This is a genomic window from Variovorax sp. VRV01 (assembly GCF_014852545.1).
In the GTDB taxonomy this organism is placed as follows: domain Bacteria; phylum Pseudomonadota; class Gammaproteobacteria; order Burkholderiales; family Burkholderiaceae_C; genus Variovorax; species Variovorax beijingensis_A.
Genome location: NZ_JACVBS010000018.1, coordinates 55,403 through 112,656, shown reverse-complemented (window position 1 = coordinate 112,656; position 57,254 = coordinate 55,403). Strand labels below are relative to the sequence as shown.

The window sequence follows — 57,254 nt, the reverse complement described above, 5'->3', positions numbered from 1 at the left end:
CCTCATCAGCGCGCTGGTGGGTGTGACGACCGGCCTCGCCTTCTGGGCCATCGGGGTGGAGAACGCGGCCGTGTGGGGAATCATCGCGGGCGTGACCAACCTCATTCCCTACGTCGGCTCGGTGATCGTGATGGTGGCCGCGGGGCTGGTGGCCTTCCTGCAGTTCAACAGCCTGGAGATGGGCGTCCTGGTGGGCGGCGTGTCGCTCGCCATCCACACGCTGGTCGGCAACCTGCTGATGCCCTGGCTCACCAGCCGCACCAGCCGCATGAATCCGGTGGCCGTTTTCGTGGGCGTGATCTTCTGGGGCTGGCTCTGGGGCGTGTGGGGGCTGCTGCTGGGCATTCCGATCACCATGGTGATCAAGTCGATCTGCGACCGGGTCGAGGATCTGCAGCCGATCGGGGAGCTGCTCGGGGAGTAGGGGCTCATCCGGCACGCCGGCCGCGCTCCAGCCGGCCGAAGCGCACGATCATCCACGGCCCCAGCAGCGCGCCGAGTCCGACCGAACTCCATGCCGCCACCCAGCTGTACGTGCTGCCGAGGCCGAAGCGCGTCTGCCCCCAGTCCAGCGCAAGGCCGAACACCCACGGACTCAGCGCGCCGGCGCCGAAGCCCATCACCGAGCGCACCGAGTACGCCACGCCCAGCCGGTGCGGCGCCACCACGTCGGCCAGCGCGGTCGAATAGACGGAAGAGTCCGCGATCGCGAGCAGGTTGTAGATGGCGGCCATCGCGGCCAGCAGCCACAGCGGCCAGGTCCACATCCAGCCGAACGCGAAGGACATGCACAGGCTCATGAGCGTGGCGGCCATCATGATGCGTGCGCGGCCGAAGCGGTCGGACGCGGCACCGCCCCCGATGCTGCCGAACACGCTCACCAGGTGCGCGAGCGCCGCCAGCGCAATGCCCGCGCCCTGCCATGGCGCGGCACCGCCGGCCGAGGCGACCAGGTAGGCCGGCAGCCAGGCCCACAGGGCCATCAGCTCCCAGCAGTGGAAGGCATAGGCCCAGTTGCCGGCCATGGCGGGCTTGTCGCGCACCGTCTCGGCCAGCGCATGCCAGGTGCCTTCGCGCGGCGTTCCCGTGCCGGCAGGCGGTGCGGGCGGCCGCATGCGCCGCAGTGCCGGCACCGTCAGCAGCGCACCCGCGAAGGTGCAGCCCGCCGCCGCCAGCAGGCCGAACCGCCAGTGCAGGGCATGGCTGAAGGCCGCCACCACCGCCAGCGACAAGGCGTAGCCCATCGACGCCGACCCAAGGAAGAGCCCCATCGCCCGGCCGCGCACGGCGGGCTCGGCGTTGCGCGCGAGCAGCTGCAGGCCCGGCGTGTACGAGGCGCCCGCGCACAGCCCGGCCAGGCCGTAGAGCAGCAGCGCCGAAAGATGGTCGTGCGCGAAGGCGGCAAAAGTCAGTGCCGAGCATGCGCTGACCGCGCTGCCGATGAAGAAGACGCGGTGCGGGCCGTAGCGGTCGGCCAGCAGGCCCACGGCAAACAGCGAGCTCATGTAGCCGACGTGCCATGCGCTCTGGATCGAGCCGGCCTGCGCGGCTGTCATGCGCCAGTCGGCCATCATGAAAGGCAGCACCCCGGAATAGGCTGTGACCACCATGGCCTGCAGCAGCCGGCTCGCGCACAGCAGCGCGAGCCATCCGCGAGCGGGGGCCGGTTCAGCGCAGCGCACGTTGCATGAGCACGGTGTCGACCCACTGCCCGAACTTGAACCCCACGTTGCGCAGCACGCCCACCGTTTCGAAGCCCAGGCCCAGGTGCACGCGCTGCGAGCCCGCGTTGGCACTGTTGCCGATCACCGCCACCATCTGCGCGAAGCCGCTGCCGGTGCAGCGCCGGATCAGCTCCTGGAGCAGCGCGCGGCCGATGCCATGGCCCTGCATGCCCTCTGCGACATAGATCGAGTCTTCGACCGTGTAGCGGTAGGCGGAGCGGCTGCGGTAGGGGCTCGCATAGGCGTAGCCGGCCACCTCGCCGTCCTTCACCGCAACAAGGTAGGGGAGGCCGCGCGCAAGCACGCCGGCGCGGCGCGCCTGCATCTCTTCGACGCTGGGCACCTCTTCCTCGAAGGAGCACAGGTCGTGCAGCACGTAGCGGCTGTAGATGGCCTGTACCGATGGCATGTGGTGCGCCCCGGCGTCGAGGATTTCAATGGCAGCGAGTGCTTGGGTTGGCGGAGGCATGGCGCGGATCTTGACGCTGCACTGACGATAAGTGAAGCTTCGCTTACTGATGCAAGGCATAAGAAATACTTTGGACAAGACACTGAACCTCGATCAGCTCCGGTCTTTCGGCCTGGTGATCGAAACTGGCAGCTTCTCGGCCGCGGCCGACCGGCTCGGCCTCACGCAGCCTGCGGTGAGCCTGCAGATCCGCCAGCTGGAGCGCAGGCTCGCGGTGCGCCTGGTCGAGCGCGTCGGCAAGCGCGCCAGGGCCACGCCGGCCGGCGCGGAGCTGCTGCGGCACAGCCACCACATCGAGACCGCGGTGGAGAACGCCATCGACGCGCTGGCGGACCACGCGAGCGGCATCACGGGCCGCGTGCGGCTGGGCACCGGCGCCACCGCCTGCCTGTATTTCTTGCCGGCCGTGCTGCGCAGCCTGCGCGAACAGTTTCCGGCGCTCGGCATCGTGGTGAGCACCGGCAACACCGACGACCATGTCCGCAAGGTGGAGGAGAACAGCAGCGACCTTGCGCTGGTGACGCTGCCGGCCGCGGGCCGGTCACTGAGCGTCGTGCCGGTGCTCGACGACGAGTTCATCGCCATCGGTCGCAGCGATCTCGCGCCGCTGAAGGCGCGCGTGGCGCCCGCCGATCTGGCTGCGCTGCCGCTGGTGCTGTTCGAGCCCGCGGCCAACACGCGCAAGCTGGTCGACCGCTGGTTCGCGGCCGAAGGCCTGCAGCCGCAGCCTGTCATGGAGCTGGGCAGCGTCGAGGCCATGAAGGAAATGGTGGCTGCGGGGCTGGGCTACGGCATCGTGCCGCGCATGGCGATGACGGGCCGCGGCGCGCACCCCGGCCTGAAGATCAGCCGGCTGGACCCCCGCATGCACCGCACGCTCGCCGTGGTGATCCGGCGCGACAAGCCGGTCAACAAGGCCCTGCGCGTGGTGCTCGATGCGATCCTGGCGGCGGGCGCAGAGGCCGGCCGCGCTGCTACTCGGCCGAAGAAGTAGCCAGCGCGGCGCCGCCGCGCGCCCGGCCCAGCGTGCCGACGATGAGCGCCGCAATCAGCACCAGCACGCCGCTGAGCACCATCGCGCTGGAGATGCCGTGGTTGTCGACCGTCACGCCGCCGATCAGCGCGCCGGAAGCGATCGCCACCTGGAAGCCGCTCACGAGCAGGGCCTGGCCGGCTTCGGGAGCGTCGGGCACGGCCTCCATCATCCAGCCCGTGAGCGCGACAGGGATCAGGCCGAAGGCCACGCCCCAGATCACGACCACCACCGCGCCGGGCACGAAGCCGGAGCCGATCACGGTCGAAAGCAAGAGTGCCGTGGCCAGCATCAGCGCCGCCAGCAGGGTGGTGCCGCGCACGCTGCGCGCCACCAGGCTGCCGCCGAGGAAGGTGCCGACGAAGCCCACCGCGCCATAGACCAGCAGCAGTGTCGAGACCGAGTTGGGCGCGAGCCCGAACACCTGCTGCAGCAGCGGCTTCAGGTAGGTGTAGGCCGCGAAGTGGCCGGCAATGAAGAACAGCACCGCGAGCAGCCCGACCTGCGCCATGCGGCGCGTCAGCGGCGTGAGCAGGTCGCGCGCACCGATGGCGCGCACCGGCGGTATCGCGGGCAGCAGCCACAGCTGCACCAGCAGCACCGCGGCTGCGAGCGCGCCGGGCGCGGCGAACGAGGCGCGCCAGCCGAACTGCGTGCCCAGGAACGAGCCGGCAGGCACGCCGAGCACGGTGGCGGCGGACACGCCCGCCAGCACCAGCGACATGGCGCGCGCCTTGGAGGCGTCCGGCACCAGCTGCGTGGCGGCGGCCGGCGCGAAGGTCCAGAAGCCGCCCACGCACAGGCCGAGCATCAGGCGTGCGACCAGCATGGTCGCGAAGTTGGGCGCAAAGGCGGCCAGCAGGTTCGAGGCGATCAGCAGGGTGGTGAGCGCGATCAGCACGGTGCGCCGGTCGAGCCGGCCCGAGGCCACGATCAGCGCGGGGCCGGCAAAGGCGGCCAGCACGCCGGGCATGGTGATCATCAGGCCGGCCGTGCCGTCGGACACGTTCAGCCCGCGGGCGATGTCGGTCAAAAGGCCGATGGGCATGAACTCGGTCGAGACCATGGCAAAGGTGCCGACGGCGATCGAGCCGACCGCAAGCCAGGCGGAGCGGGCGGTCCTGGCGGGTTCGGGCGCAAGATCATCGATGCAGGGGTTGCTGCTGGGTGAATTCGTCATGGGAAGAGGTCCTGGGCCGCGTCGGCAAGCGCATACCGACACGTTGTTGCGAAAGGCTGCCCAGTGTCGGAGCGGACGGGTCCGCGACAAAGGGGCCTGCCGGCAGTAGTCAGTTTCCCGGCGGAGAACAATCGACCCTTTTGCCGTTCGCCGCCTTCCCGGTTCCGCTAGACGTGCGATGCGCGAAGCTCCAGCACCCGCCCATCGGCAATGAACGAATCGCCCACCAGCACGCGAAAGGCCGCACCTGCGGGAAACCGCGCCGCTGCGGTTTCCGGCGACAGAAGCTCGATGTCGAGCGCATGCGGCTTTCCCCTTGCGAGCACTTCTCCCTGCGGCACGAACCAGCGCGCGGAGAAGCCTTCGCTGCCGACCACCAGCGCGCAGCGGTATTCGCCCGCGGCCAGCGGTACGTCGTGCGAAGGCAGCGCCGGCGGGCGCAGCGTGAGCTCGGCCAGGAAGTGGGGCGCGAACGCGCGCGTCGCATCGAAGGTCGCGGGCTCGGCCGGCGGCGCGCGACGCGGCAGCTTGCCGATGAGCCAGGCAATGACGTTGCCGATGATCGGCACCCACAGCACCATCAGCAGCGTGCCGATGTCGCGCGTGGTCGTGCCGCGCTCGGCGTAGTGCCGCACGATCGCGCCCGCGACCGCCACGCACAGCAGGATGAAGACGATGAGCTTGCGGCGGGACTGGATGGTGGTCATGGACAGGGAAATGGAATCGGCCCGCGGACCTTAACTCACCCGCAGCACCGCATCCGCCGGCAGCGCCTGCCAGTCGATCCATTCGCCGATGGCGGCATGGTGCGTGGGCGTTCCGGCGGCATCGGGCGTTCCCCATTGCAGCGTCAGACGCCGCTGCCCGAGCCGCAGCGCAATCTCGAACCCCGGCCAGTGCGCGGGTACGCGCGGCGTCAGCGCGAGCATGCGGCCCTTCACGCGCAGGCCCAGCAGCGTTTCGACGGCGGCGCGGTGCAGCCATGCGGCCGAGCCGGTGTACCAGCTCCAGCCGCCGCGCCCGACATACGGCGCGGCGCTGTAGATGTCGCCGGCCATCACGTAGGGCTCCAGTTCGTAGGCGGGTCCGCGCTCGGGATGCATCGCGCGGTGCGCGGGGCTCAGGCCCTCGAAGCTGCGCCATGCCGCTTCATGGTCGCCCTGGATTGCCTGCGCCATCAGCGCCCACACCGCGCCGTGCGAATACTGCCCGCCGTTCTCGCGCACGCCGGGCGGGTAGGCCTGGATGTAGCCCGGATTGTTGGCCGAGTGGGCGAAGGGCGGCGCCAGCAGGCGCAGCAGGCCGGCCGGCCCGTCGTGCAGATGCGTCTTGACGGCGGCCATCGCCGGGCCGGTGCGGGCGTCGTCCGATGCGCCCGAGAGCACTGACCACGCTTGCGCGATCAGGTCGATGCGGCACTCGTCATTGGCCGACGAACCGAGCGGCGCGCTATTGTCGAAGAAGGCGCGGCGGAACCAGGCGCCGTCCCAGCCGGCATCGTGCAGCGCGGCGATCCAGCCTCGCCGCGCCTCGTTCCAGCGCGCGGCCCTGGCGTGCTCGCCGCGCGCCTGGGCGATCGGCGCGTATTGCTCGACCACGCTGCACAGGAACCATGCCAGCCAGACCGATTCGCCGCGGCCTTCATGGCCGACCCGGTTCATGCCGTCGTTCCAGTCGCCGGTGCCCATCAGCGGCAGGCCGTGCACGCCGGTCTTCAGGCTGCGGTCGATGGTCAGCGCGCCGTGCTCGAACACCGTGGCCGTGCGGCCGCTGTGCTGCGGCGCGTAGTAGGCGTCCTCGGCGCCCGCGGGAATCGCGGGGCCTTCGATGAATCCGACCACGTGGTCGAGCAGCGCGGCATCGCCGCTCACCTCGACGTAGTGCGCCGTCGCAAAGGGCAGCCACAGCAGGTCGTCCGAAAAATGCGTGCGCACGCCGGCGCCGCCGGGCATGTGCCACCAGTGCTGCACGTCGCCCTCGGGGAACTGGCGCGCCGCGTTGACGATGATCTGCTCGCGCAGCCGCGAAGGATCGGTGAGCGCGAAGGCCATCGCATCCTGCAGCTGGTCGCGAAATCCGAAGGCGCCTCCGGCCTGGTAGAAGCCGGCCTTCGACCAGAGCCGGCAGGCCAGCGTCTGGTAGACGAGCCAGCGGTTGGCCATGGCATCGAACAGCGGGTCGGGCGTGCGCACCTGCAGGCGGCCCAGCAGCTCGTCCCAGAAGCCGCGCACCTGCGCCAGCGCTTCGGGCACATCGCGTTCGCGCCAGCGGCGGGCGAGGGCGAGCGCCGCATCGGCGTCGTCGGCGTGGCCCAGCACGAAGGTGAAGCCGACGCTCTGGCCGGCGCCGACGACCAGTTCGCCGCCGACCGCCGCGCAGGCATCGAGCCCGCTGCCGGCCCGGCGCGCCAGCGTGTCGGGCACTTCGACGATGCCGCGCCCCGCGAAGAACTCGTTGCGGTCGCAGGTCCATTGCGTGGCACCCGGCAAACCTGCCAGCAGCAGGAAAGCCGTGCTGCCGCCAAAGCCCGTGCTCGATTCACGCTGCTGGCCGAACACCGCAGGCTGGTCTTCGGGCTTCCAGCAATGAACGGTGCGCCGGTCTCCGCGCGCGGCGCCGAGCTGCCACTCGGCCATGCCGAGCGCGCGCAGGCGCCGCTGGCCGGAGCCCTGGTTGTGCACGCGCACATGCACCAGCTTGACGGCGTCGTCCCGGTCCGCGAAGAAGGTGGTCTTGATGGCGAGCTCCCGCTGCCGGCCCTCGAAGACCGTGTAGCCCTGGCCATGCCGCACGCGATGCCGCACTTCGCCGCCATCGCCCGCACCCTGGCCCGCCGGCGTGAGCGGCAACAGCACGCCCGAGGCGAGGTCCTGCAGCAGGTAGTGTTCGAAGGCCGGATCCTGCACCGGATCGTTCGACCATGGCGTGAGCTGGTGCATGCGGCTGTTGCCGGCCCAGGTGAAGCCGGTGCCCCATTCGGACACCTGGAAGCCGAAGCCGGCGTTGGCGATCACGTTGATCCAGGGGCGCGGCGTGCGGTGGCCGGCGCCGACCTCGAAGCGGAACTCGCCGCTGTCGGCATCGAAGCTTCCAGCAGGCGCTGTCGTGGACGGTGTCGCCGCGGGCCGGACCAGCAACGCGGCACGCGACGATGCGGCCTGGGCCTCGGCGTCCGTGCCGGCATCGACCCGCGCCTCGTGCAGAGCCGCCACCTGCGTCTCGAGGGGGCGCCCGTCGGCGGTGAACACCACGCGCGCCAGCTTCGAAAGCGCCGCCTTCTCCGAGGCCGCCACCTCGTGGTCGCGCAGCAGGTAGAAGCCTGCCGTGTCGTTGCGTGGAAAGCTGTTCTGCGTCTGGTGCGCAACGCGCAGGCGCAGCGCCTCGATCTCGCGCTGCAGCGGCATCAGGTAGGAGTTCGGCTCGCCGTTGAGCACCACCAGGTCGCAGGCCACGCCGCCGAAGCCCCACCACGGCTGCGCACGCAGCAATGCGTTGATGAGCCCCATGCCGTCCATCGAATGGATCGCGACCAGCACGATGGGCTTGTCGCCCGAGATGCCGAAGCGCCAGATCTGCCGCAGGTCGACCAGTCCGCGGTCCTTCATCACGCGCGGCGTGGTGTAGGTGAGGATGGTCGTCAGGTCCTGCAGCGCAAAGGTCTGCGCGGGTGCGATGCTCAAGTCGCGCAGCCGCACCTGCGCCAGCGTGGCAGCCATGCGCGTGGCGCGTTCGACGTGCATCGGCTCCAGGTAGCGGTCGATGCTGGGCATCAGCGCCTCGATGCTTGCGTCGGCGGCGGTGGCGAAGCTCAGCCGCGCGGTGGCCCCCGGCGCGATCGACAGGCGCACGCGCAGGCATGCGATGGGATCGAGCCCGTTCACCGGCGTGCCGTCGGCCGCCAGCGGCTGCGCATCGAGCGCGGGGTTCGCGAGCGACCGGTTGCGGCCGATGAAGGCGCGCCGGTCGGTCATGCAGTCGATGGAAAGCACATGGGCATCGACCGAGGCAAGGAAGTGCGCGGCGGCCACCACCGGGTCGCCGTGCAGGCGCGGCTTGCGCGCCATCAGCAGCGCACGCCATGCGGGTTCCCAGCGCGACTCGACGAACAGGTTGGCGAAGGCCGGATGCGCCTCGTCGGCCTTGGGATTCGACAGCACCGGCTCGAAGTAGGAGACGAGTTCGAGCGTGCGGGTCTCTCCGCCGCTGTTGTGCAGCGTGATGTTGCGCAGCTCGGTGTCGTCCTCCGGGCTGATCAGCACCGTGGTGCGCGCTTGCAGGCCGTCGCCGGCCGCATCGAACTGCACCTGCTCGGCGAGGAAGCGGGTGCGGTAGGTCCAGCCGGCGCCGGGCGCGGGCAGGGCCGTGAGCGAAACGGGCTCCTGCCGGCCTCCATCTTTTTTGGTATCGCGCAGGTAGAAGAAGGTCCCGTGGCTGTCGCGCAGCGGATCGTCGCGCCAGCGGGTCACGTTGAATGCGTGCCACCGGCTGACGCCCGCGCCGTTGGCGCGCAGGGCCACCGTGTAGCGCCCGTTCGACAGCAGGTGGGTGGGCTGGAAGCGGGACGCCGTCGGGTCCACCGCGCGGGGCTGGAACAGGGGCGCAAGTTCGCTCAGGCTGGGCTCGGGCGGCGTACGCGGATCGGCGCTGCCGATGATCTGCCGCGGCGTGCGCTCGTGCAGCAGCGATTCGTGCGCTTGCACCAGCGCGGCACTGCCGAACCAGCGGCGCGGCGCCTCGGTACGCAGCACATGGCACAGCGCCACCAGAGACATGCCCTGATGGTGCGCCATGAAGTTGCGCACCACGGTGAAGTCCTGTCCCTCGGCCTGGCGCGAGGTGGTGAAATCCACCGCGTCGTGAAAGCCGAATTCCCCGCGCGCGCCGAGCGATTCGAGCAGCTCCAGGTTGGCCACCGCCGCGGCCGGTTCGAGCACGGCGGCCATGGCGCTCGCGTAGGGCGCCACCACGCGGTCGGTGGGCGGCGTGCGGCGCAGCGCGAGGCGTGGCACACCGAACGGCGAATACTGATAGGCCAGCGAGTGGTCCTGCGCGAAGTAGGCCGATTCCGAAATGCCCCATGGCAGGCCCAGCGAACGGCCGAAGGCCTGCTGCTCGGCGATGGCCGCGGCGTTGGCCACCTGCAGCAGGCCGTCGGCAGGCTCCGGCATCACGAGCGCGGGCATCAGGTACTCGAACATCGAACCGGACCACGACTTGAGGCCGGGCTGGAAACCCACCAGCAGGAACGGCCGGCCCAGCGCCATCCAGTGGCGGCGAGGTACATCCCCCTTCGCAATCGCCAGGAAGCTCAACAAGCGCGACTCGGAGGCCAGCAGGTCGTAGTAGCTGGCATCGAGCACGTTCTCCTCGACACGCAGGCCGATGTGGAACAGGTGCCGCTTGGGGTCGTAGAGGCCGCTGAAATCCATGCCGGCGTGCAGCGCATCGCAGCGCTGAGCCAGCGCCTCCAGCGCGGGTTCCTCGTGGCGCTGGCAGCCCTCGGCAGCAAAGGCGCGGCAGGCCTGGGCCACGGCCACCAGGTGGCCCGCGAGGTTGCCGCTGTCCACGCTGGATACGTAGGCGGGCGGCAGCAACTGAAGCGTCTGCGTGTCGTACCAGTTGAAGAGATGGCCCTGGTGCTTCTGCATGCGGTCCACGGTGTCGAGCGTGGCCGTGATGCGCGCGAGCAGCGCCGCGGTGTCGATCCAGCGGAACTCGCGCGCGCAGCAGGTGGCCAGCAGGTACATGCCGATGTTGGTCGGCGAGGTGCGGTGGGCGATGGTCGGCCGCGGCTCGAGCTGCAGGTTGTCGGGCGGCAGGTGGTTGTCTTGCGGGCCGACCACGTGCTCGAAGAAGCGCCAGGTGTCGTGCGCCAGTTTCTCCAGGTAGCCGCGTTGTTCGGCGCTCAAAGGATCGGGCACCTGCGCATCGACGCGACTGCTCCACCACGCCGCGAACGGCGCCAGCGCCCAGGTCAGGAACAACAGCGGCCCGGCCACCGGGTAGGCGCTCCAGCACGCCGCCACCACGGCCAGCGCCAGGCAGAGCGCGCTGCTGAGGGCCGCGTTGCGCAGGAAGGGCAACAGCTGCTGGCTGGACTGGGCCTGGGCCTGGGCGGTCGTGGTCCATTGAAGCAGGTGCCTGCGGCTGACGGTCAGCCGCCATGTCGCCAGGAACATCGCATCGAGCAGCAGGCGCGCCTGTGCCGCCAGCTGCACGAACTGCCAGGCTGCGCCGGCCATGGCCCGCAGCAGTTCCACCGCACCGACGTCGAAGAAGTGGCGCAGCTCGATGGCGCGGCGCGTCGGCACCAGTCCCGCCAGGGCGCCGAGCAGCGGTCCGAGCATGAGCGCCGCGGCGACCGCGGCCAGCGCCCATCCGAGCGGCATGGCCTGCGTGAAGACCACGAGCACCAGCAGCGCGAAGGAGGCGGGCACCACCAGCGAGCGGCGCAGGTTGTCGCCCATCTTCCAGAGCCCGAGCGCATCGATGCCGAAGTGCCTGGCGCGCCACAGCAGTGGCAGCAGCTGCCAGTCGCCGCGCACCCAGCGGTGCACGCGCGATGCGGCCACGCCGGAGTGGTGCGGGTGGTCCTCGATCAGCACCACGTCGCTCACCATCGCGCAGCGCGCGACCGTGCCTTCGAGCAGGTCATGGCTCAGCACCGCGCCTTCGGGCAGGCGCCCGTCGAGTGCGGCATGCACCGCGCGCACGTTCAGCAGGCCCTTGCCGGTGAAGGAGCCGCTGCCGAACACGTCCTGGTAGATGTCGGATGCGCCGCTGCCGTAGGGGTCGAGCCCGCACTGCCCGGCAAACATCCAGTGGAAGAAGGAGCGCTCGCTGCGCATCGGAAACGGCGTCACGATGCGCGGCTGGAGGATGCCGAAGCCCGCGACCACGCGCCGCCCTTGTGCGTCGATCTCGGGGGCATTGAGCGGATGGGCGGCGATCGACACCAGGTCGCGCAGCGCGCCCGGCGGCAGGCCCGTGTCGCTGTCGAGGGTCAGCACATAGGGCGTTCGTCCCGGGGCCAGCTGCTGGCCCGGCGCAAGCGGCAGGAAGCCGCTGGCGTCGCCGCTTGCCAGCAGGCGCATCAGCATTTCGAGCTTGCCGCGCTTGCGCTCCCAGCCCATCCAGCGTTCTTCGGTACCGCTCCAGCTGCGCGGCCGGTGCAGCAGCAGGAAGCGCGGGGCCGCGCCGGCGGGCGCCGGATATCTGGCGTTGAGCGCGGCGATGCGCGCAACGGCATCGTCGAGCAGCGGCGCGTCTTCCGGCAGCGAGGCTTGCGGGGCATCGGCCCAGTCGGTCAGCAGCGCGAACTGGGCGTGCGCCTCACGATTGGCGAGCCAGTGCAGTTCGAGCCGGTGCGCGAGCTGCGCGGTGTTCGCGGGTGAGCTCAGCAGCGTGGGAATGACGACCAGCGTGCGATGCCGTTCGGGAATGCCGGCCGCGAAGTCGAGGCGAGGCAATGCCTGCACCCGCACCGACTCGGCCACGATGCGCTGCGCCAGGGCGATCAACGCCTCCGAAAGCGGCCATGCGAGCAGTGCCATCGCTGCGATGGCGGTCCAGCCGCGCGGCGGAGGCAGGCCGTGCGCGACGGTCGCGAGCAGCCACACCGTGCCCAGGACGATGGACAGCACATAGGCGAGCAGGCGCCAGCCGCGGCGGCCATGCAGCCGCCGGGCCCTCGCCGGCCGGCCGGCACGGCCCGCCGGCGCATCGGACTGCAGCGCCGCGACCAGCGCATCGCGCCCTTGGCCGAACAGGTGGTAGCCGGCGGTGCTGTCGGCGCGATCGGTGCCGGCGCTGTCACGGCCGGCCGGCGCAGCGGCCGCGAGCCGCACCACGGCCTGGGCCACTTCGCGTTCGGATCGGCCGCAGTCGCGCGCGATCCGCTCCATCGCATGCGTGATCTGCTGGCGCGTGAGCTCGCTTTCATCGGCGAAGCTGGGCAGCTCGTGCAGCGCGCGCAGCGAGCGGCTGACGGGTTCGATCAGGCCGCTCCACTCGACCTGCCCGATCATGCGCAGCGTGGTGATGATGTTGCCGACCGTGAGGTTGGCCGCGGCCTGCGCGTTCTGCGCCTCGCCGATCAGCGCCGGCCCGTTGGGGCAGTGCTGCTCGGTCCAGCGCACCAGCGCCGGCGTGTTCTCTCCGTGCTCCACCGGCAGGCGCTGCCAGAGCTGCGTGAGGTACGCATCCTGCAGGTTGTGGCTTTGCAATGCGCGGTACAACGTGTCGAGGTCCTGCGTCGACAGATGCGGTGCCGCGTCCCAGACCGCGTGCGCTATTTCGCGCGCCACCTTGTTCTCCGCAATGCTCTCGGCCACGCGGCGCAGGTTTTCGAGCAGCACCACGCGCAGGGTGGTGGGCAGCGCCCAGAGTTCGCCGAGCGTGAGCTCGTCGATGTCCTGGTAGGCGTTCAGAAAGGCGGTGAACAGCGTCTTGTTGAGCACGCTGTCGGTATGGGCCACGTAGGCCCAGGCAATGCCGTAGACGCGCGGCAGGCCCGCGAGCGGCGGCGTGGCGAGCTTGGGCAGCCGCGCGTAGTAGCTGCGCGGCACGCCGTCGTGGATCTGCTGGAGCTGCGCCTCCACAAGGTGGAAGTTGTCGAGCAGCCATTCGGCTGCGGGAGATACATAGCGCCCGCTCTGCGAGATCAGTGCGATGTAGTCGAAAGCATTGCGCAGCGATTCGAGGTTTTCGTCCACGCGCGGGAAAAAGGGCGCTCCCTCGCGCGCGCGGCGCGGGTCGAGTTCGACCACCTGGGCCCGGGCCAGGCTGTGGCCGTGCTGTTCGAAGCGCTGGGCTCCGAAGAGCTCGGCGCGGATCGGCAGCGCCACCGGGTCGTGGGGCGCAAGGAGCAGCGCGCGCGCGTACGCACTGAGATCTGCGAGCCGGTCAACGACAAAGGCGGCGCTCATGGCGCCGCCTTTGTCTGGAGTTCGAGGAGGGGGCCGACTATTTGCCCCCTCTCGGGGGAAATTGCAGCCCGTGTCGCTTCAGGGTCTGCCACCCTCAAGCGACGGCGAACAGCCCGATACCGAAAGCGACCGCAACGAAAGCCATCGTGACGATCCGGCCCGCAGCGAGCGCGCGCACCCGCTGCATGTGGCTTCGCACCGAGAACCATCGCCCGTGGGCGCGTGCGCAATGGCGCATGTGAGAGGCCAGCGCTTCGAAATCGTGATGGACGAAATCGATCTGCGAATGAGTCAGCGACTGCGGGGTAGACATTGCAACGGGCTCCTGAATACGACTCGAGCTGCCGCGCGATTGCGAGAGATAGCGAGAAACTTTGAACGTCCCCCGACCCTACTCTCTTAATTGACCTTACGGGTTGCTATCCCGCGTTCCTTGCGTAGGAAAGGGCGCACAAAACGCCCTTTCCTGGCTTGCTCGATCGATCCGGAGATCTGCTCAACCCGTGTTGCGCAGGCCGGCCGCCACCCCGTTGATCGAGATGTGGATGCCGCGCTGCAGCCGCTCGCCGCCTTCGCCCGCGCGGTAGCGGCGCATCAGCTCGACCTGCAGGTGATGCAGCGGATCGATGTACGGAAAACGGTGGCGCACCGAGCGCTGCATCTCGGCGTTGCCTTCGAGCCTCTGCTTGGCGCCGGTGATGAGCGTGAGCGCGTCGGAAGTGCGGTGCCACTCGGTATCGATCATCGAGAACACCTTCTGGCGCAGCTTGCGGTCGGTCACCAGTTCGGCATAGCGCGACGCCAGCGCAAGGTCGCTCTTGGCCAGCACCATGTCCATGTTGGAGAGCAGCGTGCGAAAGAACGGCCACTGCGCATACATGCGGCGCAGCAGCGCGGTGCGCTCCTTGCGCGCGGCCGGCGTTGGGGCCGAGGCCAGGAACTGCTCCACGCCCGAGCCGAAACCGAACCAGCCGGGAATGGTGAGCCGGCACTGGCCCCAGCTGAAGCTCCACGGCACGGCGCGCAGGTCGTCGATCTTGTGGCTCGGGTTGCGCGAGGCGGGACGCGAGCCGATGTTGAGCTCGGCAATCTCGCGGATCGGCGTGGAGCCGAAGAAGTAGTCGCCGAAGCCCGGGGTTTCGTAGACCAGCTTGCGGTAGGCCGACATGCTCGCGGCCGACAGCTCCCCGGCCGCCGACAGGAAGGTGGCGGGCGCCGACTTGGCCTGCGGCAGCAGCGTGGCTTCGAGCGTGGCGGCCACCAGCGTCTCGAGATTGCGCCGGCCGATCTCGCGGTTGGCGTACTTCGAGCCGATCACCTCGCCCTGTTCGGTGAGGCGGATCTGGCCGCGCACCGTGCCGGGCGGCTGCGCGAGGATCGCCTGGTAGCTCGGTCCGCCGCCGCGTCCCACCGTGCCGCCGCGGCCATGGAACATGCGCAGGCGAATCGGATGGGCCTTTTTCTTGTTGAGCTCGTCGAACAGTGCGACCAGCGCAATGCCTGCGCGGTAGAGCTCCCAGTTGCTCGTGAAGATGCCGCCGTCCTTGTTGCTGTCGCTGTAGCCGAGCATCACGTCCTGCTCGGCGCCCGAGCGCTCGATCAGCGCCTGGATGTTCGGCAGCGCATAGAAGGCACGCACGATGGGGGCGGCATTGCGCAGGTCCTCGATGGTTTCGAACAGCGGCACCACGATCAGGTCGCAGGTGGCGTTGCCGTCCATCTTGCCGCGCAGCAGGCCCACTTCCTTTTGCAGCAGCAGCGCCTCGAGCAGGTCGCTCACCGTCTCGGTGTGGCTGATGATGTAGTGGCGGATGGCGGCCGCACCGTAGCGCGCACGCGCGGTGCGCGCTGCCGCGAAGATCGCGAGCTCGCTCTGCGCGAGCGGCGAATATTCGGCATCGGGCACGCGCAGCGGGCGCGCGTCGTCGAGCAGCTTGAGCAGCAGCGTCTGCTTGGCCTCCTCGGCCAGCGAGGCATAGGCGGGCTCGATGCGCGCGGTGGCCAGCAGCTCGGCGATCACGGCCTCGTGCTTGTCCGAGCTCTGGCGCAGGTCGACCGTGGCCAGGTGGAAGCCGAACACCTCGACCGCGCGGATCAGCGGCCGCAGGCGCGGCGCCGCCAGCACGCTGCCGTGCTTCTCGACGAGCGACTCTTCCACCGTGTGCAGGTCGGCCAGGAATTCCTCGGCCTTCGTGTAGGGGTTTTGCGGCGGCACGGCGTGGCGCGCGGCTTCGCCGCCGGTGAGCTCGCGCAGCGTGGCCGCCAGCCGCGCATACACGCCGGTGAGCGCGCGCCGGTAGGGCTCATCCTTGCGGTGCTCGCTGGTGTCGGGCGAGCGCTCGGCCAGCGCCTGCATCTCGACCGACACGTCCACCAGCGTGGCGGACAGCGAGAGCTCGCCGCCCAGGTAGTGCACTTCGGTGAGATAGTGGCGCAGCGCCAGCTCGGCCTGGCGGCGCAGCGCGTATTCGAGCGTTTCGGCCGTCACGTTGGGATTGCCGTCGCGGTCGCCGCCGATCCACTGGCCCATGCGCAGGAAAGGCGCGACCGAAGGCACCACACCGCCCTGGCCCAGCGCCTTTTCGAGGTCGGCATAGACGCGCGGAATCTCGCGCAGGAAGGTGGCTTCGTAGTAGCTCAGCGCATTCTCGATCTCGTCGGCCACGGTGAGCTTGGAAAAGCGCAGCAGCCGCGTCTGCCAGATCTGCGTGACGCGGATGCGCATCTGCGTTTCGTTCTCGGCAAACTCGAGCGGCGTGAGCGCGTCCTTGGCGCCGGCGTAGGCGCTCTGGCGCAGCTTGATCTCGTCGCGCGTGGTGAGCAGCTGCGCAATGGCGCGCTCGGCATCGAGGATGCTCTTGCGCTGCACCTCGGTCGGATGCGCGGTGAGCACCGGCGAGACATAGCTGCGTGCCAGCGAGGCCACCACTTCGTCGGGCTTGACGCCGGCCTTGCGGATACGCGCGAGCGCGGTCTGCAGATCGCCGTCGGCGTTTTCGCCGGCGCGCTCGGCCTCGGTGCGGCGGCGGATTTGGTGGCGGTCTTCGGCCAGGTTGGCCAGGTGGCTGAAATAGGTGAAGGCGCGGATCACGCGCACCGTCTCGGCCGCGCTCAGGCCCTTGAGCAGGTTCTTGAGCGCGCGGTCGGCCGCCTGGTCGGCATCGCGGCGGAAAGCCACCGACAGCGTGCGGATCTTCTCGACCAGCGCATAACTTTCCTCGCCCTCCTGTTCGCGGATCACGTCGCCGAGGATGCGGCCCAGGAGCCGGATGTCGTCGATCAGCGGCTGGTCTTCGGCTTGCCGGCGCCTGGGCGGCGCAGGAGTCTTGCTGGCTTTCATTTCGATGTTTTTCCTGGTCTAGAAAAGAATGCGCCGCCTGCGTTGTTGCGGCGCAACATGCTAGCATTCCGGAGGTCTTCAACATGTACTTTTTGGGAGCGGCCTTGAGCAATATCGTGATCGCCACGCGCGAAAGCCGGCTCGCCCTGTGGCAGGCCGAGCACGTGCAGGCGCTGCTGCAGGAAAGAGGCCACGCGGTCAGCCTGCTGGGCATGACCACGCGCGGCGACCAGATCCTCGACAAGTCGCTCAGCAAGGTGGGCGGCAAGGGCCTGTTCGTGAAGGAGCTCGAACTCGCGCTCGAGGAAGGCCGCGCCGACATCGCGGTGCATTCGCTGAAAGACGTGCCGATGGACCTGCCCGAGGGTTTCGTGCTGGCCTGCGTGCTGGAGCGCGAAGACCCGCGCGATGCGCTGGTGTCGCCGCGCCATGCCTCGCTCGACGAGCTGCCGCAGGGCGCCGTCGTCGGCACCTCCAGCCTGCGGCGCGTGGTGCTGCTGCGCGCCCTGCGGCCCGACCTTCGCATCGAGCCGCTGCGCGGCAACCTCGACACCCGCCTGCGCAAGCTCGACGAAGGCCAGTACGACGCCATCGTGCTCGCGGCGGCCGGGCTCAAGCGGCTCGGGCTCGAACACCGCATCCGGGTCGCGTTCGATCCCGACACCATGCTGCCGGCTGCGGGGCAGGGCGCGCTCGGCATCGAGGTGCGGGCCGACCGCACCGAGCTGATCGCGCTGCTGGCCACGCTGGCGCATCCGCGCGATTGGCTGGCCACCGCCGCCGAGCGCGCGGTGAGCCGGTCGATGGGCGGCAGCTGTTCCATGCCGCTGGCAGCCCATGCGCGCTGGCAGGCCGATGGAGCGCTGCGCATCGATGCGGCCTGGGGCGACCCCGAGGGCAATGCCGCGCTGGTGCGGGTTCACGCGCAAGCCCCGGCCGCCGACTTCGCGCAGGCCGGCGCGCTCGGCGAACGCGCCGCCTCGCTGCTGCGCGACGCCGGCGCGCACTGAAGATTTTTCAAACAACGATGGCTGCCAAGCCCGTCATCGTCACGCGGCCGGCGCGCGAGGCCGCGCAATGGGCGGACGAGTTCCGGGCCGCGGGGCTGGATGCCGCGGTGCTGCCGCTGATCGCCATCGAGCCCGCCATCGACGTGGAGCCGCTGCGCGCAGCGTGGAAGCGGCTTGCGGACTACGCGGCGCTGATGTTCGTGAGCGCCACCGCGGTCGAGCATTTCTTCCTGCATGCGGAAGAAGGGCAACGCGCAACGGGCCCGCGCTTCTGGGCCACGGGGCCCGGCACGGCACGCGCACTCTTGCGTGCCGGCGTGCCGCAAGGCGCCATCGACGCACCGCCTTCCGACGCCGCCCGCTTCGATTCCGAGGCCCTGTGGGAGCGCGTGAAAGGGCAGGTCGGCCAGGGTGTGCGCGTGCTGATCGTGCGCGGCGGCGATGCGGCCGGCCACCCGAGCGGACGCGACTGGCTCGCCCACGAGATCGACGCCGCCCAGGGGCTGCGCGACACCGTGGTCGCCTACCGGCGCCTGCCGCCATCCTTCGACGACGCGGCGCGTGCGCTGGCGCTCGATGGCGCCGCGGGGCGCGCGGTCTGGCTGTTCAGCAGCTCGGAGGCCATTGCCAACCTGTGCGATGCCATGCCGGGCACCGACTGGCATGCGGCCGTTGCGGTGGCGACCCATGCGCGCATCGGCGAAGCCGCGCGGGCCGCGGGATTCGGTTCGGTGCGCGTGTGCCCGCCGCTGCGGGAAGCCCTGGTCGCGTCGATAGAATCCTTCACATGAGTGCCGCGTCCCCGTCCGACGACTTCTCCCCCCCATCTTCCGCCGCGCCGGTGCCCGCCACGCTGGCGATGGCGCAGTCGCCGGAGTCGCAGGCGGCCGCCGCAACGATGCTCTCGCGCATCGGCTTCGGCCTGCTGGCCATCGTGGCGCTGGCGGCCCTGGTGACGGCCATCTCCCTGTGGCAGAAGGTCAGCGGCATGCAGGAGCAGCTGGCGCGCCAGAGCGCCGATGCGCTGGCCCAGTCGCTCGAGGCGCGCACGCTCGCGCGCCAGGCCATCGACACGGTACGCGAGACCGCAGCCCGCGCTGCGCTCACCGAAACCCGGGTTGCCGAGGTCGCACTGCAGCGCTCGCAGCTCGAAGAACTGATGCAAAGCCTCTCGCGCTCGCGCGACGAGAACCTGGTGGTCGACATCGAATCGGCCGTGCGCCTGGCGCTGCAGCAGGCGCAGGTCACGGGCAGCGTGGAGCCCCTGCTGGCCGCCCTCAAGTCCGGCGACCTGCGCATCGCGCGCGCCGCGCAGCCCCGGCTGGCGCCGCTGCAGCGCGCCATGCAGCGCGACGCCGACCGCCTGCGCAGCAGCGCCAGCGCCGACAGCGGCGAAGCGCTGCAAAAGCTCGACGAGCTGATGCGCAGCGTGGACGACCTGCCGCCGCTCAACGCCGTGGCCATGCGCGGCTCGGGCCTCAATGCCTGGCAGCCCGAGCCCATTCCGGCCGATGCGGCCTGGTGGGAAAAACTGCTGCTGACGGTGCGCGCCGAAGCGCGGTCGCTGGTGCGGGTCGGGCGCATCGAACGTCCCGAGGCGGTGCTGCTGGCACCCGACCAGACCTATTTCCTGCGCGAGAACCTCAAGCTCAAGCTGCTCAATGCGCGGCTCTCGCTGCTGTCTCGGCAGGTGGACGCCGCGCGCAGCGAACTCGCCACGGTGGCCGCATCGCTGAACCGCTATTTCGATCCCGCATCGCGGCGCACGCAGGCCGCCGCGACGCAGCTGCAGCAGCTGCAGGCGCTCGTGAAGACCTCCGAACCCCCGCGCATCGACGACACGCTGTCGGCGCTGGCCACGGCGGCAGCGGGGCGCTGACATGAGCCCCCACGCTCATCACTTCGTGTATTTGCTGCCCAAAGGGGGCGCAGGCCTCCCTTGGGGCGGCCCGGCGAGGGGCCTGACGTGAGAGCCGCACTGTGGCTCCTCGCGCTGTTCGCCGTTGCGGCGGCGGTGGCGCTGTTCGCGGGCAACAACCAGGGCACGATCACCGTGTTCTGGCCACCCTGGCGCGTCGACCTGTCGCTGAACCTGGTGCTGGTCATCCTGCTGGCCGCGTTCGTGCTGCTCCATCTTGCATTGCGCGGCCTGGCGGCGCTGTTCTCGCTTCCGACCCAGGCGCGCCAATGGCGGCTGCAGCAAAAGGAACGCATGCTGCACTCGGCCCTGCTCGATGCCATGGTGCAGTTGCTCTCGGGCCGCTTCTCGCGCGCGCGCAAGGCCGCGCAAGCCGCGCTGGTGCAGGAAAAAACGCTGGCCGCGCTCGGCGCGAGCCTGCCGCAGGCCCAGCAGGTCCGCGTGCTGTCGCACCTGCTGGCTGCCGAGAGCGCTCAGGCCCTGCAGGACCGGGCCGCGCGCGACGCGCACCTGCAGCAGGCGCTCAACGAAAGCGTCGACCGCATCGTGCTGGCCAGTCCCGAAACGCGCGAAGGCGTGCAGCTGCGCGCGGCGCGCTGGGCGCTCGAAGACCGCGATCCCGCGGGCGCCCTGGCTCGGCTCGAGGAGCTTCCCCAAGGCGTGCAGCGGCGCACGCTCGCGCTGCGCATCCGCCTGAAGGCTGCGCGCCAGGATGGGCGCACGCTCGAAGCACTGGAAACGGCGCGCCTGCTGGCCAAGCACCGGGCCTTTTCCGAGGGCGCAGCGCAGAGCATCGTGCGCGGCCTCGCCACCGAGCTGCTGTCGGGTGCGCATGACCCGGCACAGCTGCTTCGCGCCTGGGCCGAGCTCGACGACGCCGAGCGTGAAATGCCCGAGGTCGCGATTCACGCCGCCCAACGCATGGTGGCGCTGCGCGGCGATCTGTCGCTGGCGCGCGGCTGGCTGCTGCCGGCTTGGGAGCGCATGGTGTCGCAGCCCCGGGGCCTGGGCGATATGCTGCGCGTCAAGATGGCGCGCGCGCTCGAGGCGGGGCTCGATTCGGTGGATGCCGACTGGCTGGCCCGCATCGAAACGGCGCAGCGCAACAACCCGCGCGACCCCAACCTGCAGTACCTCGCGGGCATGGCCTGCATGAAGCGCCAGCTCTGGGGCAAGGCCCAGCAACTGCTGATGCAGGCCGGCCTGGGCCTGCAGGACACGGAGCTTTACCGGCGCGCCTGGCTGGCACTGGCCGAACTGGCCGAAACGCGCGGCGACGAAGAGCAGGCCGCAGCGGCCTGGAAGCGCGCGGCGCAGACCGAGAAGGTCTGACCGGCAATCGGTCCCGCGCTGCGGCGCTTGCCGCTCTTGCATTCCCCAAAAAAAACGGCGCCGATGTGGCGCCGTTCTTCATTGTCCCCGAGCCCTCGGGCCCGGGCTTCTTCAGTTCACGCCTTGCGCATCGGAAGGCGCCTTTTCGAAGGGCAGCGTCATCGCACCGAGCTCGCGGCGGGTTTCAACCAGCACCAGCGGACCATCGTCGAGCACGATCGCGGGCGGGCGCTCGCGCGGCACATGCACCGGCTTCGGCTCAGCCGCGATCGCTGCGCGGGCCTGTGCAATGCGCTCGGCGTCCGAGTTCACCCATTGCAGGCCCGAGCTCTCGGCGATCTGCGCGAGTTCGGTCAGCGGCAGCTCGAAGGGTTGCACCTTCGGCAGTGCACGGCCATTGGCTGCGGGCTTGCTGCTGCTCTCGACGGCGACAGGCGCCGCCGCGGCTGCAGCGACCGCGACCGCGGGAGTTGCGGGAGCGGCAGGAGCTGCTGCGGCCGGGCGATCGAAGTAGCTCCGCGGTGCCGGTTCGCGTGCTTCTGCTTCGGGCACTGCGGTGCGTTCGGCCGTTGCGAGCGGCTGGGCCGGCTGGCGTGCCGGTGCTTCGCCGGCCTCCGCGCTGTCGGCCGATGCGCCGGCCACGCCGGTTTCGCTGTCGTCGCGCGGACCGCGCTCGCGGCGATCCCGGCCGTAGCGGTCGCGCGAACGGCCGCGGCGCTCTTCGCCTTCGCGGCGCGGTGTCTGCTGCTCGCCGGTACCGGCTTCGCCTTCATTGGCCGGTGCCATTTCGGCGGCTTCGGCAATGCGGATGTCCGCTTCGTCGAGATTGGCGGGGGCCTCGCCGTTGGCGAAACGCGGCTGGCCTTCGCTGCGGCGCTCGCGGCGGCCGTCGTTGCGCTCGCCTCGCGGTGCGCGTTCTTCGCGGCCGCCGCGCGGCGCACGTTCGGCTTGCGCGCCGTCCTGCGGGGCGACGTTGTCGCCGCCGGATGCGTCGCGCGGTGCATCGTTGCCATTGCGCTCGCCGCGCTCGCCGCGCTCGGCCCGCTCGGCCCGCTCGCCACGTTCACCGCGTTCCCGGCGTTCGCCGCGTGCGCGCGGCGCGCGTTCTGCCGGCGCATTGCCTTCATCGCCAGCGGGTGCGCCCGATACCGGTTGCTGGGCTTCGAGGTTGCCGTCGATCAGTTCGGCCGATGCCGGCCGTGCCTCGCGGCCTTCGCCTTCGCGGCGCTCGCCGCGGCCACCGCGGCGCTGTTCGCCGTCGCGCGGGCCGCGTGCTTCACGGGGCTCGCGAGGTTCGCGGAGCTCGCGCGGCTCGCGTTGTTCGCGGGGTTCGCGCGGCTGGGCGGCTTCGCTGCGGATCTCGCTGCCGCGTCCTTCACGGCGCTCGCCTCCGCGGCCACCGCGGCGTTCGCCGTCGCGGCCACCGGAGCGGCTGCCGTTTTCACCGCGGCCTTCGCCGCCGCGGCCACCGCGGCGCTGTTCGCCATCGCGGGCGCCGCGCGCTTCGCCGTCGCGGCCCGGGCGGCCGCCATCACGGCGCGTGGGCTTCGGAGGCTCGACCGGGATCACGGCCGGCGCGGGCGCCGGTGCCGGCGTGCCGCCGAACCAGCTCTTGATGCGGGCGAAGAAGCCGGTCTCGGCCGGTGCCGGTGCGCTTGCGACGGGGGGCGCAACCGGTGCCGGGGCCACGGCGGCCGGGGCACGCGCCGGTTCGGGCCGGGGCGGCACCACGGGCGCGGGCGCATCGGGCAGAACGCCCTTGATGACCGGCGTCTGCTTGTTGGTGGGCTCCTGCGAGCGGCGCGTGACCGAGGTCGGGTCCTCGATCTCGTCGGCCATCTTGTAGCTGGCTTCGATGTGGTCCAGGCGCGGATCGTCGTGCTTCAGGCGCTCGAGCTTGTAGTTCGGCGTTTCGAGCGTCTTGTTCGGCACCATCAGCACGGTGACGCGCTGCTTGAGTTCGATCTTGGCGATCTCGGGGCGCTTTTCGTTCAGCAGGAACGAGGCCACTTCGACCGGCACCTGCACGTGCACGGCAGCCGTGTTGTCCTTCAGGCACTCTTCCTGGATGATGCGCAGGATCTGCAGCGCGCTCGATTCGGTGTCGCGGATGTGGCCCGAGCCGCCGCAGCGCGGGCAGGGGATCGACGAGCCTTCGCTGAGCGCCGGCTTCAGGCGCTGGCGGCTCATTTCCATCAGGCCGAACTTGCTGATCGAGCCGAACTGCACGCGGGCGCGGTCTTGCCGCAGCGCGTCGCGCAGGCGGCTTTCGACTTCGCGGCGGTTCTTCGACTCGTCCATGTCGATGAAGTCGATGACGATCAGGCCGCCCAGGTCGCGCAGGCGCATCTGGCGGGCCACTTCGTCGGCGGCTTCGAGGTTGGTGCGCGTGGCGGTTTCCTCGATGTCGCCGCCCTTGATGGCGCGCGCCGAGTTCACGTCGACCGAGACCAGCGCCTCGGTGTGGTCGATCACGATGGCGCCGCCCGAGGGCAACTGCACGGTGCGCGCATAGGCGGATTCGATCTGGTGCTCGATCTGGAAGCGGCTGAACAGCGCCGCGTCGTCGCGGTAGCGCTTCACGCGGGCGGCATGCTCGGGCATGACGTGCGCCATGAACTGCTGCGCCTGCTCGTAGATGTCGTCGGTGTCGATCAGGATGTCGCCGATGTCGTGATTGAAGTAATCACGGATGGCGCGGATGACGAGCGAGGATTCCTGGTAGATCAGGAAGGCGCCCTTGCCGCCCTTGGCCGCGCCGTCGATGGCGCTCCAGAGCTTGAGCAGGTAGTTCAGGTCCCACTGGAGTTCGGGCGCCGAGCGGCCGATGCCGGCGGTGCGCGCGATGATGCTCATGCCCTTGGGGTACTCGAGCTGATCCATCGCCTCCTTGAGTTCGGCGCGGTCGTCGCCCTCGATGCGCCGGCTCACGCCGCCGCCGCGCGGGTTGTTGGGCATCAGCACCACGTAGCGGCCGGCCAGCGAGATGAAGGTGGTGAGGGCCGCGCCCTTGTTGCCGCGCTCTTCCTTCTCGACCTGGACGACCAGCTCCTGGCCTTCCTTGATGACGTCCTGGATGCGCGCCTGGTTGGCGGAAACGCCTTCGGCGAAGTATTGCTTGGAGATTTCCTTGAACGGCAGGAAGCCGTGGCGGTCTTCGCCGTAGTCGACGAAACAGGCTTCGAGCGAAGGCTCGACGCGCGTCACGACGGCCTTGTAGATGTTGCCCTTGCGCTGTTCGCGCCCTTCGATCTCGATTTCGTAGTCGAGGAGCTTTTGCCCGTCGACGATGGCCAGGCGGCGTTCTTCGGCCTGCGTGGCATTGATCAGCATCCGCTTCATGATGCGTTGTCCTTATATGTATCGTTCTACCGGCCCATGACGGGCCAACGATGCACGGACGACGCCCGCGAAACGAGGGGAATTGCCGCTTGGCCCCGGATGTTGTCGCTGCCGCGCCGAGCGCGGACAGGCCTCTTGAGCGTCAGCTCAGGAAGACAACCGGGGTGGGGGCGCGTGGATGGGCGCGAGCCAGGTTCGGTGTTGAGCAGCTATCTTATTGATAGCTGGTTGCGCAATGGTGGCGCGCGGTGCGGATGACTCAATGCCTGAGGCCGCTGGCAGAAGCCAGGTGGGCCAGCGCAGGCACATTTGAATCAGCAGCATCAACACAAGGGACTCGCTTCGATCCGCCGGCAGCTTGGAAGCTGCAGGCTGGGTATTCCGTATCGGTGTTTCGTGGGTGTCGGCTTGACTTGGGCGCCACGCCTGCCACTTTGCGCAATTGCGCGGGGTTTGCAGGTTCGGCGCCAAAGCGGCATCGACCTCGCAGCATGGTCCTGGGCGTTTGACTGCAGTGATCTAAACTTCTGTCTAATCAAGCACTTACACGACCGCGCTGGTGAAAAACATTATAGGTGCGAAGCGAAGCCCCGCGGCCGCTCCAAATCCCGCAGTTCCAGATCCCGCAGTCCCAAAGGCTGCGGCGGACGCCGGCGCGCCGCATGCGGCCATCAGGTTCATCACCGTCGATGCGGAATCCGCGGGCCAGCGGCTCGACAACTTCCTGTTCCGCCACCTGAAGGGCGTGCCCAAGACGCATGTCTACCGGATCATCCGGTCGGGCGAGGTGCGCATCAACAAGGGGCGGGTGCAGGCCGAGACCCGCATCGAAGCCGGCGACGTGCTGCGGCTGCCTCCCATACGGATATCACCGCGGGCCGAAGAGGGCGCTGCGCCGCCCGCGCCGGCGCGCGAATTCCCGGTGCTGCTGGAGGACGACGCGGTGCTGGCCATCGACAAGCCCGCCGGCGTGGCCGTGCACGGCGGCAGCGGCGTGAGCTTTGGCGTGATCGAGCAGCTGCGGACGGCGCGCCCGGGCGCCAAGTTCCTCGAACTGGTGCACCGGCTCGACCGCGAGACCTCGGGCATCCTGCTGGTGGCCAAGAAGCGCAGCGCGCTCGTGGCGCTGCAAGACCAGTTCCGCGAACGCGAGACCGGCAAGACCTACCTCGCGCTGGTCGAGGGCGCCTGGCCTGCCAACAAGAAGGTGCTCGATGCGCCGCTCGCCAAGTACCTGCTGCCGGGCGACGGCGCGGGCGCCGGCGAACGCCGCGTGCGGGTGGTCGCCAAGGACCATCCCGATGCCATGCGGGCCGTGACGCTGGTGCGCGTGCTCGCGCGGCTCACGCTGCCGGGCGATGCCGCGCCGCTGTCGCTGCTGGCGGTCACCATCAAGACCGGCCGTACCCACCAGATCCGCGTGCACCTTGCATCGGCCGGCCATGCCATCGCGGGCGACGACAAATACGGCAACTTCGAGCGCCAGCGCGTGTTGCAAAAGCTCGGCCTCAAGCGCATGTTCCTGCATGCCTGGCGACTGCAGTTCACCCACCCCGCCACGGGCGAGCGCGTGGCGCTGCAGGCCGGCCTGCCGCCCGAGCTGCAAGCGTTGATGCCGCCCCAGGCGATCGAAGCGCTTGCCCAACATCCCACTCCCACGGCCAATGACTGATTCCTCCAGACCCCTGCGCTTCGACCTGATCGCCTTCGATTGGGACGGCACGCTCTACGACTCCACGCGGCTCATCGTGCGCTGCATCCAGGCGGCCGTGATCGACGTCGGCGGCGCCAAGCCGAGCGAGAACGACGCCGCATGGGTGATCGGCCTGGGCCTGGCCGAGGCCCTGGCGCGCGCCGCGCCCGATGTGCCGAAGGAAAAATACGCCGAGCTCGGTGCGCGCTACCGCTACCACTACCTGCAGCACCAGGACGACCTCGTGCTGTTCGACGGCGTGCTGCAGATGATCGACGCCCTGCGCGCGCGCGGCCACAAGCTCGCCGTGGCCACGGGCAAGTCGCGTCGCGGCTTGAACGAGGCGCTGAAGTCGGTCGCGCTGCGCGACCGCTTCGACGCCTCGCGCACCGCCGACGAAACCTTCGGCAAGCCGCACCCGCGCATGCTGCTCGAACTCATGGAGGAGCTCGAGGTGCCGCCCGAGCGCACCCTGATGATCGGCGACACCACGCACGACCTGCAGCTGGCGCTCAATGCCGGCTGCGCGAGCGTGGGCGTGAGCTATGGCGCGCACGAGCCCGAGAGCTTCGACGAACTGAAGCCGCTGTTCGTCGCCCACTCGGTGGCCAGCCTGGAGGCATGGCTTCTGGACAACGCCTGAAAATCGCGGCATGAGCGAAGAACAGCGCATTCCCCTGTGCAATGCCGCGGAGCTGGTCGAAGGCGGCCGGGCCGTCCCTTTCGATGTGGTCTATGGCGGCGAGACCTGCCGGGCCTTCGCTGTGCGCTTCGAAGGGCAGCCGCATGCCTACCTCAACCGATGCAGCCACGTGGCCATGGAGCTGGATTTCCAGCCCGACCGCTTCTTCGACGACAGCGGCCAGTGGCTGCTCTGCGCCACCCACGGTGCGGTCTACCGGCCGGACACCGGCGAATGCGCCGGCGGCCCATGCCGCGGCGGGCTCGTGAAGATCGCCCTCAGCGAACGTGACGGCGTGGTGCACTGGCATACTGCCTGGAACCTCCATCCCCTGATTTTTTGACAATGACCGACCCGAACCGCACGGAACCCGAAGGTTTTGATCCTTTTGAGCCGGCCACCCCCATTGCGTCCTCGCAGGGCGCGCCGAGAAACATGGCCAAAGACCCCACGCAGCGTCCCGGATGGGAGCGCGCAACGCTCGAGAAGCTCGCCTTCGCTTCGCTCAACGAGCAGAAGGCGGCGCGCCGCTGGAAGACCTTCACGCGCCTGTCGTGGCTCGCCTTCTTCATCTTCCTGGTTTGGCTCGCGATGTCGCGCAACGCGCCGAGCGCCGCCAAGACCACGGCCCACACGGCGGTGGTCGAGATCAAGGGCGAGATCGCCAACGGCGGCGACGCCAGCGCGGAATTCGTGGTGGCGGCCATGAAGACGGCCTTCGAGGACGAGGGCGCCAAGGGCATCGTGCTGCTCATCAATTCGCCCGGCGGAAGCCCCGTGCAGGCGGGCATCATCAGCGACGAGATCAAGCGCCTGAAGGCCAAGCACAAGAAGCCGATCTACGCGGTGGTCGAGGAAACCTGCGCCTCGGCCGCGTACTACATCGCGGCCGCCACCGACAAGATCTTCGTCGACAAGGCCAGCATCGTCGGCAGCATCGGCGTGCTGATGGACGGCTTCGGCTTCACCGGCGTGATGGAAAAGGTCGGCGTCGAGCGCCGGTTGCTGACGGCCGGCGAGAACAAGGGCTTCCTCGACCCGTTCAGCCCGATGAGCGACGCGCAGCGCGCCCATGCCCAGGCCATGCTGAACCAGATCCACGCGCAGTTCATCAACGTGGTGAAAAGCGGGCGCGGCGACCGGCTCAAGCTCGACACCCCGGGGCTTTTCAGCGGCCTCTTCTGGAGCGGCGAACAGGCCGTCGAATTCGGCTTGGCCGACCAGCTGGGCAATGTCGACTTCGTAGCGCGCGAAGTCATCAAGGCCGAAGAGGTCACCGACTACACCCGGCGCGACAACGTGGCCGAGAAACTTGCGAAGAAATTCGGCGCCGCCATGGGCGCGGCCACCGTCCGCTCGCTGCAGTCCGCCACGCCGGCGCTGCGCTGAGGCCGGCGGCCAGTCGCTTCAAGACCGTTTGCCGTCCTCGCCCGTGAGGCGGGCCGAGGCCGCCAGCGCCGCGGCAAAGACCACGACCACATAGAGCGCGGCCGTCAGCGAGCTGGCCCGCGCGAGCAGGCCGATCACCGCCGGGCCGGCCATGAAACCCAGGTAGGCCACGGCCGAGACGGCGGCAATGCCGATGGCGGGTTCAACGCCGGGCACGCGCGCCGAGGCGCCGAACAGGATCGGCACTACGTTCGCAAAACCGATGCCGACGCCCGCGAAGCCGAGCAACGCGAGCCAGGGCAGGTCGGTCAGCAGCACCAGCGCCATGGCCACGGCCGCCAGAATGCCGCTGCCGCGTAGCAGCGCCGTCGGCGAGAAGCGCGCGCGCATGGCGTCGCCGCCGAAGCGCGCCGCCGCCATGGCGGCGGAGAAGCTCGCGTAGGCCAGCGCGGCCTGCTTTTGCGGGCTGCCGAGTTCCTGCTGCATGTAGAGCACGCTCCAGTCGTAGATGGCGCCTTCCGCAATCAGGCCCAGCGCGGCGAGCACGCCAAGCACCGCCAGCGTGCCGCGGGGCAGCCGGAAGCGATGGTCCGCCGGGGCGGCATCACTCGCGGCGGGCGGCCTGGGCAGCATGCGCGTCGACGCGACGGCAACCACCAGCACCATTGCCGCTGCCACCCACAGCAGATGCGCCTGCGCCCCGAGCCCGGCGGCCAGTGCCGCGCTGCCGCTCGCGGCGCCGGCCATGCCACCCAGGCTGAACATGCCGTGCATGCCGCTCATCAGGGGCTTGCCGCCGTGCAGCTCCAGCTGCGCCGCCTCGGTGTTGATGGCCACGTCGAACACGCTGGTCACCAGGCCGAAGACCGCCAGCAATGCCAAAAGGAAAAGATAGCCCGGCATCGCGATCAGGCCGGCAAGCAGCAGGGCATAGACGCAGCCGCAGAGCGCGGCCATGCGCCGCGGGCCGTGGCGGCCGATCCAGCGGCCGGCGCTGGTCAGCCCGAACATCGCGCCGGCGCCGGCCGCGAGCAGCGCCAGCCCGAGCTCGGCTTCGTCGATGCCGTAGTGCGCCTTGACCGTCGGAACATGCACGCCCCAGGTCGCAAAGATGAATCCGGACGAAAAGAACTGCGCGCGCGAGGCCCAGCGCGTGCCGGCGGTCACCCCCATCGTCAACGCCCGATCGCGAACACGGCCGGCAGGCGTTCGTCCAATGTGCCCGGCTGCGCCTTGGCGCGCCAGGATTTCACGGTTTCGCTGCGCACGTGGGCGCTGGCGAGCGTCAGGCCGCGTGCTACCGCGAGCCGGGTGTTGTGCTGCAGCGTTTGCACCAGCGCCTGCAGCAGCGCGGCGTTGCGGTAGGGCGTTTCGATGAACAGCTGCGTCTGGCCCGTCTTGAGCGCCAGCGCCTCGAGCTCGCGGATGCGCACCTGGCGCTCGCCGGCATCCTGCGGCAAGTAGCCGACGAAGGCGAAGTTCTGCCCGTTGAGGCCGCTCGCAGCCAGCGCCAGCAGCAGCGAGACGGGCCCGGTGAGCGGCACCACGGCAATGCCCAGGTCATGCGCGGCGCGCGCCACCGAGGAGCCGGGGTCGGCCACCGCCGGCATGCCGGCCTCGCTCAGCAGGCCGACGTCGTGGCCTTCGAGCGCGGCGGCCAGCAACGGGCGGGCATCGAACTGCCCCGCGTGGTCGCCCTTCTTGTGCACCTCGCGCGGCAGTTCGCGGATGTCCTGCGCCTGCAGCGGCGCCGCCAGTGGCGCGACGGCATCGATCCGCTTCAGGTAGGCGCGGGCCGACTTGGCGTTCTCGCAGATCCAGTGGGTGATCCCGGCGGCGGCCTGGATCGTGCCCAGCGGCAGGGCGTCCTGCAGCGGCGCCTGGGTGTCGCAGCCGAAGTCGAGCGGCGCGGGAACGAGGTAGAGCTTGCCGTGCGTCACAGGAGTTCGACCCCCGCGGCGCGCAGCATCCGGCAGGTGCGGATCAAGGGCAGGCCGACCAGCGCCGTCGGGTCGTCGCTGTCGATCGCGCTCAGCAAGGCGATGCCGAGCCCTTCGCTCTTCGCGCTGCCTGCGCAGTCGTACGGCTGCTCGGCCTGCAGGTACTGCTCGATGGCGGCATCGCTGAGTTCGCGGAACACCACCCGCACCGGCGCCAGGTCGCGCTGGACGAAGCCGGTGGCCTCGCAGACCACGGCCACCGCGGTCTGGAACACCAGTGTCTGGCCGCGCATCCGGCGCAGTTGGGCCGTGGCGCGCGCGTGGTCGCCGGGCTTGCCGAGCGCCTCGCCCGCCAACTCGGCCACCTGGTCCGAGCCGATGACCACGGCTTCCGGAAAGCGTGCGGCCACGGCGCGCGCCTTTTCGAGCGCCAGCCGCTCGGCCAGCTCGCGCGGCGTTTCGCCGGCCAGCGCCGTTTCGTCGACTTCGGGTGCCTGTACATCGAAGGACAGGTGCAGGCGGTTCAGCAGTTCGCGCCGGTAGCGCGAGGTCGAGGCGAGGATCAAGGGGCGTTGCATGGGCCAGATTGTGCGGGAGCCGCGCAAAACCCTCGGGCATGCCTTTGGGGGTGACGCGGCCGGCGCGCTAGACTGGCGCGGATGAAGAGAGAATTTGCCCCCCAACGGCTCGACGTGGCCGGCTTTGCCGCCGCTGCCGCCACCCTGGACGCCACCGACCCGGTTCCGAGCTATGTGCGCCTTGCCGCCGAACTGGCGGCTCCGGCGCCCGATGCCGTGGTCCGCTGGACGGCGACCGGCGAAGAACGCCCGGGCGCCGACGGCAAGGCCGTGCCCTGGCTGCACCTGGAAGCCGAAGCGACCGTGCCGCTGACCTGCCAGCGCTGCCTGACGCCTGTGGAGACGCCGCTGGTGGTGGACCGCTGGTTCCGCTTCGTTGCCGACGAGGCCACGGCGGAGGCCGAAGACGAGGAGTCCGAGGAAGACCTGCTCGTCGTGAGCCGGGACTTCGACCTGCCCACCCTGATCGAAGACGAGCTCCTGATGGAGATTCCCGTCATGCCCGTGCACGAGGTCTGCCCGGTCCCGGTGCGGCTCTCTTCCAGCGACGATGACTTCCAGGCGGCCGAAGAGGCCAAGCCGAACCCCTTCGCGGTGCTCGGCGCGTTGCGTTCGCGCAAGCCGGAAGAGGGCAAGTAGCCCTTTTTCGCCGCCTGGGCTATAATCATGGGCTTCGCGCGCGCCGCCGTGAGCAGCAAGACAGACAAGGGCATTCCATGCATGCCCCTGGATTGCCACCGCAAGAGAGCGCATCCAATCACTCACCTAACAGTCCAGGAGCCATCATGGCCGTCCAGCAAAACAAGAAGTCGCCTTCCAAGCGCGGCATGCACCGTTCCCACAATGCGCTGGTCGTGCCCGGCATTGCCGTTGAGCCGACCACTGGCGAAACGCATCTGCGCCACCACATCAGCCCCAACGGTTTCTACCGTGGCCGCCAGGTGCTCAAGAACAAGTCCGAAGCCTGATCTCGCATCCCAAGGCCGAGGCCCGAAGCTACTTTTGCCGTAGCGTCGGGCCTTTGTTTTGATGGCTACGCCTTCTTTCCCCGAATCCACTGCTGCGCCTTCCGCAATCACGCTCGCCGTGGATTGCATGGGAGGCGACCATGGGCCGCGCGTCACGCTTGCGGCCTGCCGCGCGTTCCTCGAGCGGCACAGCGAAGCCTCGTTGCTGCTGGTCGGCGCGCCGGCTGCGCTGGCAGGCTTTGCCGCGCATCCGCGCGCCCGCATCGTCGCGGCCAGCGAGGTGGTGGGCATGGACGACCCGATCGAAATCGCCCTGCGCAAGAAGAAGGATTCTTCGATGCGCATCGCGATCCAGCAGGTCAAGGATGGTGCCGCCCAGGCGGCCATCTCGGCCGGCAACACGGGCGCCCTCATGGCCATTGCCCGCTACCTACTCAAGACGCTCGACGGCATCGATCGTCCGGCCATCGCTCCTCAGCTTCCCAACGCCAAGGGCGGCGCCACCACGGTGCTCGACCTGGGCGCCAACGTCGATTGCGACGCGGAAGACCTGCTCCAGTTTGCCGTGCTCGGCTCGGCGCTGGTTTCGGCGCTCACGGGCAACGAGGCGCCTTCGGTCGGCCTGCTCAACATCGGCGAAGAGGCGATCAAGGGCAGCGAAACGATCAAAAAGGCCAGTCAACTGCTGCGTACGGCCGCCAACTCGAAGGATCTGAACTTCTACGGCAATGTGGAAGGTAACGATATTTTCAAGGGCACGACCGATATCGTCGTTTGTGACGGTTTTGTCGGAAACGTGGCGCTGAAGGCCAGCGAAGGCGTGGCCTCGATGATCGGTGAGTTCATCCGCGTGGAATTTTCGCGGAGCATTTTCACGAAAGCGGCGGCAATTGTTGCCTATCCGGTTCTAAAAGCGTTTAAAAACCGGCTCGATCACCGCCGGTACAACGGTGCGGCCCTCTTGGGCCTGCGTGGCCTGGTTTTCAAGAGCCATGGCTCGGCCGACGAAGTGGCTTTCGGCCATGCGCTGGATCGCGCTTATGATGCCGCTCGCAACAACCTGCTCGATCGCGTGCGGGCCCGCATCGCTCACGCCGCGCCATTGCTCGCGCGGCAGGAGCCCGCGGTGCCAGCCGACGCGACGGCCCTTCACGTTTGATGAGCCCTTATTCACGCATCACCGGCACCGGCAGCTACCTGCCGCCGCGCCGGGTGACCAATGACGACCTTGCCAAGGAATTGGCAACGCGCGGCATCGAAACCTCGAACCAATGGATCGTCGAGCGCACCGGCATCCATGCGCGGCACTTCGCAGCGCCCGAGGTCACGAGCAGCGATCTCGGCCTCGAGGCTGCCCGCCACGCTCTCGAAGCTGCGGGCCGCAAGGCGGAAGACATCGACCTGATCATCGTCGCGACCTCGACGCCCGACATGGTGTTTCCTTCGTCGGCGGCCATTCTCCAGAACAAGCTTGGCGTGGCCGGCTGTCCGGCCTTCGACGTCCAGGCGGTCTGCAGCGGCTTCGTCTATGCGCTGACCGTGGCCGACGCCATGATCCGCACCGGCACCGCGCGCTGCGCGCTGGTCGTGGGCGCCGAAGTGTTCTCGCGCATTCTCGATTTCAACGACCGCACCACCTGCGTGCTGTTCGGCGACGGTGCCGGCGCCGTGGTGCTCGAGGCCAGCGAGGAGCCGGGCATCCTGGCAAGCGACCTGCATGCGGACGGCAAGCACGTCGGCATTCTTTGCGTGCCGGGCCACGTCTCGGGCGGCAATGTGCTGGGTACGCCGCTGCTGCACATGGACGGACAGGCCGTGTTCAAGCTCGCGGTGCGCGTGCTCGAGGATGCCGCCCGCGCCACGCTGGCCAAGGCGGGCAAGACCGAGGCCGACATCGACTGGCTCATTCCGCACCAGGCCAACATCCGCATCATGGAAGGCACGGCCAGGAAGCTGAAGCTTCCGCGCGAGAAGCTCATCGTCACGGTCAACGAGCATGGCAACACCTCGGCCGCCTCCATTCCGCTGGCGCTCGACGAGGCGGTGCGGTCCGGCAAGGTGAAGAAGGGCGAAACCGTCATGCTGGAAGGCGTGGGCGGTGGCTTCACCTGGGGCGCGGTGCTATTGAATCTGTAGTGCATCGCGATGCCCCTCCGGGCTGCGATGCGACACGACGCTTTTGATAAAAATGAAATCCTTTGCTTTTGTCTTCCCGGGTCAGGGCTCCCAGGCCGTCGGCATGCTCGATGCCTGGGGCGATCATCCGGCCGTGGCCGAAACCCTGCGCGAAGCTTCCGAAGCGCTGGGCGAAGACATCGGCGGGCTGATCAAGAACGGCCCGAAGGAAGAACTGGCGCTGACCACCAACACGCAGCCGGTGATGCTGGTGGCCGGCGTTGCCGCCTGGCGCGCCTGGCTGGCCGAAGGCGGGCCCACCCCGTCGGTGGTGGCGGGGCATTCGCTGGGTGAATATTCGGCGCTGGTTGCGTCCGGCGTGCTGACGCTCGCGCAGGCCGCGCCGCTGGTGCGCTTTCGGGCGCGGGCCATGCAGCAGGCGGTGCCGGTCGGCGTCGGCGCCATGGCGGCGGTGCTGGGCATGGACGCCGCCAAGGTGGTGGCGGGCTGCGCGGAAGCCACGGCGTCCTTCGGTGCAGGCAGCGCCGAGATCGTCGAGGCGGTGAATTTCAACGATCCGATGCAGACCGTGATCGCGGGCAGCAAGGCGGCCGTCGACAAGGCCTGCGAGCTGCTCAAGGCCGGCGGTGCCAAGCGCGCGCTGCTGCTGCCGGTGTCCGCGCCCTTCCATTCGAGCCTGATGAAGCCCGCCGCCGAGGCATTGCGCGAAAAGCTCGCCACCCTCACGCTCGCTGCGCCGCAGATCCCGGTGCTCAACAACATCGACGTGGCGGTCGAGACCGATCCCGCGCGCATCCGCGACGCCCTCGTGCGCCAGGCCGCCGGTCCGGTTCGCTGGGTCGAAAGCGTGCAGGCCTTGAAACTGCGCGGCATAGCCTCCATCATCGAGTGCGGGCCGGGCAAGGTGCTGGCCGGCATGGTCAAGCGCATCGCCCCCGAGCTGCAAGCCGCGTCGGTGTACGACCCGGCAACGCTCGCGGACACCCGACAATCGCTCGCCGGCTGAACGGCGCGGGCCCAGACACTTCTTTTATGAGCATTCCCAAATTCGAAGGGCAGGTCGCCCTGGTCACCGGCGCATCGCGCGGCATCGGCGCAGCCATCGCGCTCGAGCTGGCGCAGCGTGGCCTCAAGGTGGTCGGCACCGGCACCACCGAGGACAGCGCGGCCAAGATCACTTCGGCGCTCAGCGCCTTCGACGGCCGCGGCCGCGCACTCGACGTGAACGACGCCGTCGCGGTCGAGGCTCTGATCGACGAGATCGTGAAGGCCTACGGCGCCATCCACGTGTTGGTCAACAACGCCGGCATCACGCGCGACACGCTCGCCATGCGCATGAAGGACGACGACTGGGACGCGGTGCTCGACACCAATCTCAAGGCCGTGTTCCGCCTCTCGCGCGCGGTGATCCGCCCGATGATGAAGCAGCGCTACGGCCGCATCATCAGCATCACGAGCGTGGTGGGCGCCTCCGGCAATGCCGGACAGGCCAACTACGCGGCAGCCAAGGCCGGCGTGGCGGGCATGACCCGCGCGTTGGCGCGCGAGCTGGGCAGCCGCAACATCACGGTCAACTGCGTGGCGCCGGGCTTCATCGAAACCGACATGACGGCCAGCCTGCCCGAGGCACAGCAGCAGGCGCTGCTGCAGCAGATCCCGCTGGGCCATCTGGGCAAGCCGGCCGACATCGCGCATGCAGTGGCCTATCTCGCATCTCCCCAGGCGTCCTACGTGACGGGGCAGGAACTGCACGTCAACGGCGGCATGCACATGTAGCCGCAAGGCGCAAACTTTTCCCGTACCGGGCGCACGGCAAATGCCACAATGCGCCCGGCTAAAATCCACTGTTACCTACAACCCTCAGAGGGAACCAAATGAGCGATATCGAAGCACGTGTCAAGAAAATCATCGCCGAGCAGCTCGGCGTGGAAGAGTCCCAAGTAACCAACGAGAAGGCCTTCGTGGCCGACCTCGGTGCAGACTCGCTCGACACGGTCGAACTGGTGATGGCACTCGAAGACGAATTCGGCATCGAGATTCCCGACGAAGACGCCGAGAAGATCACCACGGTGCAAAACGCCGTCGACTACGCCACCAAGAATCAAAAGGCCTGATCGGCCAGCTGACACTGCAACGACGGCCGGCGGCTCTTTTTTCAACCGCCCGCGCCGCTCGGCAGCTGTTCAGCGCTTCCAGAAAGGTTTGCCGGCATGACCAAACGCCGCGTCGTCGTGACCGGACTCGGTTGCATCGCTCCTGTCGGAAACACCGCAGCCGAATCCTGGGCCAATCTGCTGGCCGGGAAGTCGGGCATTGCGAACATTACCGCGTTCGATGCAAGCGCCTTCGCCTGCAAGTTCGCCGGTGAGGTCAAGGGTTTCGACATCACCCAATACATCTCGGAGAAGGAAGCGCGCCACATGGATCGCTTCATTCATCTGGGGCTTGCCGCCGCCATCCAGGCGGTGCAGGACAGCGGACTGCCGACCGGCGAAGCGCTGTCCTATGAGAAGGCCGTGCGCATCGGCTGCAACATCGGCTCGGGCATCGGCGGGCTGCCGATGATCGAAGAGACGCACGGCGAATACGCGAGCCGCGGACCGCGCCGCATTTCGCCGTTCTTCGTGCCGGCTTCGATCATCAACATGATCTCGGGCCACGTCTCGATCAAGTACGGCTTTAAGGGTCCGAACATCGCCGTCGTGACCGCCTGCACCACGGGCTTGCACGCCATCGGCACGTCGGCACGCATGATCGAATACGGCGACGCCGACGTCATGATCGCGGGCGGCGCCGAGTCGACCATTTCTCCGCTCGGCATCGGCGGCTTCACCGCGCCTCGCGCGTTGAGCACCCGCAATGACGATCCTGCCACGGCTTCGCGTCCCTGGGACAAGGACCGCGACGGCTTCGTGCTGGGCGAGGGCGCCGGTGTGGTCGTGCTCGAGGAGTACGAACACGCCAAGGCGCGCGGCGCCAAAATCTATGCGGAAGTCTCGGGCTTCGGCATGACCGGCGATGCGTACCACATGACCGCGCCTGACGTCGACGGCCCGCGCCGGTCGATGGCCATGGCGCTGGCCAATGCGGGCGTCAACCCCGACGAGGTCCAGTACCTGAATGCGCACGGCACCTCCACGCAGATCGGCGACGTCAACGAGACCAATGCGGTCAAGCTGGCTTTCGGTGATCACGCGAAGAAGCTCGTCGTCAATTCGACCAAGTCCATGACCGGCCACCTGCTGGGCGGCGCCGGGGGCATTGAATCGGTGTTCACGGTGCTCGCGCTGCATCACCAGAAGAGCCCGCCGACCATCAACATCTTCAACCAGGACCCGGAGTGCGACCTCGACTATTGCGCCAATCAGGCGCGCGATCTCAAGATCGATGTCGCGGTCAAGAACAACTTCGGCTTCGGCGGCACCAACGGCACGCTGGTGTTCAAGCGCGTTTGAATCTTGCTCTTCCATGTACAGCGCACCCTCGGTGACCTATCCGGTGGGGCGCTCGCGCGGTGCGACCCGGATCCTGATTGCCACCTGGGCCCTGGGCGCCTGCTGCGCAGGTCTCTCGTGCTATTTGATCGATAGTGTCGGCTGGCGCCAGCTGCTGCTGGTGCTGAGCGTCCTGTTTTCCGGCGCTGCGGCCGGACTTGGGCTGCGAAGCGACGGTGCCGGCGTGCTGCACTTCGACGGCCTGTGCTGGAGCCTGACGGGCGCCGATCGCGGCCGGGCCGTTCATGCGGCGCGCGCCGCGGTGGCGCTCGACCTGCAATCGCTGCTGCTGGTCCACCTGACCCAGCCGGGCCGCGCCGGACGATGGATATGGCTCGAACAGCGCGCCATGCCGGAGCGCTGGCGCGATGTACGCCGTGCGGTATATTCGCGCGCCCCGTCCGCCTCGCCTGCGGGCGAGCCGTGGCGAGCAACCGCGCCTGCCGATGCGCCCTGAACCTCCCCGATGACAACTTCTCCCCCGCCAGTGCCACCGGACTCCGGCTTGCCCGATGTGTCCGCCGAGGCGCCGCGCCCGGGCGAGGTCGACCTCCAACTGGTCCAGCGCACGGTCGCGGGCGACCAGAAGGCCTTCGAGCTGCTGGTCATCAAGTACCAGCGCCGGATCGAGCGCCTGATCGGGCGCATGGTGCGCGACGTCGACCTGGTCGAGGACATCGCCCAGGAAACCTTCATCCGGGCCTACCGCGCGCTCCATCAGTTCCGCGGCGACGCCCAGTTCTACACCTGGCTCTACCGGATCGCGGTCAACACCGCCAAGAAGGCGCTGGTCGACATGAAGCGCGACCCGACCATCTCCGAAAGCGCCCTGCGGCCGTCTTCTGACGAGGACGATGAAACTTACCGCCCTGGAAACGAACCAATCAGCGACGAAACCCCCGAATCAGTCTTGGCAGCCAACGAGATCGCCCAGGTGGTCGAGGCGGCCATGGAAGCATTGCCGCCCGAATTGCGCCAGGCGGTCACCCTGCGCGAGATCGAGGGCATGAGTTACGAAGAGATCGCCGAGGTCATGGATTGCCCGATCGGCACGGTGCGCTCGCGTATTTTCCGGGCGCGTGAGGCCATTTCGGCCAGGGTCAAACCGCTGCTGGACAACCAGTCCGGCAAGCGTTGGTAGGTAAGCAGGTGAATGAAATGAATCAGACGATGACGGTTCGTGAACAGGTGTCCGCACTGGCGGACGGTCATTTGCATGGCGAGGACTTTGCGCGGGCCATCGACACCGTCTGCGCGGAAGAAGACGCGCGCGGTGCCTGGCGCGCCTATCACCTGGTGGGCGACATCCTGCGCTCGGGTGCCCATTCGCCCTGCAGCGACAGCAATGCATTCCTGGCCCGCTTCCAGCAGCGCCTGGCCGCGGAGCCCGTGATCGCGGCACCGGTGCCGGCCGCGGCCCCCGCGGTGCTGACGGCGCGGCACAGGGCCGAGGCAGCCAACGAGCCGGTGTTTCGCTGGAAGCTGGTGGCCGGCGCCGCGTCGCTGGTGGCGGTGGCCGCGATCAGTTGGACCCTGGTCGGAAACGGCATCGGTGTGCCGTCGCCGGGTGCCCAGATTGCAGCAGCGCAGCCGCAGCCGGCCGCCAATTCCGTGCTGGCCGCCGCCGCCAATAGCCAGCTTCCGCCCACTGCCGCGCTCACGCCAACCCGCGTGATGGTCGGCAACGGCAGCCCGCAGGTCATGCTGCGCGACCCGCGCCTCGACCAGCTGCTCGAAGCGCACCAGCAAGCCGGTGGCGCATCGCAAATGCCCTCGGGCTTCCTGCGCAACGCGACCTTCGAAGGCCCTGCGCGCTGATCCGCGCCCGTCTCTCTCCAATGACCGTTCAGATGCCGATCTCCGCACGCGCGTTCGCGCTGGTGTTCGCTGCTTTTTGTTTTGCGCAGATCGCGGCCGCGCAGACCCGGCCCGGGCTGGCGAACGCCAAGGGGACGGCCTCGGCCCAGGCGGGCGATGCACCGCCCTCGATGAGCGTCGTCGAATGGCTGCAGCGCATGCACACGGGGGCCCGGCAGCGCAACTACGTCGGCACCTTCGTGGTGTCGGCCGCGGGTGGCGACCTGTCGAGCGCGCGCATCTGGCATGTGCGCGACGGCGACCTGCAGATCGAGCGCATCGAGGCGCTGTCGGGGCCACCGCGCTCCACGTTCAGGCGCAACCACCATGTGATGACCTTCCTGCCCGAGGCGAAGGTCGTGAAGGTCGAGAAGCGCGAAAACCTCGACCTGTTCCCCAATCTGCCCGACAAGCCCGATTCGTCGATCGGCGACTTCTACGACGTTCGCGCCGTCGGCAAGGACCGCGTGGCGGGCTTCGATGCCGACGTGGTGCAACTGGTGCCGCACGACGCACTGCGCTTCGGCTACCGCATCTGGAGCGAGCGCCGCTCCGGCCTCGTGGTGAAGCTGCAGACCGTGGACGCCGAATCCCGCGTGGTGGAGCAGTCGGCGTTTTCAGAATTGCAGCTCGACGCGCCGATCAAGGCGCAGGCGCTCGCGCAGATGATGACCAATACCAGCGGCTACCGCGTCGAGAAACTGGAACTCGAACGCACCAGCGCGCAGGACGAAGGCTGGGTGCTCAAGGCGCCGGTGGCCGGCTTCAAGCCGCGCAGCTTCTATCGGCGTCCGGCCGGCAGCGACAGCAAGGCGGGGCAGGACCGCACCGTCCAGTGGACCTTCTCCGATGGCCTGGCCTCGGTGTCGCTTTTCATCGAGCGTTACGATGAAAAGCGTGCGCCGCGTGATGGCGTGCTGACGATCGGAGCCACCAACGCCATTCGCCGGCGATTGCCCGAGCCGGCGAGCGACTGGTGGCTGACCGCTGTGGGCGAGGTGCCGCAGCAGACGCTCAATGCGTTCGCTCAAAGTCTCGCGCGCACGCGCTGACCCGCTGCGCCTGCGCTGTAGTAGATGGCGCTGAACCAAGTCCGTATCACCGACTCATAGCTCTTCTTCTTTTGGCCGCTCTGTTCTTTTGAAAGAAAACCGATGATGTTCAAAGTCGAGGGACACAAGCTTCGTTCCTATCTCTTCGCATTCGGCATGGCCTGCTCGGCTGCCGTGGGTTTCGTGCCGGCAGCGCCGGCCATGGCGCAGACGCGCGGATTGCCCGATTTCGCCGATCTGGTGGAGCAGGTGGGGCCGGCCGTGGTCGGTATCCGCACGGTCGAGAAAGTGGCCTCGGGCGGCGGCAGCGGCGAAATGGACGAGGAGATGCAGGAGTTCTTCCGGCGCTTCTTCGGGCAGCCGCTGCCGGGCAACCCGCGTCCGGGCCCGCGCCCGAACCGGCCGCAGCAGCCGCAGGAGGAAGAGCGCCCGCGCGGCGTGGGCTCGGGCTTCATCCTGTCGGCCGACGGCTATGTCATGACCAATGCGCACGTGATCGAGGATGCGTCCGAAATCCTCGTCACGCTGACCGACAAGCGCGAGTTCAAGGCCAAGCTGATCGGTGCCGACAAGCGCAGCGACGTCGCCGTGGTCAAGATCGAGGCGACCAGCCTGCCGGTGGTGAAGATCGGCGACATCTCGAAACTGCGCGTCGGCGAATGGGTCATGGCCATCGGTTCGCCCTTCGGCCTGGAGAACACCGTGACCGCCGGCATCGTGAGCGCGAAGCAGCGCGACACCGGCGACCTGGTGCCCCTGATCCAGACCGACGTGGCCATCAACCCCGGCAACTCGGGCGGCCCGCTGATCAACCTGCGCGGCGAAGTGGTGGGCATCAACAGCCAGATCTATTCGCGCTCGGGCGGCTACATGGGCATCTCGTTCTCGATCCCGATCGACGAGGCGATCCGCGTCAGCGACCAGCTGCGCGCCACCGGCCGCGTTTCGCGCGGGCTGATCGGCGTGACCATCGGCTCGGTCTCCAAGGACGTGGCCGAATCCATCGGGCTCGGCAAGGCGCGCGGTGCGCTCGTGAGCAGCGTGGTGCCGGGTTCGGCAGCCGACAAGGCCGGCGTGCGCGAGGGCGACATCATCACCAAGTACGGCGACAAGCTCATCGAAACCCCCAGCGACCTGTCGCGCTCGGTGGCCAGCACCAAGCCCGGCTCAAAGAACACGCTGACGGTGTTCCGCAACGGCAGCACGCGCGAGCTCTCGGTGACCGTGGCCGAGGGCGATCCGGAAGCCAAGCCGGCCGGCAAGCGCCAGCCCGAACGCGAGGAGCCGCAGGCCAAGCCGTCGGCGGCCGGCAAGGCGCTCGGCCTGGTGGTCAGCGACCTGACCGAGGCCCAGAAGAAGGAGCTCAAGATGCGCGGCGGCGTGCGCATCGAGTCGGCGAGCGATGGCGCTGCGCGGGCCGGCCTGCGCGAAGGGGACGTGATCCTGGCCGTGGGCAACATCGAGGTCTCGAGTGTCAAGGAATTCGAGTCCGCGGTCGCCAAGGCCGACAAGGGCAAGCCCCTGAGCGTGCTGTTCCGCCGTGGCGAGTGGGCCCAATACGCCCTGATCCGCCCAGCACGCTGATCCGGCCTTTTCCGTCAAGTGGCCCCACCCGTCACTCGGGTTTGGGGCCTTTTTTTGAGGTGTTTGCGACGCTCGAGCGCCCGGTTTCAAAAAAAATTCCAGGCCAAAAGCGGGCGAGTTTTGTTTGTATTCACTAACTTATGAGGAGGCTTAGGACGATTTTCGGTAGAATAGAAGCCATTGGGCGGCGGGTCCGCGCATAAGGGGAGAGCTTTCCTCCACCATGCGAGATGTCAGACAGCAGTCCACCGGCGCTCCACAGATCGCCCACAAGTTGTTCATGGAGTGCTCCACCGATCTTGTGGATAAGTTGTTTATATCTTTGATGTTGTGGACCTGCAACGACCCGTTTTGACCCTGTCCCCGGATGTACGTGCCTCCCTTTTTGCCTACAATGAAGTTCCAACTACTGCAGTTGCCATTGCTTGTTGGTTCAGGGCGCGTCTCCAGAAGACGCGCCCTTTTTTCTTGCCTGTCGCACTCTGCGCACGAGCCAATTCAAGTACTTAAGCGTTCCCGTTGATGAATCACATCAGAAATTTTTCGATCATTGCGCACATCGATCACGGCAAGTCGACGCTCGCGGACCGCCTGATCCAGCGTTGCGGCGGCCTCGCGGAACGCGAGATGGAAGCGCAGGTGCTCGACTCGATGGACATCGAAAAAGAGCGTGGGATAACCATCAAGGCGCAGACCGCCGCGCTGCACTACAAGGCACTCGATGGGCAGGTCTACAACCTCAATCTGATCGACACGCCGGGCCACGTCGACTTCTCTTATGAAGTGAGCCGCTCGCTGTCGGCGTGCGAAGGTGCGCTGCTCGTCGTCGATGCATCGCAAGGCGTCGAAGCGCAGACCGTGGCCAACTGCTACACCGCGCTCGACCTCGGCGTCGAGGTGGTGCCGGTGCTCAACAAGATGGATCTGCCCAATGCGGATCCCGACAACGCACGCAGCGAGATCGAGGACGTGATCGGCATCGACGCGACCGATGCCATTCCGTGTTCCGCCAAGACCGGCCTGGGCATCGACGAGATCCTCGAAGCCATCGTGCACAAGATGCCTGCGCCGCGCGGCAATCCCGACGGCCCGCTGCGCGCGATGATCGTCGACAGCTGGTTCGATCCCTACGTCGGCGTGGTCATGCTGGTGCGCGTGGTGGATGGCCGCCTGGTGAAGGGCGAGCGCATCAAGATGATGGCGTCCGGCGCCATGTACAACGCCGACAACATCGGCGTCTTCACGCCGGCCAACGAACCGCGCGCGTCGCTCGAGGCCGGCGAGGTGGGCTACATCATCGCGGGCATCAAGGAACTGCAGGCCGCCAAGGTCGGCGACACCGTGACGCTGATCAAGCCGGGCACGGGCGGCGCGGCCGCCACCGCCACCGAGGCGCTGCCGGGCTTCAAGGAAATCCAGCCGCAGGTGTTTGCCGGCCTCTATCCGACCGAGGCCAGCGAGTACGACTCGCTGCGCGACGCGCTCGAAAAGCTCAAGCTCAACGATTCATCGCTGCGCTACGAGCCCGAGGTGAGCCAGGCGCTGGGCTTCGGCTTCCGCTGCGGCTTTCTCGGCCTGCTGCACATGGAGATCGTCCAGGAGCGCCTGGAGCGCGAGTTCGACCAGGACCTGATCACCACCGCGCCGAGCGTGGTCTACCAGGTGGTGCGCAACGACGGCGAAGTCATCATGGTCGAGAACCCGTCCAAGATGCCCGACGTCGGCAAGATGAGCGAGATCCGCGAGCCGATCGTCACCGTGCATCTCTACATGCCGCAGGAATACGTCGGGGCGGTGATGACGCTGGCCAACCAGAAGCGCGGCGTGCAGATGAACATGGCCTACCACGGCCGCCAGGTGATGCTGACCTACGAGATGCCGCTCGGCGAAATCGTGCTCGACTTCTTCGACAAGCTGAAGTCGGTGAGCCGCGGCTACGCCTCGATGGACTACGAGTTCAAGGAATATCGCGCGTCCGACGTGGTCAAGGTCGACATCCTGCTGAACGGCGAAAAGGTCGATGCGCTGTCGATCATCGTGCACCGCAGCCAGTCGCAGTACCGCGGCCGGGCGGTGGTCTCGAAGATGCGCGAGATCATTTCGCGCCAGATGTTCGACGTGGCGATCCAGGCGGCCATCGGGGTCAACATCATCGCGCGTGAGACAATCAAGGCGCTGCGCAAGAACGTTCTAGCCAAGTGCTACGGCGGCGACATCACCCGCAAGAAGAAACTGCTCGAGAAGCAGAAGGCGGGCAAGAAAAGAATGAAGCAGATCGGCTCGGTCGAGGTCCCGCAAGAGGCCTTCCTCGCGATTCTGCAAGTCGAAGACTGATCTCAAAAATGGCATTCATCACTTCCCTGGTCCTCGCGGCCTTCGCCGGCTATGTCGGTGCCTGGTACTTTGGTGCCATCGAGGGCAATTTCGCGCTCTTGCTGTTCCTGGCCACAGTGGTCACCGGCCTGTACTGGCTGGCCGAGCGCTTCTACTTCCTGCCTCGGCGCGAGCGCGCCGCCGCGGCGCTCGAGGCCTCCCTGAGCGAGCGCAACGCGCGCCTGGCCGGCCAGGGCATCACGCAGGTCGACACCGTCGACGCCAAGGCCAGCGAGCGGCTGCGGATGCAGCCCTGGTGGCTCGACTGGACGGCGGGGCTCTTCCCGGTGATCCTGGTGGTGTTCCTGCTGCGCTCGTTCCTGTACGAGCCCTTCAAGATTCCGTCGGGTTCCATGATGCCCACGCTGCTCACGGGCGACCTGATCCTGGTGAACAAGTTCACCTACGGCCTGCGCCTGCCGGTCATCAACACCAAGATCACCGAGGGTACGCCGCTGGCGCGCGGCGACGTGGTGGTGTTCCGCTACCCGCCCAAGCCGAGCATGGACTACATCAAGCGCGTGGTCGGCATCCCGGGCGACGAGGTGGCCTACCTGAACAAGAAGCTCACCATCAACGGCCAGCCGGTGTCCAAGAACCCGATGCCCGACTATCTCGACAGCGAGTCGATGCGCCTGCTCAGGCAGTTCAGCGAAGACCTCGGCGGCAAGCAGCACAGGCTGCTCAACGACGATGCCGGTCCGGCTTTCGTGCAGGGCGCGACCGACTTTCCGTACCGCGAGAACTGCCGCTACTCCGTCGAAGGCGTGGTGTGCAAGGTGCCGGCCGGCAACTACTTCATGATGGGCGACAACCGCGATAATTCGGCGGACTCCCGTTTCTGGGGCTTCGTTCCGGACAAGAACATCGTGGGCAGGGCGTTCTTCGTCTGGATGAACTTCGGCGACCTGGGTCGTATCGGTCCATTCCAATAAGCAGTCAGCATTGTTCGAGGGGTAAGAGGGCATGAGAACAAATCGGTCCATCCGCAGCAGGGCCGCGCACCAGCGCGGCATCTCGTTCATCGGTCTGGTGTTTGTCGCCGTGGTGCTGGGTTGCGTCGGCGTCGTCGTCGCGCAGGTCATCCCGACGCTGATCGAATGGCAGGCCATCGACAAGGCCGCCAACAAGGCCAAGGAAGGCACCACCGTGCCCGAAGTGCGCGCCATCTTCGATCGGGCCCAGGCCATCGACGACTTCCAGTCGGTCTCGGGCAAGGACCTCGACATCAAGAAGGTCGGCGACAAGGTGGTCGTCTCGTATGCCTACGAGCGCGAGATTCCCTTGTTCGGGCCGGCCTACCTGGTGCTCAAGTACAAGGGCCAGACCCGCTGAACGCGGCGACACGCAAGGTGGACGGCGGCCTCACGGCGCTGCAGGAGCGCCTCAAGCATTCGTTCTCCGACGCGCGGCTGCTCCAGCTCGCGCTCACGCACCGCAGTTTTTCGGCCGACCACAACGAGCGCCTGGAGTTCCTCGGCGACTCGGTGCTCAACCTCGCGGTCTCGCACCTGCTCTACACTCGCCTCTCGGCCCTGCCCGAAGGCGACCTGTCGCGCGTGCGGGCCAACCTGGTCAAGCAGGACACCCTGCACCGCCTGGCGCTGGAACTGCAGCTGTCGCCGCTGCTGCGGCTCGGCGAGGGCGAGGCGCGCTCCGGCGGGCCCAACCGGCCCTCGATCCTGGCCGACGCGCTCGAAGCGCTGATCGGCTCGGTCTACCTCGATGCCGGCTTTTCGGCCGCCGAGGCGCTGGTGCGGCGGCTCTACGAGTCGGTCGAGATCAATCCGCGCATGGACGCGGTGGCCAAGGATCCGAAGACCGAATTGCAGGAATGGCTGCAGGGTCACAAAATGAAGCTGCCGGTGTACCGCGTGGCGGCCACGCTCGGCGCAGCGCACAAGCAGACCTTCGATGTCGAGTGCGAGGTGCCGGAGCTGGGCCTGCGCGAACGCGGCATCGGTGGTTCGCGACGTGCCGGCGAGCAGGCTGCCGCGGCGGCCATGTTGATCCGGCTCAAGGCACGCGGGGCCGCGTGAAACCAGAATGAACGACGCTATCAATTCAGCAGCAGACTCCCAGGGCCCGGCGGGCGATACGGGCGCAAGCGGCCCTCAGCATTGCGGCCTGATCGCCATCGTCGGCAAGCCCAACGTGGGCAAGTCGACGCTGCTCAATGCGCTGGTGGGCCAGAAGATCAGCATCACCTCGCGCAAGGCGCAGACCACGCGGCACCGCATCACGGGCATGCGCACGCTGGGCGCCACGCAGTTCGTGTTCGTCGATACGCCGGGTTTCCAGACCCTGCATGCGAACGCGCTGAACAAATCGCTCAACAAGACCGTGCAGGGTGCGGTCGGCGACGTGGACCTGATTCTTTTCGTGGTCGAGGCCGGCAGTTTCACGCCGGCCGACGAGCGGGTGCTCAAGCTGCTCGGCAAGGGCATTCCGACCGTGCTGCTGGCCAACAAGCTCGACAACGTTCACCGCCGCGGCGACATCGCGCCTTGGCTGCAGAGCATGCAGGCAAAGCACTCCTTCGCCGAGTTCGTGCCCATGTCGGCCAAGAACCCGAAGGACGTCGAGCGCCTGTTCGGCATCTGCGAGAAGTACCTGCCCGAACAGCCCTGGTTCTACGCCGAGGACGAGCTCACCGATCGCAGCGAGAAGTTCCTCGCGGGCGAGCTGGTGCGCGAGAAGCTGTTCCGCCTGACCGGCGACGAGCTGCCCTACACCTCGACCGTGATCATCGACAAGTTCGAGGAAGAGCCGCCGCAGAAAAAGGGCCAGAAGCGCCTGCTGCGCATCGCGGCCACCATCGTGGTGGAGCGCGACGGCCACAAGGCCATGGTGATCGGCGACAAGGGCGAGCGCATCAAGCGCATCGGCATGGAAACCCGGGTCGAGCTCGAGAAGCTGGCCGACGCCAAGGTTTTCCTCGAACTGTGGGTCAAGGTGCGGTCCGGCTGGGCCGACGACGAAGCCCGCGTGCGCTCGTTCGGCTACGAATGAAGTGGCAACTGCCCACCGCGTTTCGCACGAACCGGCGTACGTGCTCCATCGCTACGACTGGAGCGAGTCGAGCCTGATCCTCGAGGTCTTCACCCGCCACCACGGGCGCATTGCGCTGGTGGCCAAGGGGGCGAAGCGGCCGAGCTCCAATTTCAGGCCGGTGCTGCTGCCGCTGCAGCCGCTGCAGCTCAACTACGGCGGCGACGCCGAGATCCGCACGCTCAAGGGCGCCGAGTGGATGGGCGGCCATGTCATGCCGACCGGGGAGGCGCTGCTCTCGGGCTACTACGTCAACGAACTGCTGCTGCGCCTGCTGGCGCGGGACGACGCTCATGAGGCGCTGTTCGATGCCTATGCGGGCGTGGTCCAGGTGCTGGCGGGCGACCACGCCGGCGCGCAAGCCGCCACCCAGGCCGCCGCGCTGCGCGCCTTCGAACTGCTGCTGCTGCGCGAAGTGGGCCTGCTGCCGTCGCTCGACGCGCAGACCCTCACGCTCGAACCGCTCGTGGCCGACGCCCGCTACACCCTGGTGCCGGAAGCCGGCCTGCGGCTGGCGGGCGAGGACGAGGCGGCGCTGGCCGGTGCCGACTGGCAGTCGCTGCAGGGCGTGCTCGACGATCGCGCGCCCTTCACGGCCACGCTGCGCGAGATCGCCACCATGAATGCCGGCAGCAACAGCGCCCTCAGGAACCAGCTGCGCGCCCTGCTCAACTACCATTGCGGTGTGTCCACGCTGCGCACGCGGCAGATGATGAGAGATTTGCAAGCCCTATGAGCACTTCCGGCCAATCCGCTACCACCTCGCTGTCGGTCAACCTCAACAAGGTGGCCCTGGTGCGCAATACGCGCGCTCTCGGCATTCCGAGCGTGCTCACCGCCGCCAAGGCCTGCCTTGCCGCCGGAGCGCAGGGCATCACCGTGCACCCGCGGCCCGACGAGCGCCACATCCGGCCGCATGACGTGAGCGACCTGGCCGCGCTGCTGGCCAGGGACTGGCCCGCGATCGAGTTCAACATCGAAGGCAACCCCTTCCACAACCTGATGGACTTCGTGCGCGCGTTGAAGCCGCACCAGGCCACCTTCGTGCCCGACAGCGAAACCCAGTCGACCAGCGACCATGGCTGGAGCTTCCCCGAAGACGCCGACCAGCTGCGCCCGCTGATTGCCGAAGCCCAGGCCCTGGGCGTGCGCGTGAGCCTGTTCATGGACCCCATTCCCGAAATGATGGCCGCAGCCAAGGCGGTGGGCGCCGACCGCGTCGAGCTCTATACCGAAGGCTATGCCGCATCGCGCGGCACGCCAAACGAGCAGGCCGTGCTGGCGCGCTATGTCGAAGCGGCACGCGCGGCGCAGGCGGCGGGCCTCGGCCTCAATGCGGGCCATGACCTGAGCCGCGACAACCTCACGCCGTTCCTGCGCGCGGTGCGCGGCGTCCAGGAAGTTTCCATCGGGCATGCCTTCATCGCCGATGCGCTCGAACTCGGCTACGCCGCCACCACCAAGGAATACCTGCGCTGCATCGAAGAAGCGCAGTGAACGCTGAAGCGGCATGATCTACGGCATTGGTACCGACATCTGCGACCTGCGGCGCATCGCCGCAACGTTCGAGCGCCAGGGCGAGCGCTTCGCCCACCGGGTGCTCAGCGACGCCGAATTCGCGGTCTGGAAGGCCCGCAGCGAGCGTTGGCCCAAGCGCGGCCTGAGCTACCTCGCCACGCGTTTTTCCGCCAAGGAGGCCTTCAGCAAGGCCATCGGCCTGGGCATGCGCATGCCGATGAGCTGGCGCCTGTGCGAGATCGCCAACCTGCGCAGCGGCAAACCGGTCATCGTGCTGCATGGCGAACTCAAGGAGTGGTTCGAGGCCAGGGGTCTCACGGCCCACGTCACCGTGACCGACGAAACCGAATATGCCGCGAGCTTCGTGGTAGTGGAGAAGCCATGACCGCCGGGCCCACCCGTTCCCATGCGCCGCTGATCATCGACGTGGCGGCCACCGGGCTGAACGAGGCCGACCGCCGGCGCATCGCCAACCCGCTGGTCGGCGGCGTGATCCATTTCGCCCGCAACTGGCAGGACCGTGCACAGATGAGCGCGCTCAATGCCGAGATCAAGGCGATCCGCCCCGACCTGCTGATCTGCGTGGACCACGAAGGCGGGCGCGTGCAGCGCTTTCGCACCGACGGCTTCACGCGCCTGCCCTCGATGCGCTCGCTGGGCGAGCTGTGGATGCGCGATGCCATGCGTGCCACGCAGGCCGCAACGGCCGCCGGCCAGGTGCTTGCCGCTGAACTGCGCGCCTGCGGTGTCGACTTCAGCTTTGCGCCGGTGCTCGACCTGGACTACGGCGGCAGCAGCGTGATCGGCGACCGCAGCTTCCACCGCGATCCGCGCGTGGTGGCGCTGCTGGCCAAGAGCGCGATGCACGGCATGCTGCAGATGGGTATGCGCAATTGCGGCAAGCACTTTCCGGGGCATGGCTTCGTCACCGCCGATTCGCACGTGGAAATCCCGGTCGACCGGCGCGGCCTCAAGGTCATCCTGGCCGACGATGCGCGGCCTTACGACTGGCTCGCAGGCACGCTCACGGCGGTGATGCCGGCGCACGTGATCTATCCGAAGGTCGACAAGCGGCCCGCGGGCTTTTCGTCCAGGTGGCTCAAGGACGTCCTGCGCAGCCGGCTGGCCTTCGATGGCGCCATCTTCAGCGATGACCTGAGCATGGAAGCGGGGCGCTACATCGATGGCGAGTTGCTGAGCTATGCCGACGCCGCGCTGGCGGCGCTCGATGCGGGCTGCGACCTGGCGATGCTGTGCAACCAGAGCATCGGCGATGGCCGGCCGCTCGACGAACTGCTCGATGGCTTTGCCGCGGCGGCCAGGGCGGGGCTCTGGCTGCCCGATGCGAAGAGCGAAGCACGCCGGCGGGCGCTGTTGCCGGAAACGCCGCCGCCCGACTGGAACGCGCTGGTCGATTCGGCGGGGTATCGGCACGCGAGGCAGGTGCTCGCGCAGGCCGGGCTCGCAGCGCCGCACGGCGCCTGAGGGAGGGTTAAGGCGTAGCCGGGGCCGGCAGCGAATTCGCCCACAGGCGCTCGCCGCCCGCATCCAGGTGCGTCAGGTACAGCCGGACATCGAATTCGAGCCGGTGGTAGTCCGGCTCCATGTGCTCGCAGAGCGCATAGAAGCTCTTGTCGTGGTCCCGCTCCTTCATGTGCGCGAGCTCGTGGACCACGATCATGCGCAGCCATTCCAGCGGCACTTCCCTGAACAGGCTCGCCACCCGGATCTCGCGCTTGGTCCTGAGCTTGCTGCCCTGCACGCGCGAAACGGTGGTGTGGGTGCCGAGCGCATTGCGGATCACATGCAGCTTGCTGTCGAACGCCACCTTGGAAAGGGGCGGGGCCTTGCGCATGAAATCGCTCTTGAGTGCGCTCACGTAGTCGTAGAGTGCTCGATCCGTCTGCACCTCGTGCAGGGGGCCGGGATAGCGCTTGCGCAGCAGGGGAGCGAGCCCTTCGGTGGCGACCAGCTGCTGCACCTGCGCCAGCAGCGTGGGTGGGTAGCCCGCGAGGTATTTCATGCCACCGGTCCCGCGCAGGCGAGCCCGGTTGCCACGCCGCCGAACAGGTCGCCTTCGACGAGGGTCACGCCCGCGAAGCTCCTGCGCAAGGCCTGCTGGAACGGCCGCAGCGCCGAGGAGCCGCCCGTCAGGTAAATCGCGTCGAGGTCGCCGCTGCGCAGCCCGGCGCGCTTGACGCAGGCGTGCGCGCAGGCAATCACGTTCTCGAGCAGCGGAGAAAGCTGCTGCGCCATGTCGGCGGGCGAGAGCGAGGCGGCCAGGCCCGTTTCGGCGCACGAGAGGTCGATGGCGGTGGCCGCATCGTTCACCGAGGCATCGATCTTCGCCTGCTCGACCTCGCTCGCGATGCGGTGGCCGTGCCGCTCTTCGAGCACCGTCATCAGCCGGTCGTGCAGCCGCGTGTCGCTGTAGCTGGTGCGCAGGTCCTTCGCCTGCCGCACCGCCTTGGCGGCATAGAGCCAGTTGATCAGGTGCCAGGACGATAGCTCGAAGAACACCTTGCTCGGCACTTCGCGCCCCTGCGCGCCTGTATGGCGAAAGCCGAATTCCGGCATGACGCGGTCGAGGTTGAGTCGCTGGTCGAAGTCGGTGCCGCCGATGTGCACGCCGCTGGTGGCCAGCACGTCGCTGCTGCGGTCCTCGCGCGCGGCGCGGTCGGGTCCGACGCGCACGACGGTGAAGTCGGAGGTGCCGCCGCCAACGTCGACGATCAGGACCAGCGACTCCTTCGCGATGCGCTGTTCGTAGTCGAAGGCCGCGGCAATCGGCTCGAGCTGAAAGGCGATGTCGCGGAAGCCGGCCGCGCGGGCCGCGTGGCGCAGGCTTTCTTCGGCGCGCTCGTCGCGTTTGGAATCGTCATCGACAAAGTGCACGGGCCGGCCAATCACCACGCGCTCGGGCACCCGGCCCAATTCGCGGCCCGCGCGCACCGCGAGCTCGCGCAGGAAGCGCGCGATGATGTCCTCGAAGCTCACGAGGCCGTCATAGATGGCCGTTTTCTCCTGCATCAGCGCGCTGCCGAGCAGGCTCTTCAGCGAGCGCATCAGGCGGCCTTCGACGCCCGCAAGGTAGAGCGCCACCGCCTCGCGGCCGAAATGCGTCGTGCGGTCTTCGGCGTTGAAGAAGATCGCGGTCGGCAGCGTGGTGGCCGCGCCTTCGATGGGCAGCAGCCGGGCCGCGCCGTCGACCTGGCAGGCCACGGCGGAATTGGAGGTGCCGAAGTCGATGCCGATCGTCGGCAGCGACGACGGTGACTTCACGCTCAAGATTCCCTGCGCAGCGCCGGGAACAGGATCACGTCGCGGATGCTCGGCGAATCGGTCAGCAGCATCATCAGCCGGTCGATGCCGATGCCGCAGCCACCGGTGGGCGGCATGCCGTACTCGAGCGCACGCACGAAGTCGTGGTCGTAGAACATGGCTTCGTCGTCGCCACTGTCCTTGGCGGCCACCTGCGCGTTGAAGCGCGCGGCCTGGTCCTCGGCGTCGTTGAGTTCGCTGAAGCCGTTGCCGAACTCGCGGCCCGTGATGTAGAGCTCGAAGCGCTCGGTGACCTCGGGGCGCTCGTCGTTGGCGCGCGCCAGCGGCGAGATCTCGGTCGGGTGCTCCATGATGAAGGTCGGCTGCCAGAGCTTCTCTTCCACCGTCTCTTCGAAGTACATCACCTGCAGGCTGGCGAGGCTGCGCTGCGAGAGCTTGTCCTTCTCTTCGTTCAGGCCGAGCTTGCGCAGCGCGTTGACGAGCCAGGCGCTGTCGTCGACGCCGGTGCTGGCGTCCGTGTACTTGAGGATGGCTTCGCGGATCGTCAGGCGCTCGAAGGGCTGCGTCAGGTCGACCGGCTTGCCCTGGTAGGTGAGCTGCTGCGTGCCCACGGCCCTGTCGGCGATGGTGCGGATCAGCGTCTCGGTGAAGTCCATCAGGTCGCGGTAGTTCCAGTAGGCCGCGTAGAACTCCATCATTGTGAACTCGGGGTTGTGCCGCACCGAGATGCCCTCGTTGCGGTAGCTCCGGTTGATCTCGAACACGCGCTCGAAGCCGCCGACGATCAGGCGCTTGAGATACAGCTCGGGCGCGATGCGCAGGAACATCTCCTGGTCGAGCGCGTTGTGATGCGTCTTGAAGGGCTTGGCATTGGCACCGCCCGGAATGGGATGCAGCATCGGCGTCTCGACTTCGAGGAAGCCGTGGGCCACCATGAACTCGCGCAGCGCGCTCACGGCCTTGCTGCGCGCGGTGAAGCGCACGCGGGCGGTTTCGTCGGTGATCAGGTCGACGTAGCGCTGGCGGTACTTCTGCTCCTGGTCGGCCATGCCGTGGAACTTGTCGGGCAGCGGGCGCAGGCTCTTGGTGAGCAGGCGCAGCCTGGTGACCTTGACCGACAGCTCGCCGGTCTTGGTCTTCATCAGCGTGCCCTCGGCGCCCACGATGTCGCCCAGGTCCCAGCGCTTGAACTCGGCGTAGGCCTCTTCGCCGATGGCATCGCGCGTGACGTAAAGCTGGATGCGGCTGGTCGCGTCCTGCACCGTGGCGAAGCTGGCCTTGCCCATCACGCGCTTGAGCATCATGCGGCCGGCCACGCTCACGGCGATGGCCTGCGCCTCGAGGGCTTCGGCATCGGCGGCGCCATGCGCCTCGATCAGCGCGGCGGCGCGGTGGCCCGGCTTGAAGTCGTTCGGGAACGCGACCCCCTTGCCCTCGGCCTGGGCGGCGCGCATCAGCTTGAGCTTTTCGCGGCGCTCCGCGATGAGCTGGTTGTCGTCGACGGCGGGCGCGGCGGCGGGAGCCGCGGCGGGCGTGGGAATGGAGGGGATCAGGTGGTCGGACATGAAGAGCGGGTGGGGGCGCAACAAAAGCGAGCGCAACCGGGCATTTTAGCCGATCGGGTGCAAACGGAACCGGCCTCCAGTGCCCGCCAATCCTGCGCGAAACGCTATGAAAGAAGTAGCAATCTATTCAGTGATGCCCGCACGTGCCAGCAGATCGCTGACCAGTTCGAGCCGCATCAGCGGACTGTCGAGTTCCATGAGCCGCTGCCGCAGTTCGAGCTGCATGGGCACCAGTTCGCACCAGCGGTTGGCCACCCAGCCGCAATCGTCGAAGCGGTAGGGCTCGCCGACGGGCAGGCGCAGGGCCTCGGCGCCCTGCGCGCGGCGGCGTTCTTCGAGGGTGTCGACCAGGCGCCGTAGCGCCGTGGCGGTGTGCTGGAGGTCGCCTGGAATTTCGAGCGCGGTGTCTTCGGCCATGGCTTCCACTTCGGCAACCCACAAGCCGTATTTCTGCAGTTCGGCGGTGCGGACCCGGAAGCGCTGCGTGCCGACGCACTCGATCTGCAGCAGGCCGCTCTGCGGCGAGTCGAATTCGCGAATGACCGCCAGCGTGCCGACGGCCGCGAAGCTCTCCGCCTCGGCGCCGGCCTTGCGCACTTCGCTGCCGCTCGTCAGGCTGACCACGCCGAAGGGCGCGTCGGCCTTGCGGCATTTGCCGATCATGTCGAGGTAGCGCACTTCGAAAATACGCAGAGGAAGCACGCCATCCGGAAACAGGACCGTGCCGAGCGGGAACAATGGCAGTGAATGCAAAAGGGGCTGTGTGGTCATCAAGGAACCTTGCATGGCTATCATCGCATTCCCCTCACGACCGCGCCCCATGCTCTACCAGATCCCCTCGTTCCTTCTCGACGTGATCGTCGGCCTGCTCGGCGGCGCCTGCCTGCTGCGCCTTTACATGCAGTACCACCGGGTGCCCTTCGGCAATCCGCTCGGGCGCTTCATCTTCGCGATCACCGACTGGATCGTGCTGCCGCTGCGCCGCATCGTGCCGCCCGTGAAGCGCTGGGACCTGGCGAGCGCCATTGCGGCCTGGCTGCTCGTGCTGGCGAAGTTCCTGCTGCTGTGGCTCCTGATCGGCAACCTGGGCCGGATTGCCACCCTGCCGCTCGTTTCGCTGGTGGGGCTGCTGCAGCTTGCGGTTTCTGGCCTCACGGCGCTGCTGGTGGTCTATGCCGTGCTGTCGTGGATACCGGGCGCGTCGCCGATGCTGCTCGACCTCATTTCCCGGCTGGCCGAACCGCTGGTGCGGCCGTTTCGGCGGTTCATTCCGCTGATCGGCGGCGTGGACCTGTCGCCCCTGGCCGCCATCGTGGTGCTGCAGGTGATTGCGATCGTGCTGGGCAACCTGCTGGTCTGGGCTTACCGGCTGGGCGCCTGAGCGATCTCCTGGTCAGCTGACTGCGTCGGCCGGCTGGCGCAGCAGCATCGCGAGCGTGCTCGCAATGGTCTTGCGCAGCTCGCGGCGGTCGCTGATGAAGTCGATCGCGCCCTTGGTCTGCAGGAACTCCGCGCGCTGGAAGCCTTCGGGCAAGGTTACGCGCACGGTCGATTCGATCACGCGCGGGCCGGCAAAGCCAATCAGCGCCTTGGGTTCGGCAATGACCACGTCGCCCACGAAGGCGAAGCCGGCCGAGACGCCGCCCATGGTCGGGTCGGTCAGCACGCTGATGTAGGGCAGGCCCTTCTTCGCGAGGCGCGTCAGCGCCGCGTTGGTCTTGGCCATCTGCATGAGCGAGAGCAGGCCTTCCTGCATGCGGGCGCCGCCGGTGGCGGTGAAGCAGATGAACGGCACTTTCTGTTCGATGGCCGTCTCGACGCCGCGCACGAAGCGCTCGCCGACCACGCTGCCCATGCTGCCGCCCATGAACTCGAATTCGAAGCAGGCCACGACCACGCTGATGCTGTGGACCGAGCCGCCCATGACGACCAGGGCGTCGGTCTCGCCGGTGTTCTCCAGCGCTTCCTTGAGCCGTTCGGGGTACTTGCGGCTGTCCTTGAACTTGAGCGCGTCGACCGGCAGCACTTCCTGTCCCACTTCGTAGCGGCCTTCGGCGTCGAGGAAGGCGTCGAGCCGCGCGCGGGCGCCGATGCGGTGGTGGTGGCTGCAGCTCGGGCAGACGTTCTGGTTGTGCTCGAGGTCGGTCTTGTAGAGAACGGTCTCGCAGGCGGGGCACTTGATCCACAGGCCCTCGGGCACCTGGCGGCGCTCCGACGGGTCGGTTTGTGCGATCTTGGCGGGTAGCAGTTTTTCAAGCCAGCTCATAGGACTCCGATTTAGCTCCCCTCTCCCGCGTGCGGAAGAGGGGCTGGGTGAGGGCAGCAGCGATTATCGGCCAGCCGCGTTCTTGGGGGTAGCCGCCGGCAGCGCGTCCAGCGCCTCCCGGATGCCGGCGAGGAATTCGCGCACCGCGGGCACCACCTTCTCGCGCGGCTGCCCGTCGATCAGCTGGATGATCCTGGTGCCGATCACGACGGCGTCGGCGGCCGAACCCACGGCCTGGGCGGTGCGCGCGTCGCGGATGCCGAAACCCACGCCCACCGGGATGCTCACATGCTCGCGGATGCGCGGGATCATCTGGCCGACCGCTTCGGTGTCGAGGTGGCCGGCGCCCGTCACGCCCTTGAGCGACACGTAGTAGACATAGCCGCTCGCGATGCGCGCGACCTGCGCCATGCGCTCGCTGGTGCTGGTGGGGGCGAGCAGGAAGATCAGGTCGATGCCTGCGGCCTTCAGGTCGGCCGCGAAGTCCTCGCACTCCTCGGGCGGGTAGTCGACCACCAGGAGGCCGTCGACGCCGGCGGCCGATGCATCGCGGATGAAGGCCTTCTTGCCGTGCACGAGGTCATAGCGCTCGACCGGGTTCGCATAGCCCATCAGCACCACGGGCGTGGTCGCGTCCTTCTGGCGGAAGGCGGCCACCATGGCGAGCACCTGCTTCATGCCGACGCCTAGCGCCAGCGCGGCCTCGCCGGCCTTCTGGATCACCGGGCCGTCGGCCATCGGGTCGGAAAACGGCACGCCGAGCTCGATCACGTCGGCGCCCGCCTCGACCATGCCGTGCATCAGCTCGGGCGTGATGTCGGCAAAGGGGAAGCCGGCCGTGACGTAGGGAATCAGGGCCCTGCGGCCTTGCGACTGGAGTGTCTTGAAGGTAGCGGCAATGCGGCCGGTACGGGCCCCCACGCTTGCCACTTCGTGTGCTGCGCTGCCCCCCGAGGGGGCGTTCGCACCTTGGAGCGGTCCTGCGGTGCTCATCACTTGCCTCCCTTCACGCTCAGGCCGCGCATCGAGGGTCGGTCGTAGAAATCGACGCCCGACAGGTCGGCGACGGTGCCGATGTCCTTGTCGCCGCGGCCCGAAAGGTTCACGAGGATCGACTGGTCCGGCCGCATGGTCTTGGCGAGTTTCATGGCGTAGGCCACGGCGTGGCTCGATTCGAGGGCCGGAATGATGCCTTCGGTGCGGCACAGGTAGTGAAAGGCTTCGAGCGCCTCGGTGTCGGTGATGCCGACGTATTCGGCGCGGCCGATGTCGGCCAGGTAGGCGTGCTCGGGGCCGACGCCGGGGTAGTCGAGGCCGGCGCTGATGCTGTGGGTTTCGGTCACCTGGCCGTCCTCGTTCTGCAGCAGGTAGGTGCGGTTGCCGTGCAGCACGCCCGGGCTGCCGCGCAGGATGGAAGCCGAGTGCTTGCCGCTGTCGAGCCCTTCGCCCGCGGCCTCCACGCCGATCAGGCGCGTGCCTTCGAACGGAATGTAGGGATGGAAGATGCCCATCGCGTTGCTGCCGCCGCCCACGCAGGCCACCACCACGTCG

Annotated in this window: 51 protein-coding genes (2 of these 51 running past the window's edge); 33 read left to right on the top strand and 18 right to left on the bottom strand. The window is 68.3% G+C overall.

All coding sequences use genetic code 11. The features are described 5' to 3' along the window. Positions 1-424, top strand: the 3' portion of a protein-coding gene (locus IB278_RS26595; protein ID WP_145741392.1) for an AI-2E family transporter. Its footprint begins 830 nt before the window's first position; the window shows 424 of its 1,254 coding nt (coding positions 831-1,254); its start codon lies beyond the left edge, outside the window; the stop codon is at positions 422-424. Positions 425-428: 4 nt separating this feature from the next. Here IB278_RS26595 and IB278_RS26590 read toward each other — a convergent pair whose 3' ends face one another. Together IB278_RS26590 and IB278_RS26585 are read right to left on the bottom strand one after the other, a co-directional pair. Further along, positions 429-1,682, bottom strand: coding sequence for an MFS transporter (locus tag IB278_RS26590; protein ID WP_145741394.1), 1,254 nt, complete (start codon positions 1,680-1,682; stop codon positions 429-431). After that, the gene (locus tag IB278_RS26585) at positions 1,669-2,193 is read right to left on the bottom strand and encodes a GNAT family N-acetyltransferase (protein WP_145741396.1); all 525 of its coding nucleotides are present in this window, start codon (positions 2,191-2,193) and stop codon (positions 1,669-1,671) included. The genes IB278_RS26590 and IB278_RS26585 overlap by 14 nt, the downstream gene beginning before the upstream one ends. Positions 2,194-2,242: 49 nt before the next feature. Between IB278_RS26585 and IB278_RS26580 the strand changes: the two genes are divergently transcribed. After that, complete coding sequence (locus IB278_RS26580; protein ID WP_145741398.1) at positions 2,243-3,187, top strand: LysR family transcriptional regulator; 945 nt, start codon at positions 2,243-2,245, stop codon at positions 3,185-3,187. On the opposite strand, the gene IB278_RS26575 is transcribed toward IB278_RS26580, so the two are convergent. From IB278_RS26575 to ppc, 5 genes are all read right to left on the bottom strand, one after another. Beyond that, a complete protein-coding gene (locus tag IB278_RS26575) occupies positions 3,168-4,406 on the bottom strand; it encodes an MFS transporter (RefSeq protein ID WP_145741400.1) in 1,239 nt (412 codons plus the stop codon). The genes IB278_RS26580 and IB278_RS26575 overlap by 20 nt on opposite strands. Positions 4,407-4,573: 167 nt before the next feature. Continuing rightward, positions 4,574-5,113: a hypothetical protein gene (locus IB278_RS26570; protein ID WP_145741402.1), complete on the bottom strand. Its 540-nt coding sequence runs from the start codon at positions 5,111-5,113 to the stop codon at positions 4,574-4,576. A 30-nt stretch (positions 5,114-5,143) separates the two neighbouring features. Continuing rightward, a complete protein-coding gene (locus IB278_RS26565) occupies positions 5,144-13,333 on the bottom strand; it encodes a GH36-type glycosyl hydrolase domain-containing protein (protein WP_145741404.1) in 8,190 nt (2,729 codons plus the stop codon). Between the two features lie 94 nt (positions 13,334-13,427). Then, the gene (locus IB278_RS26560) at positions 13,428-13,646 is read right to left on the bottom strand and encodes a hypothetical protein (protein WP_145741406.1); all 219 of its coding nucleotides are present in this window, start codon (positions 13,644-13,646) and stop codon (positions 13,428-13,430) included. A 183-nt stretch (positions 13,647-13,829) separates the two neighbouring features. Further along, positions 13,830-16,673 carry a phosphoenolpyruvate carboxylase gene (ppc, locus tag IB278_RS26555; protein ID WP_145741408.1) on the bottom strand — a complete coding sequence of 948 codons (2,844 nt, stop codon included), beginning with the start codon at positions 16,671-16,673 and terminating at the stop codon, positions 13,830-13,832. 83 nt (positions 16,674-16,756) lie between these two features. Between ppc and hemC the strand changes: the two genes are divergently transcribed. The 4 genes from hemC to IB278_RS26535 all read left to right on the top strand — a co-directional run bounded on the left by hemC (position 16,757) and on the right by IB278_RS26535 (position 20,933). Continuing rightward, the gene (gene hemC, locus IB278_RS26550; protein WP_145741410.1) at positions 16,757-17,683 is read left to right on the top strand and encodes a hydroxymethylbilane synthase; all 927 of its coding nucleotides are present in this window, start codon (positions 16,757-16,759) and stop codon (positions 17,681-17,683) included. 17 nt (positions 17,684-17,700) lie between these two features. Further along, positions 17,701-18,474: a uroporphyrinogen-III synthase gene (locus IB278_RS26545; protein ID WP_145741411.1), complete on the top strand. Its 774-nt coding sequence runs from the start codon at positions 17,701-17,703 to the stop codon at positions 18,472-18,474. Next, a complete protein-coding gene (locus tag IB278_RS26540; RefSeq protein WP_145741413.1) occupies positions 18,471-19,562 on the top strand; it encodes a uroporphyrinogen-III C-methyltransferase in 1,092 nt (363 codons plus the stop codon). The genes IB278_RS26545 and IB278_RS26540 overlap by 4 nt, the downstream gene beginning before the upstream one ends. An 87-nt stretch (positions 19,563-19,649) precedes the next feature. Next, positions 19,650-20,933: a heme biosynthesis HemY N-terminal domain-containing protein gene (locus IB278_RS26535; protein WP_145741415.1), complete on the top strand. Its 1,284-nt coding sequence runs from the start codon at positions 19,650-19,652 to the stop codon at positions 20,931-20,933. A 111-nt stretch (positions 20,934-21,044) separates the two neighbouring features. Here the strand turns inward: IB278_RS26535 and IB278_RS26530 are convergent, their stop codons facing one another. Further along, entirely contained in the window at positions 21,045-24,275 is a 3,231-nt protein-coding gene (locus tag IB278_RS26530; protein WP_145741417.1) for an Rne/Rng family ribonuclease, read from the bottom strand. 559 nt (positions 24,276-24,834) lie between these two features. Here IB278_RS26530 and IB278_RS26525 point away from each other — a divergent pair. From IB278_RS26525 to IB278_RS26510, 4 genes are read left to right on the top strand one after another with little or no spacing between them, the layout of a single operon-like run. Next, entirely contained in the window at positions 24,835-25,947 is a 1,113-nt protein-coding gene (locus tag IB278_RS26525) for an RluA family pseudouridine synthase (protein WP_145741419.1), read from the top strand. Continuing rightward, positions 25,940-26,611 carry an HAD family hydrolase gene (locus IB278_RS26520; RefSeq protein ID WP_145741421.1) on the top strand — a complete coding sequence of 224 codons (672 nt, stop codon included), beginning with the start codon at positions 25,940-25,942 and terminating at the stop codon, positions 26,609-26,611. The genes IB278_RS26525 and IB278_RS26520 overlap by 8 nt, the downstream gene beginning before the upstream one ends. 10 nt (positions 26,612-26,621) lie before the next feature. After that, positions 26,622-26,993: a Rieske (2Fe-2S) protein gene (locus IB278_RS26515; RefSeq protein WP_145741423.1), complete on the top strand. Its 372-nt coding sequence runs from the start codon at positions 26,622-26,624 to the stop codon at positions 26,991-26,993. Positions 26,994-26,995: 2 nt separating this feature from the next. After that, positions 26,996-28,039, top strand: a complete 1,044-nt coding sequence (locus IB278_RS26510; protein WP_145741424.1) for a S49 family peptidase — start codon at positions 26,996-26,998, stop codon at positions 28,037-28,039. An 18-nt stretch (positions 28,040-28,057) separates the two neighbouring features. On the opposite strand, the gene IB278_RS26505 is transcribed toward IB278_RS26510, so the two are convergent. The 3 genes from IB278_RS26505 to IB278_RS26495 are packed head-to-tail and all read right to left on the bottom strand — an operon-like array spanning position 28,058 to position 30,557. Continuing rightward, positions 28,058-29,212, bottom strand: a complete 1,155-nt coding sequence (locus IB278_RS26505; RefSeq protein ID WP_145741426.1) for an MFS transporter — start codon at positions 29,210-29,212, stop codon at positions 28,058-28,060. A gap of 2 nt (positions 29,213-29,214) precedes the next feature. Beyond that, entirely contained in the window at positions 29,215-29,979 is a 765-nt protein-coding gene (locus tag IB278_RS26500) for an SAM-dependent methyltransferase (protein ID WP_145741428.1), read from the bottom strand. Then, positions 29,976-30,557 carry a Maf family protein gene (locus IB278_RS26495; protein WP_145741431.1) on the bottom strand — a complete coding sequence of 194 codons (582 nt, stop codon included), beginning with the start codon at positions 30,555-30,557 and terminating at the stop codon, positions 29,976-29,978. The genes IB278_RS26500 and IB278_RS26495 overlap by 4 nt, the downstream gene beginning before the upstream one ends. A gap of 81 nt (positions 30,558-30,638) precedes the next feature. On the opposite strand from IB278_RS26495, the gene IB278_RS26490 reads away from it, so the two are divergent. From IB278_RS26490 to nagZ, 22 genes are all read left to right on the top strand, one after another. After that, complete coding sequence (locus tag IB278_RS26490) at positions 30,639-31,196, top strand: YceD family protein (RefSeq protein ID WP_192326660.1); 558 nt, start codon at positions 30,639-30,641, stop codon at positions 31,194-31,196. Between the two features lie 146 nt (positions 31,197-31,342). Beyond that, positions 31,343-31,525 carry a 50S ribosomal protein L32 gene (gene rpmF, locus IB278_RS26485; RefSeq protein ID WP_007830466.1) on the top strand — a complete coding sequence of 61 codons (183 nt, stop codon included), beginning with the start codon at positions 31,343-31,345 and terminating at the stop codon, positions 31,523-31,525. Between the two features lie 61 nt (positions 31,526-31,586). Further along, a complete protein-coding gene (gene plsX, locus IB278_RS26480) occupies positions 31,587-32,684 on the top strand; it encodes a phosphate acyltransferase PlsX (RefSeq protein WP_145741434.1) in 1,098 nt (365 codons plus the stop codon). Continuing rightward, positions 32,684-33,661, top strand: a complete 978-nt coding sequence (locus tag IB278_RS26475) for a beta-ketoacyl-ACP synthase III (RefSeq protein WP_124957201.1) — start codon at positions 32,684-32,686, stop codon at positions 33,659-33,661. Before plsX ends, IB278_RS26475 begins: the two co-directional genes overlap by 1 nt. Positions 33,662-33,713: 52 nt before the next feature. Further along, entirely contained in the window at positions 33,714-34,667 is a 954-nt protein-coding gene (fabD, locus tag IB278_RS26470; RefSeq protein WP_145741436.1) for an ACP S-malonyltransferase, read from the top strand. 26 nt (positions 34,668-34,693) lie between these two features. Then, positions 34,694-35,437 carry a 3-oxoacyl-ACP reductase FabG gene (fabG, locus tag IB278_RS26465; protein WP_145741438.1) on the top strand — a complete coding sequence of 248 codons (744 nt, stop codon included), beginning with the start codon at positions 34,694-34,696 and terminating at the stop codon, positions 35,435-35,437. A 98-nt stretch (positions 35,438-35,535) separates the two neighbouring features. Beyond that, positions 35,536-35,775: an acyl carrier protein gene (acpP, locus tag IB278_RS26460; protein WP_007830471.1), complete on the top strand. Its 240-nt coding sequence runs from the start codon at positions 35,536-35,538 to the stop codon at positions 35,773-35,775. Positions 35,776-35,871: 96 nt separating this feature from the next. Continuing rightward, complete coding sequence (gene fabF / locus IB278_RS26455; protein WP_145741440.1) at positions 35,872-37,116, top strand: beta-ketoacyl-ACP synthase II; 1,245 nt, start codon at positions 35,872-35,874, stop codon at positions 37,114-37,116. A 13-nt stretch (positions 37,117-37,129) separates the two neighbouring features. Continuing rightward, a complete protein-coding gene (locus IB278_RS26450) occupies positions 37,130-37,612 on the top strand; it encodes a hypothetical protein (protein WP_145741442.1) in 483 nt (160 codons plus the stop codon). 9 nt (positions 37,613-37,621) lie between these two features. Continuing rightward, positions 37,622-38,296, top strand: a complete 675-nt coding sequence (gene rpoE / locus IB278_RS26445) for an RNA polymerase sigma factor RpoE (protein WP_225613190.1) — start codon at positions 37,622-37,624, stop codon at positions 38,294-38,296. Positions 38,297-38,313: 17 nt separating this feature from the next. Continuing rightward, positions 38,314-38,973, top strand: coding sequence for a sigma-E factor negative regulatory protein (locus IB278_RS26440; protein ID WP_145741444.1), 660 nt, complete (start codon positions 38,314-38,316; stop codon positions 38,971-38,973). 20 nt (positions 38,974-38,993) lie between these two features. Further along, positions 38,994-40,064: a MucB/RseB C-terminal domain-containing protein gene (locus tag IB278_RS26435; RefSeq protein WP_145741445.1), complete on the top strand. Its 1,071-nt coding sequence runs from the start codon at positions 38,994-38,996 to the stop codon at positions 40,062-40,064. 102 nt (positions 40,065-40,166) lie between these two features. After that, on the top strand, positions 40,167-41,648 hold the full coding sequence (locus tag IB278_RS26430) for a DegQ family serine endoprotease (protein WP_192326658.1): 1,482 nt from the start codon (positions 40,167-40,169) through the stop codon (positions 41,646-41,648). A gap of 522 nt (positions 41,649-42,170) precedes the next feature. Beyond that, the gene (gene lepA, locus IB278_RS26425; protein ID WP_012746544.1) at positions 42,171-43,982 is read left to right on the top strand and encodes a translation elongation factor 4; all 1,812 of its coding nucleotides are present in this window, start codon (positions 42,171-42,173) and stop codon (positions 43,980-43,982) included. Positions 43,983-43,990: 8 nt separating this feature from the next. Next, the gene (lepB, locus tag IB278_RS26420; RefSeq protein ID WP_145741447.1) at positions 43,991-44,956 is read left to right on the top strand and encodes a signal peptidase I; all 966 of its coding nucleotides are present in this window, start codon (positions 43,991-43,993) and stop codon (positions 44,954-44,956) included. Between the two features lie 31 nt (positions 44,957-44,987). After that, positions 44,988-45,356 carry a DUF4845 domain-containing protein gene (locus tag IB278_RS26415; RefSeq protein WP_027729515.1) on the top strand — a complete coding sequence of 123 codons (369 nt, stop codon included), beginning with the start codon at positions 44,988-44,990 and terminating at the stop codon, positions 45,354-45,356. Between the two features lie 17 nt (positions 45,357-45,373). Beyond that, positions 45,374-46,060, top strand: coding sequence for a ribonuclease III (gene rnc, locus IB278_RS26410; RefSeq protein ID WP_192326656.1), 687 nt, complete (start codon positions 45,374-45,376; stop codon positions 46,058-46,060). A gap of 7 nt (positions 46,061-46,067) precedes the next feature. Continuing rightward, on the top strand, positions 46,068-47,033 hold the full coding sequence (gene era, locus IB278_RS26405) for a GTPase Era (RefSeq protein WP_145741451.1): 966 nt from the start codon (positions 46,068-46,070) through the stop codon (positions 47,031-47,033). Between the two features lies 1 nt (position 47,034). Beyond that, complete coding sequence (gene recO, locus IB278_RS26400; protein WP_145741453.1) at positions 47,035-47,808, top strand: DNA repair protein RecO; 774 nt, start codon at positions 47,035-47,037, stop codon at positions 47,806-47,808. Continuing rightward, positions 47,805-48,569 carry a pyridoxine 5'-phosphate synthase gene (locus IB278_RS26395; protein ID WP_145741454.1) on the top strand — a complete coding sequence of 255 codons (765 nt, stop codon included), beginning with the start codon at positions 47,805-47,807 and terminating at the stop codon, positions 48,567-48,569. The genes recO and IB278_RS26395 overlap by 4 nt, the downstream gene beginning before the upstream one ends. A gap of 13 nt (positions 48,570-48,582) precedes the next feature. Then, positions 48,583-48,975, top strand: a complete 393-nt coding sequence (acpS, locus tag IB278_RS26390) for a holo-ACP synthase (protein WP_145741456.1) — start codon at positions 48,583-48,585, stop codon at positions 48,973-48,975. Then, positions 48,972-50,075: a beta-N-acetylhexosaminidase gene (gene nagZ, locus IB278_RS26385; RefSeq protein WP_192326655.1), complete on the top strand. Its 1,104-nt coding sequence runs from the start codon at positions 48,972-48,974 to the stop codon at positions 50,073-50,075. The genes acpS and nagZ overlap by 4 nt, the downstream gene beginning before the upstream one ends. A 7-nt stretch (positions 50,076-50,082) precedes the next feature. Here nagZ and IB278_RS26380 read toward each other — a convergent pair whose 3' ends face one another. From IB278_RS26380 to IB278_RS26365, 4 genes are all read right to left on the bottom strand, one after another. Then, positions 50,083-50,613: a M48 family metallopeptidase gene (locus IB278_RS26380; protein WP_145741460.1), complete on the bottom strand. Its 531-nt coding sequence runs from the start codon at positions 50,611-50,613 to the stop codon at positions 50,083-50,085. Further along, complete coding sequence (locus IB278_RS26375) at positions 50,610-51,878, bottom strand: Hsp70 family protein (RefSeq protein ID WP_145741462.1); 1,269 nt, start codon at positions 51,876-51,878, stop codon at positions 50,610-50,612. Before IB278_RS26375 ends, IB278_RS26380 begins: the two co-directional genes overlap by 4 nt. Continuing rightward, on the bottom strand, positions 51,875-53,437 hold the full coding sequence (gene lysS / locus IB278_RS26370; protein ID WP_192326653.1) for a lysine--tRNA ligase: 1,563 nt from the start codon (positions 53,435-53,437) through the stop codon (positions 51,875-51,877). Before lysS ends, IB278_RS26375 begins: the two co-directional genes overlap by 4 nt. A gap of 123 nt (positions 53,438-53,560) precedes the next feature. Continuing rightward, entirely contained in the window at positions 53,561-54,208 is a 648-nt protein-coding gene (locus tag IB278_RS26365; RefSeq protein WP_225613188.1) for an LON peptidase substrate-binding domain-containing protein, read from the bottom strand. Positions 54,209-54,257: 49 nt separating this feature from the next. Here IB278_RS26365 and IB278_RS26360 point away from each other — a divergent pair, with 49 nt between their 5' ends. Continuing rightward, positions 54,258-54,818: a YggT family protein gene (locus tag IB278_RS26360; protein WP_192326695.1), complete on the top strand. Its 561-nt coding sequence runs from the start codon at positions 54,258-54,260 to the stop codon at positions 54,816-54,818. A 12-nt stretch (positions 54,819-54,830) separates the two neighbouring features. On the opposite strand, the gene accD is transcribed toward IB278_RS26360, so the two are convergent. The 3 genes from accD to trpB form a co-directional block, all read right to left on the bottom strand. Further along, a complete protein-coding gene (gene accD / locus IB278_RS26355) occupies positions 54,831-55,703 on the bottom strand; it encodes an acetyl-CoA carboxylase, carboxyltransferase subunit beta (RefSeq protein WP_012746558.1) in 873 nt (290 codons plus the stop codon). 63 nt (positions 55,704-55,766) lie between these two features. Beyond that, entirely contained in the window at positions 55,767-56,624 is an 858-nt protein-coding gene (trpA, locus tag IB278_RS26350) for a tryptophan synthase subunit alpha (RefSeq protein WP_192326693.1), read from the bottom strand. A gap of 71 nt (positions 56,625-56,695) precedes the next feature. Beyond that, positions 56,696-57,254: the 3' portion of a tryptophan synthase subunit beta gene (trpB, locus tag IB278_RS26345; protein WP_145741466.1), read on the bottom strand. 719 nt of this gene lie beyond the right edge of the window; only the last 559 of its 1,278 coding nucleotides appear in the window; its start codon lies off the right edge, out of view; it ends in the stop codon at positions 56,696-56,698.

Coding starts and splice junctions, on each gene's coding strand:
- IB278_RS26585 (WP_145741396.1), bottom strand. CDS start 2,193: ATGCCTCCGCCAACCCAAGCACTCGCTGCCATTGAAATCCTCGACGCC.
- IB278_RS26580 (WP_145741398.1), top strand. CDS start 2,243: ATGCAAGGCATAAGAAATACTTTGGACAAGACACTGAACCTCGATCAG.
- IB278_RS26575 (WP_145741400.1), bottom strand. CDS start 4,406: ATGACGAATTCACCCAGCAGCAACCCCTGCATCGATGATCTTGCGCCC.
- IB278_RS26570 (WP_145741402.1), bottom strand. CDS start 5,113: ATGACCACCATCCAGTCCCGCCGCAAGCTCATCGTCTTCATCCTGCTG.
- IB278_RS26565 (WP_145741404.1), bottom strand. CDS start 13,333: ATGAGCGCCGCCTTTGTCGTTGACCGGCTCGCAGATCTCAGTGCGTAC.
- IB278_RS26560 (WP_145741406.1), bottom strand. CDS start 13,646: ATGTCTACCCCGCAGTCGCTGACTCATTCGCAGATCGATTTCGTCCAT.
- ppc (WP_145741408.1), bottom strand. CDS start 16,673: ATGAAAGCCAGCAAGACTCCTGCGCCGCCCAGGCGCCGGCAAGCCGAA.
- hemC (WP_145741410.1), top strand. CDS start 16,757: ATGTACTTTTTGGGAGCGGCCTTGAGCAATATCGTGATCGCCACGCGC.
- IB278_RS26545 (WP_145741411.1), top strand. CDS start 17,701: ATGGCTGCCAAGCCCGTCATCGTCACGCGGCCGGCGCGCGAGGCCGCG.
- IB278_RS26540 (WP_145741413.1), top strand. CDS start 18,471: ATGAGTGCCGCGTCCCCGTCCGACGACTTCTCCCCCCCATCTTCCGCC.
- IB278_RS26530 (WP_145741417.1), bottom strand. CDS start 24,275: ATGAAGCGGATGCTGATCAATGCCACGCAGGCCGAAGAACGCCGCCTG.
- IB278_RS26520 (WP_145741421.1), top strand. CDS start 25,940: ATGACTGATTCCTCCAGACCCCTGCGCTTCGACCTGATCGCCTTCGAT.
- IB278_RS26515 (WP_145741423.1), top strand. CDS start 26,622: ATGAGCGAAGAACAGCGCATTCCCCTGTGCAATGCCGCGGAGCTGGTC.
- IB278_RS26510 (WP_145741424.1), top strand. CDS start 26,996: ATGACCGACCCGAACCGCACGGAACCCGAAGGTTTTGATCCTTTTGAG.
- IB278_RS26505 (WP_145741426.1), bottom strand. CDS start 29,212: ATGGGGGTGACCGCCGGCACGCGCTGGGCCTCGCGCGCGCAGTTCTTT.
- IB278_RS26495 (WP_145741431.1), bottom strand. CDS start 30,557: ATGCAACGCCCCTTGATCCTCGCCTCGACCTCGCGCTACCGGCGCGAA.
- IB278_RS26490 (WP_192326660.1), top strand. CDS start 30,639: ATGAAGAGAGAATTTGCCCCCCAACGGCTCGACGTGGCCGGCTTTGCC.
- rpmF (WP_007830466.1), top strand. CDS start 31,343: ATGGCCGTCCAGCAAAACAAGAAGTCGCCTTCCAAGCGCGGCATGCAC.
- plsX (WP_145741434.1), top strand. CDS start 31,587: ATGGCTACGCCTTCTTTCCCCGAATCCACTGCTGCGCCTTCCGCAATC.
- IB278_RS26475 (WP_124957201.1), top strand. CDS start 32,684: ATGAGCCCTTATTCACGCATCACCGGCACCGGCAGCTACCTGCCGCCG.
- fabD (WP_145741436.1), top strand. CDS start 33,714: ATGAAATCCTTTGCTTTTGTCTTCCCGGGTCAGGGCTCCCAGGCCGTC.
- fabG (WP_145741438.1), top strand. CDS start 34,694: ATGAGCATTCCCAAATTCGAAGGGCAGGTCGCCCTGGTCACCGGCGCA.
- acpP (WP_007830471.1), top strand. CDS start 35,536: ATGAGCGATATCGAAGCACGTGTCAAGAAAATCATCGCCGAGCAGCTC.
- fabF (WP_145741440.1), top strand. CDS start 35,872: ATGACCAAACGCCGCGTCGTCGTGACCGGACTCGGTTGCATCGCTCCT.
- IB278_RS26450 (WP_145741442.1), top strand. CDS start 37,130: ATGTACAGCGCACCCTCGGTGACCTATCCGGTGGGGCGCTCGCGCGGT.
- rpoE (WP_225613190.1), top strand. CDS start 37,622: ATGACAACTTCTCCCCCGCCAGTGCCACCGGACTCCGGCTTGCCCGAT.
- IB278_RS26440 (WP_145741444.1), top strand. CDS start 38,314: ATGAATCAGACGATGACGGTTCGTGAACAGGTGTCCGCACTGGCGGAC.
- IB278_RS26435 (WP_145741445.1), top strand. CDS start 38,994: ATGACCGTTCAGATGCCGATCTCCGCACGCGCGTTCGCGCTGGTGTTC.
- IB278_RS26430 (WP_192326658.1), top strand. CDS start 40,167: ATGATGTTCAAAGTCGAGGGACACAAGCTTCGTTCCTATCTCTTCGCA.
- lepA (WP_012746544.1), top strand. CDS start 42,171: ATGAATCACATCAGAAATTTTTCGATCATTGCGCACATCGATCACGGC.
- lepB (WP_145741447.1), top strand. CDS start 43,991: ATGGCATTCATCACTTCCCTGGTCCTCGCGGCCTTCGCCGGCTATGTC.
- IB278_RS26415 (WP_027729515.1), top strand. CDS start 44,988: ATGAGAACAAATCGGTCCATCCGCAGCAGGGCCGCGCACCAGCGCGGC.
- era (WP_145741451.1), top strand. CDS start 46,068: ATGAACGACGCTATCAATTCAGCAGCAGACTCCCAGGGCCCGGCGGGC.
- IB278_RS26395 (WP_145741454.1), top strand. CDS start 47,805: ATGAGCACTTCCGGCCAATCCGCTACCACCTCGCTGTCGGTCAACCTC.
- acpS (WP_145741456.1), top strand. CDS start 48,583: ATGATCTACGGCATTGGTACCGACATCTGCGACCTGCGGCGCATCGCC.
- nagZ (WP_192326655.1), top strand. CDS start 48,972: ATGACCGCCGGGCCCACCCGTTCCCATGCGCCGCTGATCATCGACGTG.
- IB278_RS26380 (WP_145741460.1), bottom strand. CDS start 50,613: ATGAAATACCTCGCGGGCTACCCACCCACGCTGCTGGCGCAGGTGCAG.
- lysS (WP_192326653.1), bottom strand. CDS start 53,437: ATGTCCGACCACCTGATCCCCTCCATTCCCACGCCCGCCGCGGCTCCC.
- IB278_RS26365 (WP_225613188.1), bottom strand. CDS start 54,208: ATGACCACACAGCCCCTTTTGCATTCACTGCCATTGTTCCCGCTCGGC.
- IB278_RS26360 (WP_192326695.1), top strand. CDS start 54,258: ATGCTCTACCAGATCCCCTCGTTCCTTCTCGACGTGATCGTCGGCCTG.
- accD (WP_012746558.1), bottom strand. CDS start 55,703: ATGAGCTGGCTTGAAAAACTGCTACCCGCCAAGATCGCACAAACCGAC.